This is a genomic window from Nocardia sp. NPDC057353, assembly GCF_042667085.1.
In the GTDB taxonomy this organism is placed as follows: Bacteria; Actinomycetota; Actinomycetes; order Mycobacteriales; family Mycobacteriaceae; genus Nocardia.
Window position 1 is genome coordinate 1 of the sequence record NZ_JBHVAK010000019.1, and the last position, 55,793, is coordinate 55,793.

Sequence of the window (55,793 nt, forward strand, 5' to 3'; positions counted from 1 at the left end):
GGCGGGGGTGGTGCCGCGGGTTCCGGGGGCCCCCTGGGGTTCCGGGCCACCGTTGCCCGGTTCGATCGGGACCCCCCGCGACCCGATTTCGCCGCGGGGCCTGGCGGGGCCCGGCGCCGGGGCGGGCGCGGGGGCGGCGGTGCCGGGGAGGGGCAGCGCGGTCACCGGCACGACCCGTTCACCGCGGTTGTTGTTGAGCGGCGGCACCGGCGCACCCTGCGCGGGCGCGGGCTCACCGACCACGGTGACGGTCCCGTCCGGCGCGATCACCAACCGCGCCGGGTCGATCGCCGGGATCATGCCGAGTTCCCGTGCCCGATTGGCGAGTTCGGGCGCCGAATCCGCCGCCTCCACCTCGCGCTGCAGCGCCGCGCGCTCGTCGAGCAGCTTCTGGTTGGCCGCGCGCAGGTCACTGAGCTGGTAGCTGTCCTCGGCGGCGCGGGTGGTGAGCAGCAGCGTGGCGGCGAGCCCGCAGCCGAGCAGCGCGAGGATGACGATCACGAACGGAATCCGCCCCGCCACCCGCACGCTGCGCACCGCGGACTGCGCGGGCAGCAACCCGAGCTGCTCCGCCCGCGCCCGCCTGCGCGTGTACGCCCGCTGCGCCGCACCGGATTTCACCCGCTCCGCGGCCTGCACCCGCCGGGCCAGCCGCCCGGGCGCCGCCGCGGCCCGCGCCCGCACGCTCATGGGGGGGTCCCCTCCTCGATCCGCTCGGCCGCGCGCAACCGCACCGGGGCGGCGCGCGGGTTCTCCTCGATCTCCGCCTCGGTGGCCTTCTCCGACCCGCGGGTGAGCAGCCGGAAGGTCGGCCCCATGCCGGGCAGCTCGACCGGGAGCCCGGCGGGGGTGCGGGAGACCGTGTGCTTCGCCAGTTCCTGTTTGACCACGCGGTCTTCCAGCGACTGGTAGGCGAGCACGACGAGCCGACCGCCGACCCGGAGCGCTTCCAGCGCGGCGGGCAGCGCGGCCCGCAGCGAGTCGAGCTCGGCGTTCACCTCCACCCGCAGCGCCTGGAAGGTGCGCTTGGCGGGGTGCCCACCGGTGCGCCGGGTGGCGGCCGGAATGGTGGCATAGAGCAGTTCGACGAGTTCGGCGCTGTGCGCGAACGGCCGCTGCTGCCTGCGGCGTAGTACAGCGGAAGCGATCTTGCCCGCGAACCGTTCCTCGCCATAGGTTTTCAGCACCCTGGCCAGGTCGCCGTGGCTGTAGGTGTTGAGCACGTCGGCGGCGGTGGGGCCGGTGGTCGGGTCCATCCGCATGTCCAGCGGCGCGTCGACGGAGTAGGCGAAGCCGCGCTCGGCGAGGTCGAGCTGCATGGAGGAGACGCCGAGGTCCATCAGGATCCCGGAGACCCCGCCGGGCGCGACCCCGGCCTGCTCCAGCGCGGCCGGGATGCCGTCGTACCTGGTGTGCACCAGGGTGATCCGGTCGGCGTAGGGCGCGAGCCTGGCACCGGCGAGTTCGAGCGCGGTGGTGTCCCGGTCCAGCCCGATCAGCCGGAGTTCGGGGTAGGTGCGGAGGAAGTGCTCGGCGTGGCCGCCGAGGCCGAGGGTGGCGTCGATATAGACGGCGCCGGGGGCACCGAGCGCGGGGCCGAGGAGGGAATCGCAACGCCGGAGCAGTACGGGCACGTGCCGGGGGCCCGGCTGTGCGTCGTCCACCTCGACCTCCTGGATTCCGGCTGAGAAGCGCTGTCGGCGGCGAATGCGCCGTGGTCTCTGACCGAGGCGCGGCACCTGGCGTCGGGGAAGTACGTCAGGGTCCGCGTCCGGGCAGAGGCCGCACCGCACTCGCCTGCTCCGGGGGCTAGAAGATCGTGCCCAGCGACTCGTTGCTCCCTTGCGCGTAGTCCTCCTCGTGGTCGGCGAGGTAGGACTCCCACGCCTGCTTGTCCCAGATCTCCAGGAACTCGATCGACCCGTTCACCACGCAGTCCCTGGTCAGGTTGGCGTAGCGCCGATGGTCGATCGAGAGGGTGATCCGCCCCTGGGCATCCGGACGCTGCTCGTCGGTGCCCGCCGCCAGTGCGCGAACGAAGGCGCGTGCCTTCGGATCGGTACGGGACGCGGCCGCGGCGCGCCGCGCGAGCTCGGCGAACGCCTCCCGGGGGTAGACGGCAAGGCTGTGGTCCTGACCCTTCGTGACCATCAACCCTCCCGCCAGATCGTCTCGAAATTTTGCGGGCAACGTGAGCCGCCCCTTGTCGTCCAGCCGCGGGGTGTAGGTACCGAAGAACACTTCGATACCTCCCTACCGGAATGAACCGGACGGCCTCGGTGTAGTGCGCGCTCCACATTACCCCACTTTCCCCCACTTTCAATCGAAACCGGAGGTGATCTGGCTCCCCGGAAATCGATCGCCGCAGGTCATTCCAGCTATCACCGGCGTGGGGGGTGCAATGCGTGTTCGACCCGCCGGGCGATTCCTTTCGGCTATGGCTGGAAAACGCTCAGCAAACGCCCTGGTGCGAGGGTTGCGAAGATCGCCGGGCGGCCCGGTGGAGCGGGGTGGGGCACCCCGTGGGGCGGAGTGGGAGACGACACGTTCCGACCGCCCGGCACCCGCCGGGATGCGGCGGCAAATGTCGGCACGCCCGCGACACGCCGACGACGGCGGCGCCGCACCGTGAGGTGTGGCGCCGCCGTCGTCGCTCGCTGTGCGCGGAGGGGCGGAGCGTCAGTCCTGTTCGAACCGCTTGCGGAAGCGGTCCTCCATGCGTTCGGAGAAGCCGCCGCCGGAGCGGCGCTGCTGCCGATTGCCACGAGACCGGTCGCGGCCGCCCGCGGCGCTGCCGCCGGACTCCGCGCCCGCGGCGCGCGCGGCCGCCCGGGAGCCGCCGACCAGCAGCAGGACACCCGCGGCGAACATGACGATGAACCCGACCAGGCTGATGACGGGGAACCCGCCCGGCCGGACCGGTACGGCGATGCCTACGACGAGCAGGACAAGGCCGAGCACGAAGAGCGCCGCGGCCTGCAGTCTCCGGCGACTCGTCGTCGTGCGGAGGCGCCCGCCGCGGACGGACGACGCGAATTTCGGATCCTCAGCATAGAGCGCGCTCTCGATCTGTTCGAGCATGCGCTGCTCGTGCTCGGAGAGTGGCACGGTACCTCCCCCGGCACTAGGGCGTGGCGGTCGCCTATCCCAAGCTGTGCGTAGGCGACAGATAGCCGACCTTGGCGGCTGTCCGCTTCCCATGATACGAGTTCGATCAGGGGCGTACCACCTACTCCGACATAACCACGCCGGTGTCGTGCGCAACTGCCCCGCCGGGTCAAGCCGACATTCCCCCGGTCCACCCCGGAGCCGGGCGCAGCCGGGCCGCGCTGGCCAGCAGATCTTCCACGTCGTGCAGGAACGCGCCGACCCGGGAGTGGAACTCGACCGCCTCCTGCCTGCCGATCTCGCGGTCCAGCCCGGCCTCCAGCGCGGCCCGCAGCTCGGAGTGCGCGCTGAAGTAATCGGCCCACATCACGAACTCGGGGGCGGCGCGCTGCAGCAGCACCCAGGCATTGCGCGAGCGGGCGCGGGGCGCGGTGTCCGCTCCGGTGAACGCGAGCACCGCGCCCGCGCCGCGCAGCGCGGCCAGGTAGGCGGTGCGGAAGCACTCCCGCGGGTCCGGCTCGCCCGCCGCGGCCATGAGCAGGCCGTCGGCCTTCTTCAGCAGGCTGCCCGCCCGGCCGCGGCGGGCGGGCGAATCACCGGTGGGCGGCCCAACCCCGCCCCGGCCCCCGCCGGACGCACCCGGAGCGGAGGAGGTTCGATTGCCGTCGGACATCAGCGGTCCCTCCACACTCGCGCACCTGGTCTATCGTGCTGGCAGGGGCTGAGCAGCAGCCCGGATGGACAGCAGATCGAACAGGCATTCGAACGATTCCATTGACACCGACTATAGAGCGAGCCACCGACATGTCGACCGGATCGGCGATTCCGCAGGCCGGCGCATGTGCATCGACCGCCCCCAGCAGACGGAAGACATGACCGCCGCCACCACCGATCACCAGCCAGCGCCCACCATCGTCGACCTCTCGGTCCCGGTCCTGCGCGCCAGGCTGCCCGACGCACTCGCCGTCTACGTCGCGGCCATGGCCTACCCGCGCGGCACCGAGAACCACCGCGCCCCCATGTGGACCGAGCACACCACCCGGCCGGGCTGGCGCGCGGTGGCGGCGGTACAGCCGGACGAGCACGGCCGGGTCGACCTCGGGTCGGCGCCGATCCTCGCGGTCGCCTACGGCTACCGGGGCGCGCCGCACCAGTGGTGGCATCAGCAGGTGCACGCGGGGATGCGCCGCTGCGGCTGGTCCGAGCAGGCGACCAGGGAGCTGCTCACCGACTACTTCGAGCTCACCGAGCTGCACGTGCACCCGGCGGCGCAGGGCCGCGGGCTGGGCGCGACGCTGCTCACCCGGCTGCTGCAGGACCGGCAGGAGCGCTCGGTGCTGCTCTCCACCCCCGAGGTCGCGGCCGAGGACAACCGGGCCTGGCGGCTCTACCGGCGCACCGGGTTCTCCGACGTGATCAGGCACTTCGTCTTCGCCGGCGACAACCGGCCGTTCGCGGTGCTCGGCCGCTCGCTGCCGCTGTGAGCGCCACCTGCGACGTCGCCGTCGTCGGCTCCGGCCACAATGCCCTGGTCGCCGCCTGCTACCTGGCGCGGGCGGGCGAGCGGGTGGTGGTGCTGGAGCGCGACGAGGTGATCGGTGGCGCGGTCTCCACGGTGGAGCGGTTCCCCGGGTACGCGGTGGACCGCGGCTCGTCGGCGCACCTCATGGTGCGGCACACCGGGATCGTGGAGGAGCTCGAGCTGGACCGGTTCGGGCTGCGCTACGTCGACTGCGACCCGTGGGCCTTCGTGCCCGGCGAGCCGCCGCTGGTCTTCGCCCGCGACCTGGAGCGCACCTGCGCGAGCATCGAGGCGGCCTGCGGCGCGCGCGACGCCGCCGCCTACCGCCGCTTCGTCGAGGTCTGGGGGCCGCGCAGCGCGCGGGTCATGCGGGCCTTCGGGGTGCCGCCGACCGGCGGCAAGCTGGCCCGCGCCTTCTGGGGGCTGAGCGCGCCGGACGGCGGCGCCGCGCTGTCGCGGGAGTTCCTGCAGTCCGGGGACGCGCTGCTCGACGCCACCTTCGCCAGCGAGCGGCTGCGCGCCGCGCTGGCCTGGTTCGGGGCGCAGTCCGGGCCGCCCATGTCCGAGCCGGGCACCGCGCCGATGGTCGGCTTCGCCGCGCTCATGCACACGCTGCCGCCGGGCCGCGCGGTCGGCGGCAGCGGGGCGCTCACCGCCGCGCTCGCCGCCCGGCTCCGGGCCGACGGCGGGGAGCTGCGCACCGGCGACGCGGTGGCGGCGCTGCGCCGGGCCGGGGACGGCTGGGTGGTGCGCACCGAGTCCGGGCAGGTGCTGCACGCCCGCACCGTCGTGGCCGGGGCGCACGTGCTGGAGACGCTGGAGCTGCTCGGCGCGGGCGGGTTCGAGGCCGCGCCGCTGGACGACTGGCGGCGGCGCATCCGGGTCGGGCCCGGCATCGGGATGGTGGTGCGGCTCGGCACCACCGCGCTGCCCCGCTACCCCGGCGCCGACCCGTCGGACTCGGCGACCGGGCTGCAGCTGCTGGTCCGCGACCGGCGCGCGCTCTGGGGCGCGCACGGCGCCGCGCTGGCCGGGCAGCTGCCGCCGCGGCCGGTGGTGCTCGCCATGAGCTTCAGCGCGTTGGACCCCAGCATCGCGCCGCCGGAGCGGCACCAGCTCTCGCTCTGGGCGCAGTGGCACCCGTACCGGCTCGCCGACGGCGACTGGGATTCGCTCGGCGAGCGCGAGGCGGACCGGATCGTGGCCGAGCTGGAGGGCTTCGCCCCCGGGTTCGCGGACACCGTCGAGCACCGGTACACGCAGACCCCGCTCGACCTGGAGCGCGAGCTCGGGCTGCGCGGCGGGAACGTCATGCACGTGGAGATGTCGCTGGACCAGATGATGATGTGGCGGCCGCTGCCCGAGTTGGCGCAGGGCACCGTGCCCGGCGCGCCGGGGCTGTACCTCACCGGCGCCTCCACGCACCCGGGCGGCGGGGTCTCCGGCGCCGCCGGGCGGCGCACCGCACAGGCGGTGCTCGGCCGCGGCGGTCCGCTGCGCCGCCTGGCGCGGGGTAAGCGACGGTGAACTCGCTCCGGCGGGTGGCGCAGGGCGCGCCGGTCGCGGCGCTGCTCGCGGCGCTGCTGGTCGCGGCCCAGATCGCCTACCCGCTCACCGACGGCACCGCGCGCGACCGGGTCACCACGCTCGTGGTCGTGCTGCTCGCGGGCACCGCGCTGGCGCACGCGGTGGCGGCGTTCGGCGCGGCCTACGCGCTGCGCACGCTGGCCATCCTCTCCGGGATCGGGCTGCTCTCCGAGCTGATCGGCACCGCCACCGGCTACCCGTTCGGCTGCTACGCCTACGCCGTCGGCAAGCTGGAACCGGCGCTGGCCGACGTGCCGCTCGCCGTCCCGCTGGCCTGGACCGGCGGCGTCTACCCGGTCTGGGTGGTGGCGGGGCTGCTCTGCCGGACCCCGCTCGCCCGCATCGCGCTCACCGCGGTGGGCGCCGTCGGCTGGGACCTCTTCCTCGACCCGCAGATGGTGACCAACGGCCAGTGGACCTGGTGCGTCACCGACGCCGGGCTGCCGGGGCTGCCCGCCATCCCGCTCACCAACTACCTCGGCTGGTTCCTGGTGGCGCTGCTCATGGGCGCGCTCATGACCGCCTCCGAGCGCAGGGCCCGGCGCGGCCGCGGGACCCCGGGTGCCGGGCCCGCGGTGCCGGTCGCGGTGTTCCTCTGGACCTGGCTCGGCTCCGCCCTGGCGCACCTGGCCTTTCTCGGGCTGCCGTGGTCGGCCGGGTACGGGCTCGTCGGCATGGGCCTGTTGGGAGTTCCACTGCTGGTCCATGCCGCGCGGAGCGCCGCGCGGAACCGGGCCGCCCGTCGCGTGGCACCCTGAGCGGCGCGCCTGGCACGATGTGAGCCGTGCAACCGAGTCCCCGCTCCGTCGTGCCCGTCGCTCCGGCCCGTCCCGGGCCCCCGCGCGGGCTCCGCGCCGTGCTCCGCTCCCGGCCCGCCCGCACCCGGCTGATCGGCGCGCTGCTGCTGGCGAGCCTGCTGGTCCCGGCGCTGGCGGGCTGCCTGCGCGCGCAGGTCTCGATGGGTGTCTCCTCGAACGACCGGGTCTCCGGGCGGATCGTGGCCGCCGTCGTCCCGGTGGAGCCGAGCGACAAGGGCCCGCAGCTGACCGTGCCGGAGACGCTGGCGGGCAAGCTCAGGGTGGAGGCGTACAGCCAGGACGGCTACGTCGGCAGCCAGGTCTTCTTCGACGACCTGTCGTTCGGCGAGGTGCAGCAGCTCTCCGGGCTCTCCGAGCAGACCCAGGGCATGTTCCAGCTGCAGTTCACCCGCACCGGCGACCTGGTCAGCCTGCTCGGCCGGGTCGACCTGGAGACGCTGCCGCCGCACGGCTCCGACGTGCAGTTCACCGTGGCCTTCCCGGCCAGGGTGGCCAAGACCAACGGCAACCGCGAGGGCGACGACGTCGTCTCCTGGAAGCTGCCCGCCGGTGACGTCTCCACGCTGCGCGCCGAGGTGAGCTACGCCGACCCGAACACCCGCTCGTTCGCGGGCTGGGCCGGGATCATGGGCGGCATCACGCTCGCCGTCGCCGCCATGGTGGCGGCGGTGGCGTACCTGGACCGCAACCCGCCGGTCCCCGGCGCGCCGAAGGGGTTCACCCCCGGCCGCTGGTTGAGCTCGGTGCGCGGGAACCGCTGAGCGGATGGTCCTTCGCGCTGCCGCGCGGGTGTTGCGCGGCGCATCGGTTCCCACCGTGCGGGCGGGCGCGGCGCTGGCCGGGGTGAGCGCGCTGCTCGCCGGGTACAACCTGGCGACCGTGCGCAGGCTCCCGCCGCCGGGCGCCGCCGTGCTGGAGCCGGTGACGGTCTGCGTCCCGGCCCGCGACGAGGTCGCCCTGCTCCCCCGGCTGATCACCGATCTGCGCGCGCAGACCGGGGTCCCCCGAATGCGGGTGCTGATCCTGGACGACGCCTCCACCGACGGCACCGAGGAGGCGGCCCGCCGCGCGGCGGGCGGCGACCCGCGGATCACCGTGCTGCGCTCGGACCGCGAGCCCCCGCCCGGCTGGACCGGCAAGGCCGCCGCCTGCGCCCGCCTCGCCGAACTCGCCGACAGCCCGGTCCTGGTCTTCCTGGACGCCGACGTCCGGCTCGCCCCCGGCGCCGTCGCCGCCGCGGTCACCGCGCTGCGCGCCGACCACCTCGGCCTGCTCTCCCCCTGGCCGCACCAGCTGGCGGGCACCTGCTACGAGGCGCTGCTGCAGCCGCTGCTGGTCTGGTCGTGGGGATCGACGCTCCCGGTCCGGCTCGCCGAGCGCGGCCTGCGCACCTCCACCGCGCTCGGCTGCGGCCAGTTCCTGGTCATGGACACCGCCGCCTACCGCGCCGCGGGCGGCCACGAGGTGGTCGCCGCCAGCGCCACCGAGGACATCGACCTGGCCCGCGCCCTGCGCCGCGCGGGCCACCGCACCGCCGTCGCCGCCGCGGGCCCGCACGCCCGCACCCGCATGTACCGCGGCGCCGCCGCCCTCGACGCCGGCTACACCCGCTGGCTCTGGTCCGCCTACGGCGGCTCCCCCGCCGCCGCCATCGCCGTCGGCGCCGTCGCCGCCATCGCCTACGAACTCCCCCCGCTCGCCGCGCTCCTCGCCCGCGGCCCCGCCCGCCGCGCGGGCGCCGCGGGCTACGCCCTCGCCGTCACCGCCCGCCTCCTGGCCCGCACCCTCGACACCGGCCGCCGCCCCGCCCCCGCCGACGTCGCCTCCGCCCTCGCCCACCCCCTCGCGATCGCCGCCTACGCCCGCCTCTCGGTCCGCTCGCACCGCGCCAAGGCCCGCGACCAACTGCGCTGGAAGGACCGCACCCTCACGGAACGTTCGTGATCCCAACGGTCGGGAGGAAGAAGCAGGTCGTGTCGCCGTTGCGGACCGAGCCGAAGACGGCGGCGAGGACGGTGCCCCGGCCGGTGTCGACCGGGACCGCGCGGACGCCGCCGACCGGGATGGCCCTGGTGAGGAAGTCGCGCACGGCGGCTTCGGCGATGGCGCGCAGCTCGGGCGGGAGGCCGGCGGGGAGCAGCCCCGCGGCGACGTCGCCGAGCGAGCCCATGGCGGCGGCGCCGCTGCGGCCGGTCGCGGTGTTGAGCCAGAGGACCTGCATGCCGGAGCCGTCGGTGCTGCCCGCGGGCAGGAAGGTGAACATGACCTGGCCCGCGCGGACGGCGGCCTGGTCCAGCCCCGGGATGGGGAGCAGCGCGCCGGGCCAGGGGCCGGGCACCGCGCCCGCGACGGCGGGCACCAGCCCGAGCGGCGCGCCGTCGGCGCAGAACGGCGCCGCGGTCGGGTACAGGAAGGGCTGGACGCCGAGCGCGCCGAGGGTCTCGACGATCGTCCGGTAGGCGGCGAGCGGGTCACCGGGGGCGGGCGCGGCGGCGGCGAGCCCTGGGGTGCCCGCCAGCGCGAGGGTGAGCGCGGCGACGGCGGCACCGCGGGCGAGCGAACGCTTCGGCAGGCGCATGGCGGGCACTCCTCGACATCGATGAGGCCACGGACGCTACCGGGCTACTGCCCCGAACCCAGGCAACCGCGCCGGGCAAACACGCAGCAATCAAGAAAAGGTATGTGCGTGTCCCCCTCGGCCCCCACATTCTCCGCAGCCCCCGAGCCGGAGTGAAGGACTCCGTTCACGGTGATTTCTACCCTCGACCGCCACCGCCGCCTGCTCGCATGATGACTCGGCTCGAGCTACCGCCGGGACCGATGGAGGAACGACACATGAGGACCCCGCGATGAGTGCGTCCGTCACCGCGGCGCCGCCGCGGCAGCAGGACGACCCGGAGCTGCCCGCCGTCGCCAGGCAGTACCACCCGTGGCGCTGGGTGGTGGCGATCGCGGCGCTGGTGGTGGTGGCGCAGTTCGCGCACGGGCTGATCACCAACCCCGGCTGGGACTGGCCGACCTTCGCGCAGTACTTCACCGCCGATTCGGTGCTGGCCGCGCTGCAGGTCACCATCGAGCTCACGCTGTGGGGCACGGTGCTCGGGTTCGTGCTCGGCACCCTGGTCGCCGTCGGGCGGCTCTCGAACAACCCGGTGCTGCAAGTGATCGCGTGGACCTACGTCTGGGCCTTCCGCTCCATCCCGCTGATCGTGCAGCTGCTCTTCTGGTTCAACATCGCCTACCTGTACAAGCACCTCTCGATCGGCATCCCGTTCGGCCCGGCTTTCGTCGACTTCGAGGTCAACGGCGTGATCAGCGGCTTCACCGCCGCGGTGATCGGGCTGGCGCTGCACCAGGCCGCCTACGCCGCCGAGATCATCAGGGCGGGGTACCTCGCGGTCGACCCGGGCCAGCTGGAAGCCTCGGCGGCGCTCGGCATCCCGCGGTGGCGGCAATTCCGGACGGTGATCGCGCCGCAGGCCATGCGCTCGATCCTGCCGAACGCGACCAACGAGGTGATCAGCCTGTTCAAGGGCACCTCGATCGTCTCGGTGATGGCGATCGCCGAGCTCTTCTACCAGGTCCAGGTGATCTTCGGCCGGAGCGGGCGGGTGGTGCCGCTGCTCATGGTGGCCACCGTCTGGTACGTGGTGCTCACCACGGTGCTCTCGATCGTGCAGTACTACCTGGAGCGGCACTACGCCAAGGGCGCAACCAGGGAGTTGCCGCCGACGCCGCTGCAGCGGGTGCGCGCGTTCCTGAGCGAGGCCACCACCGCCGTGCCGCGCGGGGCCACCCGATGACCGCCGCGGTCGAGCTGCGCGGCGTGCGCAAGGGTTTCGGCGCCACCCCGGTGCTGCGCGGGATCGACCTGACCGTGCGCCCCGGCGAGGTGGTCGCGCTGATCGGCCCGTCCGGGTCGGGCAAGTCGACGCTGCTGCGGGTGCTCAACCACCTGGAGCCGCTGGACGCGGGCACCGTGCACGTGGCGGGCGAGCTCATCGGCTACCGGCTGCGCGGCGGCAAGCTGCACGCACTGCCGGACCGCGAGGTGCGCAGGCAGCGCTCCCGGATCGGCTTCGTCTTCCAGCAGTTCAACCTCTTCGGCCACCTGACCGTGCTGGACAACGTCACCCTCGCCCCGCGCTCCGCGCAGCGCAGGCCGCGCGCCGAGGTCGAGGCCGAGGCGCGGACGCTGCTGGAGCGGGTCGGGATCGGCGCCTTCGCCGACGCCTACCCGCGCAGGCTCTCCGGCGGGCAGCAGCAGCGGGTGGCGATCGCCCGCGCGCTGGCGCTTCGCCCCCCGGTGATCCTCTTCGACGAGCCGACCTCCGCGCTCGACCCCGAGCTGGTCGGCGAGGTGCTCGCGGTGATCCGCGACCTCGCGCACGGCGGCACCGCGCTGGTCATCGTGACGCACGAGATCGCCTTCGCCCGCGAGATCGCCGACACCGTGGTCTTCCTGGACGACGGCGTGATCGTCGAGCAGGGCCCGCCCGCGCAGGTGCTCGACGCCCCCGAACACGCACGCACCCGGGCCTTCCTGGCCCGTTTCCGCGGGAGCGGGTCAGGCCCGGAGGCGGGAGCGCAGCGTAGCCCCGCAGGGCCCCCGCTCGTGCGACAGGAAAACGGCGCCGCCGACCGGCAGGCCCCGTCCGATGAGCGCCCTTCGCCTGGCGCCCCGATCCGAACAGGTACCCGATGAAGCTCACCGCCCTCGCCGGCCTCGCCGCCGCCGTGACCCTGCTGGTCACCGGCTGCGGCGGCCCCGAGCAGGCCGACCAGGTGCAGACCGCCGACGGCGTCGTCTTCGATCTCTCGCCCGCCCAGGAGGGCCGGGTCCGGGTGGCGAAGGTGGACGAGATCGCGGCGCTGGTGCCGCAGCCGATCCGGGACCGCGGCACGCTGGTGGTGACCGGCTCGTCGAACACCACGCCGCCGCTGCGCTTCTACGCCACCGACGACAAGACCGTGGTCGGCTCCGAGATCGACTTCGCGCAGCTGGTCGCGGATGTGCTCGGGCTGGAGCTGGACATCCAGGTCGCGGATTGGTCGAACAACTTCGTCCGGGTCGACTCCGGCGAGGTGGACGTCTTCATCAGCAATGTCACCGTCACCGAGGAGCGCAAAGAGAAGTACGACTTCGCCACCTACCGGCAGGACAATGTCGCGCTGGAGGTGCCCGCGGAGGGCGGCCTGGAGTACAAGGACCGGACCAGCCTGGCGGGCAGGCGGATCGGCGTCGGCACCGGCACCAACCAGGAGCAGCTGCTGGTGCGCTGGAACGAGCAGAACCTGGCCGAGGGGCTCGCCCCCATCGAGATCGCCTACTACCAGCAGACCAGCGACTACTACCTGGCGCTCGCCTCCGGCCGACTGGACGGCTACATCGGCCCCAACCCGAGCGCGGTCTACCACTCCACCACCACGAAGGAGTCGAGGATCGTCGCCACCTTCTCCGGCGCGGGCGAGCAGCTGCAGGGCGAGATCGCGGTGCTCACCCGCAAGGACAACGGGCTGATCGGCCCGATCCATGCGGCGCTGCAGCACGTGATCGCGGACGGCAGCTATCGGAAGGTGATCGACCGCTGGTCGCTGCAGAGCGAGGCGCTGCCCGCATCGCGGATCAACCCGCCCGGCCTGCCGAAGAAGCAGCCGTGACCCGCCGAGACCACCGGAGCCGCACCGTGATCCGTCCCCTCGCCGCGCTCGCCGCCACCGCCGCGGCCGCCGCCGTGCTGACCGGCTGCGGTGGCGACACCGGCGGCTCCGGCGCGGACGCCGGGCCGCCGCAGCCGGGCGGCACGCTGCGCTACGGCCTCTCCCAGGCCCCGACCTGCGCCGACCCGGCCCAGGCAGGCAGCAACCAGACCATCTACGTGACCAGGCAGGTCGTCGACTCGCTGACCGACCAGGACCCGCGGACCGGCGAGCTGAAGCCGTGGCTGGCGCGCAGCTGGGAGATCTCCCCGGACGCCACCACCTTCACCTTCACCCTCGCCGAGAACGCGACCTTCAGCGACGGCAGCCCGGTGACCGCCGACTCGGTCAAGCGCACCTTCGACGCCGTCGGCCGGATCGGCGCGGCCAAGGCGCCGCTGGCCGCCAGCTACCTCACCGGCTACACCGGGACCACGGTGCTGGACCAGCGCACCGCGCGGGTCGCCTTCGACCGCCCCAATGCCCAGTTCCTGCAGGGCTCATCGACCTCGCAGCTCGGCATCCTCGCCGAGGCCACCAACGCGGCCGCCCCCGAGGAGCGCTGCCAGGGCGAGAAGATCATCGGCAGCGGGCCGTTCACCTACGCCTCCTACACCCAGAACGTCTCCGCGACGCTGGTCAAGCGGGCCGGGTACGCCTGGGGCTCCGAGGTCTTCGGCCACGACGGCGAGGCCCACCTGGACCGGATCGAGTTCACCGTGGTCCCGGAGTCCGGGGTGCGCACCGGCAGCCTCTCCTCGAACCAGCTGGACGCGGTGAGCGACGCGCTGCCGCAGGACGCCCCGCAGATCGAGGCCACCGGCGGCAGCGTGCTCACCACCGCCAACCCGGGCGTGGTGTTCGGGTTGCAGCCCAATGTGACCCGCGGCCCACTGCGCGACCCCGCGGTCCGCGCGGCGCTGCTCACCGCGATCGATCGGCAGGAGCTGATCGACACCGTGCTCGGCCCGCAGTTCGCCACCGCCACCAGCGTGCTCGGTGCGAAAACCCCCGGCTATCAGGATCTCTCCGCCCGCCTGAGGTTCGACCAGGCCGCCACGAAGGCCGCGCTCGACCAGGCCGGGTGGGTGCCAGGCGCCGACGGGATCCGGGCCAGGGACGGGGAGCGGTTGAGCTTCGGCGTCACCTTCAGCCAGGTCTTCGCGGGCAACCAGGCGATCCTGGAGCTGGTGCAGCAGCAGCTGCGCCAGGTCGGGGTGGACCTGCGGCTGGAGCTGGTCTCCCAGGGCGAGTACACCGCGCGGCAGAACTCCGGCGACTTCGACTCGGTCTACTACAACTCGACCAGGGCCGACGGCGACATCCTGCGCGCCACCTTCGGGCTGGACGGCCGCAACCTGAACCGCCGCGCCGCGATCCCCGCGCTGGACCAGACGCTCGACGCCCAGCTGCGCACCGTGGACACGGCGGCCCGCGCCGAGCTCATCCGCACCGCGCAGGGTCAGGTGCTCGACGCCGGGCTGTGGCTCCCCACCATCGAGCTGTCGCAGGCGATCGGGGTCGGGCCGAACACCAACGACCTGAAGTTCGAGGCGTCGGCGCGGCTGCAGTTCTTCGATGCCTGGCTGAGCGGGCGCTGATCGTGGCGCGCTATCTGGGTGGGCGGCTGCTGCAGGCGGTGTGGGTGCTGTGGGCGACCTTCACGGTCTCCTTCATCGTGCTCTACCTGCTGCCCGCCGACCCGGTGGCGATCGCGGCGGACGGCGGGGCGGGGAACTCGCCCGTCGACGTCGCCGCCATCGACGAGCTCCGCGCCCGCTACGGGCTGGACAAGCCGCTCTGGGAGCAGTACCTGAGCGCGCTGGGGAACGCGCTGCACGGCGACTTCGGCCGCTCGGTGGCGACCGGGCAGCCGGTCACCGACGCCATCCTCGAGGTACTCCCCGCCACGCTCGGGCTGACCACCCTCGCGCTGGTGTTCGCGCTGGTGGGCGGGGTCGCGGTGGCCGTGGCGGCGAGCTCGACCCGGGTGCCGCGGCTGCGTACCGCGCTGCTCGCGCTGCCGCCGGTCGCGGTGGCGGTGCCGACCTTCTGGACCGGGCTGCTCCTGCTGCAGCTCTTCTCCTTCCGGCTGCACTGGGCGCCCGCCTTCGGCGGCTCCGGGCTGCGCGGCACGGTGCTGCCCGCGATCACCCTGGCGCTGCCGATCGGCGCGGTGCTCGCGCAGGTGCTGGCGGCCGGTTTCGCGACCACCTGGCGGCAGCCGTTCACCGCGGTGGCGCTGGCCAAGGGCGCCTCCCGGCGCCGGGTGCAGTGGCGGCACGTCACCCGGCCCGCGGCGGTGCCCGCGCTCACCATCGCGGGCGTGCTGGTCGGCACCATGCTGGCCGGGTCGGTGGTGGTGGAGACGGTCTTCGCCCGGCCGGGGCTCGGGCGGCTCACCCAGACCTCGGTGCTGGCCCAGGACATTCCGGTGGTGCAGGGGATCGTGCTGGTCACCGCGCTGGTCTTCGTCGTCGTGAACCTCGCCGTCGACCTGCTCTACCCGCTGCTCGACCCGCGGATCGCCACGGTCGGCGGGCGGGAGCGGGCGAACGAGGCGCTCGAGGAGGTGGCGGCCCGTGGTTGAGCTGCTGAAGCAGGGCGGGTCCGGGCGCCGCGGCCCGGACGCGGCGCAGGCGGGCGGGTCCACCACGGCCCCGGACGGCGGTTCGACCACGGGGCGGGCCGGCGGCACGGACGCGGCGGGGAAGTCGGGCGCCGGACTGGTCGCGGGCGACCGCGGATCGGGCTCCCTCCCGGACCGGGTGCGGCGGGCCGCTCGCGGACTGCGCGGCCGGATCCCGCTGGTCCTGTCGGTGCTGGTGCTGCTGGTCGTGGTGGGCTGGGCGCTGGCGCCGTCGTTCTTCGCGAGCGGCGACCCGCTCACCGGCGTGCCGCGGGAGAAGTTCAGCGCGCCGAGCGCGGCGCACTGGTTCGGCACCGACAACCTGGGCCGCGACCTCTACACCCGGATGGTGCACGGCGCCGCCGCCTCGCTCTCCGCGACGCTGCTCGCGGTCGGCATCGCCCTGGTCGCGGGCACCCTGCTCGGCCTGCTCGCCGGCGCCGCGGGCGGCATCGTCGACGCCGCGGTCATGCGCGTGGTCGACGTGCTGCTCTCCATCCCCCAGCTGCTGCTGGCGCTGGCCCTGGTCACCGCGCTCGGCTTCGGGACGACGAATGTCGCGATCGCCGTCGGCATCTCGCTGGTCGCCAACTTCGCCAGGGTGATGCGCTCGGAGGTGCTGCGGGTGCGGCACGCCGACTACGTGGAGGCGGCGCACGCCTCCGGGGTGCGCTGGTACGCCAACCTGGCCGGGCACGTGCTGCCGAACTCGTACCAGCCGGTGCTCGCGCTGGCCACGGTCGAGTTCGGGATGGCGGTGCTCGCCGTCTCGGCGCTGAGCTTCCTCGGCTACGGCGCCGAGCCGCCGGACCCGGAGTGGGGCTCGCTCATCTCCGAGGGCCGCAACTTCCTCGCCACCGCCTGGTGGATGACGACCCTGCCCGGGTTGGTGATCGTGGCGGTCGTGCTCGCCGCACAGCAGGCGGGCCGCGCCCTGAGCCGGGAGGACGCCGCATGATCGCGTCAGGCCCGGAGGCGGGAGCGCAGCTAAACCACGAAGGGCCCGCGATCATGCGAGGAGGTGCCGCATGACAGCGGTTGCCGAACCGGTCCGCACCGCGCTGCTGCGGATCTCCGACCTGCGGGTCCGCTACCGCACCGGCGACGGTCCGGTGACCGCGCTGGACGGCGTCTCGCTCGATATCCACCCCGGCGAGGTGGTGGCGCTGGTCGGCGAATCCGGTTCCGGCAAGTCCACGCTCGCGCAGGCGGTGATCGGGCTGCTCCCGGCGAACGCCGAGATCGACGGCGGCGCGCTGGAGTTCGACGGCGAGCCGGTCGACCACCGCTCCGAGCGCGCCCTGCGCGAACTGCGCGGCGCGCGCATCGGTTTCGTGCCGCAGGATCCCGGGCTCTCGCTGAACCCGGTGCAGCGCATCGGCGCCCAGGTGGCCGAGGCGCTGCTGGTGCACGGCAGGGCCGGGCGGCGCGATGCCGCCGCGCGCGCGGTCGAGCTGCTCGGCGAGGCCGGGCTGGACCGCCCCGCCGACCGGGCGAGGCAGTACCCGCACCAGCTCTCCGGCGGGCAGCGGCAGCGGGTGCTGATCGCGACCGCGCTGGCCTGCTCCCCCGACCTGGTGATCGCCGACGAGCCGACCAGCGCGCTGGACGCCACCGTCGCCCGCCGGGTCCTGGACCGGCTCACCGAGCGCACCGCCGCCCGCGGCGCCGCCGTCCTGCTCATCACGCACGACCTGGCCACCGCCGCCGAGCGCGCGGACCGCCTGGTGGTGCTGCGGCACGGCGCCGTGGTCGAGGAGGGGCCGACCGCGCGGCTGCTCACCGCCCCTGAACACCCGTACACCCGGGAGCTCCTCGACTCCTCCCCCGGTCTGGCCGCGACCGACGCGGGCCGCCTCGAACGGCCGCGCGCGGAGCAGCCGCTGCTGCGGATCACCGGGTTGCGCAAACGGTTCCGGCTCGGCGGCGCGGCGCTGACCGCGGTGGACGGCGTCGGGCTGGAGCTGGATCGCGGCGAGACGCTGGCGCTGGTCGGCGAGTCCGGCTCCGGCAAGTCGACCACCGCGCGGCTCGCGCTGCGCCTCGCCGACCCGGACGCGGGCACCGTCGAGTTCGACGGCAACCCGCTGACCGCGCTGCGCGGCCGGAAGCTGCGCGAACTGCGCCGCCGCTTCCAGATCGTGTACCAGAACCCGTACGGCTCCCTGGACCCGCGCCGGCGGGTGGCGGACATCGTGGCCGAGCCGCTGCGCGCCTACCGCGTCGGCGACCGGACGGCGCGCGCCGCGCGCGCCGCGGAGCTGCTGGAGCAGGTCGGGCTCGGCGCGGCGTACGCCGGGCGGCGGCCCGCCGAGCTCTCCGGCGGGCAGCGGCAGCGGGTCGCCATCGCGCGCGCCCTGGCGCTGCAGCCCGAGCTGCTCGTACTGGACGAGCCGGTCTCCGCGCTGGACGCCTCGGTGCAGGCGCAGATCCTGGCGCTGCTGGACGAGCTGCAGCAGCGGCTCGGGCTCGCCTACCTCTTCATCTCGCACGACCTCGCGGTGGTGCGCCGGATCAGCGACCGGGTCGCGGTCATGCGGCACGGCCGGATCGTCGAGACCGGCCGCACCGCGGAGATCTTCACCGCACCGGCGCACGAGTACACCCGCGAGCTGCTGGCCGCCGTCCCGCGGCCGCGAACCCCGGACAAGGAGTCACTGTGAGCATTCCGTTCCTGCTCGGGGTCGAGGCGGTGGGCACCGGCGCCCACCCCGCCTCGTGGCGCCGCCCCGACTCGCGCGCCGAGGAGCTCTTCACCGGCGGCTACTGGGCCGACGCGGTGACCGCGCTGGAGGCGGCAGGCGCCGACCTGCTCTTCCTCCCCGACTCCTTCGCCCTGCAGCAGGGCGGCCCCGGCGTGACCCGCGGCCGACTGGACGCGGTCGCCGTCGCGGCGCGGGTCGCCGCCCGCACCGGCCGGATCGGGTTGCTGCCGCAGGCCGCGGTGACCCACACCGAGCCGTTCCACCTATCCAAATCCATTCAGGCGCTGGACTTCGCGACCCTGGGCCGGGCGGGCTGGGAGGTCACCGTCTCGCCCGGCGCCGAGCAGGCCGCCGCCTTCGGCCGCAAACCCGAGCAGGACGCCCCCGCGCTCTGGCACGAGGCGGACGAGGCGATCGAGGTCGCGGCGCGGCTCTGGGACAGCTGGGAGGACGGTGCGGAGATCCGCGATGTCCCGACCGGCCGCTTCATCGACCGGGAGAAGCTGCACTACATCGACTTCGTCGGCGACAACTTCTCCGTCAAGGGGCCTTCCATCACCCCGCGCTCCCCGCAGGGGCAGCCCGTGGTCGCGGTGCGGGCGGGCGCCGACGGTACCCCGGCCACCGCGGTCGCGGTGCGCCGCGCCGACCTGATCCGGGTCGACGCCGCCGCACCGGAGGCGCTGGCCGCGCAGCGGGACCGGTTGCGCGCCGCGGTCGCCGCCGCCGGTCGGGACCCGGACGGCGTCTTCGTCCTCGCCGATCTCGACATCCACCTCGCCGCGACCGTCGAGCGGGCGGAGGCCGAGGTGGCCGAGCTGAACGGCTGGTTCCCGGCCGCGACCGGCGCCGCGCACATCGGCACCACCGACACCCTGCGCGCCACCCTGGTCGCGCTCTCCGGCGCCGTCGACGGCATCGTGCTGCGCCCGCTCGCCCTTGCCGCCGCGCTCCCCGCGCTGGGCAGGCTCGGCCACACCCCACCGGAATCCGGCAGCACCCTGCGCGACCGCCTCGGGCTGGCGCGCCCGGCGAGCCGCTACGCACTCGGAGGAGCGACCCTATGACCGCGCGGAAGAAGCAGGTGCACCTGGCGGCGCACTTCCCCGGCGTCAACAACACCACGGTCTGGAGCGACCCGGAGTCCGGCAGCCAGGTCGACTTCGCCTCCTTCGAGCACCTGGCCAGGACCGCCGAGCGCGGCCTCTTCGACTTCTTCTTCCTGGCCGAGGGGCTGCGGCTGCGCGAGCACCTGGGCCGGATCCACGACCTGGACGTGGTCGGCCGCCCGGACACCTTCACCGTGCTGGACGCGCTCGCGGGCGTCACCGAGAAGCTCGGGCTGGCCGGGACCATCAACAGCACCTTCAACGAGCCGTTCGAGCTGGCCAAGCAGTTCGCCACGCTGGACCACCTCTCCGGCGGCCGGGCCGCCTGGAACGTCGTGACCTCGTCGGATGCCTTCACCGGCGAGAACTTCCGGCGCGGCGGCTACCTGGAGTACGAGCAGCGCTACGAGCGCGCCGCCGAGGTAGTGGACGCCGCCCGCGCGCTCTGGGACGCCTGGCCCGCGGACGCACTCGTGGTCGACCGGGCGGCCGGGATCTTCGCGCACGACGTGCCGGAGACGGTGTTCCGCGGCGAGCACGTCGCCTTCACCGGCCGCTCCGTGCTCCCGCCGAGCCCGCAGGGGCACCCGGTGCTGCTGCAGGCGGGCGACTCCGACGGCGGCCGCGAGTTCGGCGCCCGCTCGGCCGACGCCATCTTCACCGGCCACGGCACCCTGGAGGCGGGCCGGGCGTTCTACGCGAACGTCAAGGACCGGCTCGCCAAGTACGGCCGGGACCGGGACGAGCTGAAGATCCTGCCCGCCGCCACCTTCGTGCTCGGCGACACCGACGCCGAGGCGCACGTGCGCGCCGCGCGGATCCGGCTGCAGCAGGTGAGCCCGCAGACCGCGATCTCCTTCCTGGAGCAGGTGTGGGGCCGCGACCTCTCCGGCTACGACCCGGAGGGGCCGCTGCCCGAGGTCGAGCCCTCCGGCGACGTCACCATCACCCGCGGCCGGGTGCGGCACCGCAGGGACCCGCTCGCCGTCGCCGCCGAGTGGCGGGCGAAGGCCGAGGCGGAGAAGTTGTCCATCCGGCAGCTGGTCATCGAGGTCACCAGCAGGCAGCAGTTCGTCGGCACCCCGGCGGGCGTCGCCGAGCAGATCGACACCTACGTGCAGACCGACGCCGCCGACGGCTTCATCCTGGTCCCGCACCTGACCCCGCACGGCCTCGACGAGTTCGTCGACCGGGTGGTGCCTGAACTGCAGGAGCGCGGCAGCTTCCGCACCGAGTACACCGGCGGCACGCTGCGCGAGCACCTCGGGCTCGCGCACCCGGCCCGCCGACCTTCTGTTCCCGAACACCGCAGCGAAGGAGTCCGCGCGTCATGACCGCCGTCACCACCGAATCGGCCACCCACTTCGCCCGCGAGTGGGAGCGCTGGCACCGCGCGCGCGTCGACCGGCTGCGCGACCCGCTCGGCTTCCTCAGCCTCACCGCGCTGCACTGGCTCACCGACGCCCCGGAGCGCGTCGACGGCATCCCCGGCACCTGGTGGGTGACCGACGACAAGGTCTTCATCACCGCCCGCCCCGGCGACCGGCTGGACCACGAGGGCAGCAGGATCGCGGGCGTGCACATCGTGCGCCCGGTCGAGGGCGCGCCCGGCGTCACCGTGCGCCACGACGACCGGGTGCTGGAGGTCATCCGGCGCACCGGGCAGTACGCGGTGCGGGTGCACGACCCGGCCTCGCCCGCGCTGGTCACCTTCCGCGACATCCCGGCCTACCCGCCCGCCCCCGAGTGGGTGCTCGCGGGCCGGTTCACCCGGTTCGCCGAGCCGGAGACGGTGACCACCGGCGCGGTGGTCGCGGGGCTGGAGCACCGGCACGCGGCGGTCGGCACCGTCGAGTTCGAGCTGAACGGCGTCACCGAGCAGCTGGTCGTCTTCGGGGTCGGCGACGACCTGCGGGTGCTCTTCACCGACGCCACCAGCGGCATCACCAGCTACCCCGGCGCGCGGGCGCTGAGCATCCCGGCCCCGGACGCGGACGGCGGCGTGCTGCTCGACTTCAACCGGGCCACCAACCTGCCCTGCGCCTTCACCCCCTACGCGACCTGCCCGGTGGCGCCGGAGCGCAACCGGCTGCGGGTCGCGATCGAAGCGGGCGAGCAGGACCCGCGGACGGAGCGTGCCTCATGAACGTCCCGCTCTCGATCCTCGATCTGGCGCCGATCAGCGCGGGCTCCACCCCGGCGCAGGCGCTGCGCGACACCGTCGACCTCGCGCAGCGGGCGGAGCGGTGGGGGTACCACCGGTACTGGCTGGCCGAGCACCACTTCGTGCGGGTGGCGAGCTCGTCCTCGGTGACGCTGCTCGGGCTGGTGGCGGCCGCCACCGAGCGGATCCGGGTCGGCACCGCGGCGGTGCAGGTCGGGCACCACACCTCGGCCTCGGTGGTGGAGGCGTTCGGCACCGTCGACGCGCTGTACCCGGGCAGGCTGGATCTCGGGATCGGGCGCTCCGGGCATCGGAAGGCGCAGTTCGGCGCGGAGGCGGGCACGCCGCAGGCGCCGCGCGAGACCGAGGTGCGCGACGGGGTCGTGGTGCCGCCGCCGTTCGATCCGGGGCGGATCACCGACCGCTCCCGCTTCGTCGCCGCGCTGCAGGCGCTGCAGCTGCCCGGCGCGCAGCCGCTGGACTTCCCCGAGCAGGTCGCGCAGATCCGCGGGCTGCTGGACGGCAGCTTCGTGACCGGTGACGGGGTCGCGCTGCACGCGGTGCCCGGCGAGGGCGCGCAGGTGCGGCTGTGGATCTTCGGCAGCTCGGCCGGGGAGAGCGCGGAGCTGGCCGGGCGGCTCGGGTTGCCCTTCGCCGCGGCCTACCACGTCGCGCCGGGCACCGCGCTGGCCGCGATCGCCGCCTACCGGGCCGCCTTCCGGCCCTCGGCGGTGCTGGCCGAGCCGTACGCGGTGATCTCGGCCGACGTGCTCGTCGCCCCGGACGAGGAAACGGCGGAGTACCGGGCCCGCGGGTACGGGCACTGGGTGCACAGCATCCGCAGCGGGGCGGGCGCCGCCGACTACCTCGCCCCCGATTCGGTGCCGCCGCTCACCGAGGAGCAGGAACGGCTGGTCGAAGACCGGATCGCCACCCGCTTCGTCGGCACCGGTGACGATGTCGCCACCCGCCTCGCCGCGCTCCGCCGCGTCAGCGCCGCCGACGAGGTCCTGGCCACGACGATCGCCTACGACCACCAGCACCGCCTGGAATCCCACCGCCTCCTCGCCGAAGCCTGGGCCGCCCGCGACGAACGCCTCGACACCCCGCACTCCGGCGCGGCCTGACGCCCCGGTCCCGGCGCCGGCGCCGGCGCCGGAGTCGGAGTCGGGCGGGCACGCCGTGAAAAGCGGCGTGGCGCCTGCGCCGCACTACGACTCCGCGCCGGTGGCCGACGCTGGGCCATGGACGCCGGCCCGTCACCCGAACACCCGCTCCCGGGCGGCGCGTCAGCGCCCGACCGGCTCCAGGCGGCAGCCGGAAACCCCTACGCCGGAACCGGCGCCGCCGTCACCCCGTACCCGAGGTTCGTCAGCACCTCGGTCGTCGCCTTGGCGAAGTTCAGCGTGATGAAGTGCAGGCAGGGCGCACCCTCGTCGATCAACCGCTGCGCCATCTCGGTGGCGATCTCGATCCCGGCGGCGCGGACCGCGGCCCGATCCTCTTCGGGCCCGTCCCCGGCCGCCGCGGTCAACCGGTCGACGACGGCGGCGGGCAGCGGCCGCCCGCACAGCTCCTCGGCCCGGCGCACGGTGCGCAGCGAGGTGATCGGCATGAGCTCCGGGATGATCGGCTTCGCGCCCTGCTCCGGGTCGAGCGCCACCACCCGGTCGCGCAGCCGCAGGTAGTGCTCGACGTCGAAGAACATCTGGGTGATCGAGTACTCGGCGCCCGCCCGCAGCTTGGCGGCCAGGTGCCTGGTGTCGTGGTCCAGGTCCGGCGAGCGGTGGTGCCCCTCCGGGAAGGAGGCGACGCCGACGTGGAAGTCGCCCAGGTCGCGCACGATCCGCACCAGCTCCTCGGCGTACTCGACGCCGTCCGGGTGCCGCACCCACTCGCCGAGCGGGTCACCGGGCGGATCGCCGCGCAGGACCAGCACATTGCAGATCCCGGCGTCGGCGTAGGACCCGACCAGCGCGCGCAGCTCGGCGACGCTGTGCGAGACCGCGGTCAGGTGCGCCACCGGCAGCAGCGTGGTCTCGCCCGCCAGCTGCCCGGTGACCCGCACCGTGCGGTCCCGGGTGGAGCCGCCCGCGCCGTAGGTCATGGAGACGAACGCCGGATGCATCCGCTCGAACTCGCGCACCGCGCGCCACAGCCGCGCCTCGGCCGCCGCGTCCCGCGGCGGGTTGAACTCCACCGAGAACGGCACGAGCCGCTGCCCGTGCGTACGCAGGCTCTGCACCACCGACGGCGTGCCAGACCCCCGGCGTCCCCCCAGATCGTCCACAGTCACCGGCCCAGTGTAGAGGCCGGTCCCCCGGCCGAGGAGCGCCCGGCCACCGCCGCTGTGAAGCACGGGAACGGGAGCGCGTATCCTACGGGCAGGCGGTTGTGCATCGATCGTGCCGTGCCGTCATGCCCCGAGCAACTCCTGTGCGGGCACATCGTCGTGCCCACACCGGCCCGCCGAGAGAGAACCGAACCCGGGAGGTTCCCCTGTCCGCCGGACCAGGCACCCCGTCGCCCGTCGCCGGGCACACCGCCGCGGCGACGGCCACCCTCGCACCCGACCCGCGGCGGGCGTTGCGCGACTTCGTCACCGCGGTCGAGGGCGCGCTGGTCGAGTTCTTCGACACGAGGAAGGCGCTGGTCGAGCCGCTCGGCCCGCCCTTCGTCGAATCCGCCGACGTGCTGCGCGAGTTCGTGCTGCGCGGCGGCAAGCGCACCCGCCCGTCGTTCGCCTGGACCGGCTGGCTGGGCGCGGGCGGCGACCCGGACGGCCCCGACGCCCCGCGGGTGCTGCGCGCCTGCGCGGCGCTGGAGCTGGTGCAGGCCTGCGCGCTGATCCACGACGACATCATCGATTCGTCGCGGACCCGCCGCCGGTTTCCCACCGTGCACGTCGATTTCGAGCAGCGGCACCGGGAGCGGGCGCTCCCAGGCGACGCGGCGCACTTCGGCGTCTCGGTGGCGATCCTGGTCGGCGACCTCGCGCTGGCCTGGGCCGACGACATGGTGAACGGGGCAGGGCTCGACCCGGCCGCGCTCGCCAGGTTCGCCACGGTGTGGGCGCACATGCGCACCGAGGTGCTGGGTGGGCAGTTGCTGGACATCCAGGGCGAGGCGGGCGGGGACGAAACGGTCGCGGCGGCGCTGCGCATCTGCGAGTTCAAGACCGCGGCCTACACCATCGAACGTCCGCTGCACCTCGGTGCGGCGCTGGCCGACGCGGGCCCGGAGCTGGTCGCGGCGTACCGGACGTTCGGCAAGGACATCGGCGTCGCGTTCCAGCTGCGCGACGACCTGCTCGGGGTGTTCGGCGACCCCGAGGTCACCGGCAAGCCGTCCGGTGACGATCTGCGCGAGGGCAAGCGCACCGTGTTGCTGGCCGAGGCGCTGCGCCGCGCCGACGCCGCCGACCCGGCCGCCGCCCGACTGCTGCGCTCCCGGATCGGCACCGACCTCGGTGCCGACGAGGTGGCGCACCTGCGGGAACTGCTCGTCGACCTGGGTGCGGTCGACGACGTGGAGACCCGTATCACCGACCTCACCGAGCGCGGCCTCGCCGCGCTCGAATCCAGCTCGGCCGAGCCCGTCGCGAAGGCGCAGTTGCGCGCGATGGCGCTGGCCGCCACCAGGAGAGCCCTATGAGAGCCTTCGTCGCCCCGCAGGACCGAGTGATCGTCGTCGGCAGCTGCCCGCCCGCACCGCGGGGCAGCCGCAGGCCCGGCCCCGCGCCCGGCGAACGCCGGGTCGTGCTCGGTGCGGGGCTGCCCGCGCCGCGCACCATCCCCACCGGTCGCCGCAGGCGCACGGTCATCGTCCCCGCGGGCTTCCCCAGCGCGGAGTTCGAGCCGGAGGGCGGCTTCGAGTCCGGTACCGGTCGCGACGGCGCCGAGGCCGAGCAGGACGCGCGGCCCGAGCGCGACGCGGCGGCCGGGGAAGACCACGCCGCCCGCCTCGAGCGCGACGGCCGGCTCGCGGACGAGGACGGCTCCGCGGCCGAGACAGGTGCCACCTACGACGCCGACGACCTCGTCCCGGAGGACGACGAGCCGCGCCGCCTCTTCGCCAGGCAGGAGCGGGTCACCCCGCGCCGCACCGAGCGCGAGGCCGACGAGTTCGAGCTCGAGTACCGCGCGCTGCAGATCGCCCGCGACCGCGAGGCGGAGGACCGCACCTTGGCGGGAATCGCCGAACTGCTCGACGCATGACCCGCGGGCCCGCGCCCGCCACCGTCCCCGGCCGCCCCGAACGGGTGGTCGTGGTCGGCGCGGGCCTCGCAGGCCTGGCCGCCGCGCTGTACCTGACCGGCGCCGGGCACCGGGTCACCGTGCTGGAGCGCGCCGACCACCCCGGCGGCCGGGTCGGCCGCTACCGCGGCCCGGACTACGAGATCGATTCCGGCGCCACCGTCCTCACCCTCCCCGAGCTGGTCACCGAGGCGCTGGCCGCGGTCGGCGCCACCCCTGCCGACACCGACCCCCCGCTCCGGCTGCGCCCGCTCACCCCCGGCTACCACGCCCGCTTCGCCGACGGCGACGACCTCCGCGTCTTCGCCGACCCGGACGCCATGGCCGCCGAGATCGAGCGCTTCGCGGGCCCGGAGGAGGCGCGCGGCTACCGTGCGCTGCGCGCCTGGCTGGCCCGGATCTACCGGGCCGAGTACGGCGAGTTCATGGACACCAACTTCGACTCCCCGCTGGACCTGGTCCGCTACCCCGCCAAGCGCGCCGCGCTGCTGCGGCTGCTCCGGCTCGGCGGCTTCGGCAGGCTCGGCCCCGCGGTGGCCCGCTTCGTCCGCGACCCGCGGATCGCCAGGGTCTTCACCTTCCAGGCGCTCTACGCGGGCACCGCCCCCGCGCAGGCGCTCGCCGTCTACGGCGCCATCCCGCACATGGACACCTCGCTCGGCGTCTTCTACCCGGAGGGCGGCATGCGCGCCATCGCCGCCTCGATGGCGGGCGCGCTCACCGCGGCGGGCGGCACGCTGCGGCTCGGCGCCGAGGCCGCGGGCGTCACCTACCGCGGCCGCCGCGCCACCGCGGTCCGGCTGGCCGACGGCACCGAGGTCGAGTGCGACGCGCTGGTCCTCACCGCCGACCTCGGCGAGCTCGGCCGCTTCGGGCTGCGCCGCAGACCGGGGCTGCGCGCCTCGCCCTCGGCGGTGGTCGCGCACGGCACGGTGCCCGCCGCGGTGGCCGCCCGCTGGCCGATCCAAGCGCACCACACCATCGACTTCGGCGCGGCCTGGGAGCGCACCTTCGCCGAGATCACCGCAGGCCGCGGCCGCGGCACGCTGATGAGCGACCCCTCGCTGCTGCTCACCCGCCCCGCGCTCACCGACCCGGCGCTGCTGATCCAGCGCCCCGACGGCCCCGCAGAGCCCTTCTCCCTGCTCGCCCCGTGCCCCAATCTCACCGCGGCGCCGCTGGATTGGGACCGGCTCGGCCCGGCATACCTGCGCGAGCTGCTCGCGCTGCTGGAGACCCGCGGCTACACCGGCATCTCCCGCCACTTCGCCGTCGATCACCTGGACACCCCGGCGACCTGGCTGGCGCGTGGCATGCTGGCGGGCAGCCCGTTCTCCGCGGCGCACCTGTTCCGGCAGACCGGGCCGTTCCGGCCGCGGAACCTGCCGCGCCGGTACGCCAACGTGGTGCTGGCGGGCTGCGGCACCACCCCCGGTGTCGGGGTGCCCACCGCGCTGCTCTCCGGAAAGCTGGCGGCGCAACGGATCACCGGGGCCGCGGTACCGGCCCGGCTCGATCGCAGCGCACCGGCGGGTTAGTGTTCCCCGACGGCTCGTAGACTGGGCAGCCGTACCGGCCGGCCCACCCGGTGAAGCCGGCGCAGACCTATTCGCTCCGCGGTTGCGACCGCCGACAACGACGGGGGGACCCGCTCCGGATGGCTTCCCCCGACACGCCCAGAGACCGATGACCGAAACCCTCTCCTCCGTGACCCCGGCCGCAGGCTCCGCGCTCCCGCGCGGGCGGATGCGGGTGGCCGCCGACTTCGTGCGCAGCCCGGAGGGGCACGCCGCGCTGCTCGGCTTCGCGGGCGCGGTCATGATCACCTTCGGCGGCTTCGGCGCGGGCAGCGTGCGCAAGCGGGACCCGCTGCTGGAGGCCGCGCACCTGTCCTGGCTGCGCTTCGGCCACGGCTACGCGCTCTCCACCATCCTGATCTGGGTCGGCGTGCTGCTCATGATCACCGCCTGGGTGCGGCTCGGCCGGGCCACGCTCGGCACCGGCGGCGCCCGCTCCACGGTGACGCTGAACGAGCTGCGCGCCATCGTCGGCATCTGGATCTTCCCGCTGCTCTTCGCGGTGCCCATGTTCAGCCGGGACGCCTACTCGTACCTGGCGCAGGGCGCGCTGCTGCGCGACGGCTTCGACCCCTACCAGGTCGGCCCGGTCGCCAACCCCGGCGTGCTGCTGGACAACGTGAGCCCGGTCTGGACCACCACCACCGCGCCGTACGGCCCGATCTTCCTGCTGCTCGGCCGCGCCATCACCAGCATCACCGGGGAGAACGTGGTCGCGGGCACCATCGCGCTGCGGCTGGTCATGCTGCCCGGGCTCGCGCTCATGATGTGGGCGGTGCCCTACCTGACCAAGCACCTGGGCGGGAAGCCGACCGTCGCGCTCTGGCTCGCGGTGCTGAACCCGCTGGTGCTGATCCACCTGATCGGCGGCGTGCACAACGAGATGCTCATGGTCGGGCTGCTCTGCGCGGCGATCGCGCTGGTGCTGGAGCGGCACCACGTGGCCGGGATCGTCGTCGTGGCGATCGGCGTCGCCATCAAGGCGACCGCGGGCGTCGCGCTGCCCTTCCTGGTCTGGATCTGGATGATCCACGAGCGGGAGCGCCGAGCCGCGCGGATCGCCGCGGGCGACGACTCGGAGAGCGCCGAGCTGCCGCACCCGACGCTCATGTTCGCCAAGATCGCCGGGCTCGGGCTCGGTGTCTTCGCCGTGGTCTTCGTGGCCGCCTCCGCGCTGGCCGGGGTCGGCATCGGCTGGCTCACCGCGCTCTCCGGGTCGAAGAAGATCATCAACTGGCTCTCGCTGCCGACCGGCATGGCGCACACGCTCACCTGGATCACCCCGCTGCGCCTGGAACCGGTGCTCGACGTCACCCGGCTGCTCTGCATGCTGGTGCTGGTCGGCGTGCTGGCCTGGACCTGGTGGCGGTTCAAGAACAGCGAGCGCGAGGCGGTGGCCGGGATCATGATCGCCTTCGTCGCGATCGTCATCCTCTCCCCCGCCGCGCTCCCCTGGTACTACTCCTGGCCGCTCGCCCTCGCCGCCGGTTTCGCGCTCTCGCTCGGCACCCTGCAGGTCCTGGTCGGCATCTGCACCTGGCTCATGCTGGTCTTCCAGCCGGACGGGTCGATCGGGCTCTACAACTTCTGGCACGTGGCGCTCGCCATCTTCGCCGCCGTCGTAGCCGCCCTCTCCCTCCGCACCGTCGACCCCCTCCGCCTCCGCTCCCCTCGGCCCGCGGTCACCACTCCGACCGTGGTCCCGGCCCGCACCTGACTCTTTGCCCGAGCGGCGAAGTTCTTCTACAGTGGTGCTACAGCCTCCCCCTGCGGGGTGCGAGGAAGTGAGGCCGGGACCCCCGCCGGACGACGGGACCCGGCCTTCGCGCTGTCCGGAGTCGAGTCACCGGACAACGATGGTGATCTCCTCAACGACAGCACCCATTCGGGCAAGGGCCGTGCCTGCACGGCCGGCCCGAGCAGCCCCGACCGCTCCTGCCACGGCGTCCGGAATCCACAACATCGGTTCGGCCGACGAGAGGCCGAACGCCACCCGCACGCCCTTCAGGCTCCCCTGGCCGCGCAGGCCGGCCACCATTGCCAGATCCTTCGCGTTCAGCGACGGTGTGCGGGACTCCAGCGTGATCGCCGACGTACCCATATTTTCCAGTTCGAAGAACAGCCGCTCCATGCATACCCGGCGCGCTCGCTCCTGCCTGCGCGCTGCGTAACCCTGACCGACCACCACCAGCGCGGTCAGATCCAGATCCGCCACCGCGTCGGCGATCCGCACCCGCAGGCTGTCGTCCTCGTCCCGCCAGTGCAGGCGGATTTTGCCCTTCGGTAGCAGAGCGCGCAGCAGATCACGCATCGGCTCGCAGCTCGCCGGATCGGCGACCGCTGCGGCGAGCAGATAGTGACCGACCCCGGAGACTCCGGCCTGCATCGATTCGTCTACCCAGGCATGGAGCGCGAACCCACTCCCGCCCAACCGGACCCTCGATTCCCCCACTTTTCCCTCCCCCAGGAACTGTTATCGACTCAGAACGGGTCGGCGGCGGCCCGGCGGACGACCTCGCGCGCCAGGTCTCCGTGCAGGGCGTCGACCGGCTTGCCGGGCAGCGACGGATCGTCGGTGAAGACCCACTCCAGGATCTCCTCGTCGGTGTATTTGCCGTCGCGCATGACGGTGATCAGGCCGGGCAGCATTCGGACAACGGCCCCGCTCCCGTCGAAGAACCGCGCGGGCACCCCGGCGACCCCGTCCCGGCGGACGGCGAGCAACTGGTGGTCGCGCAGCATCTGGTGCACCCGGGTGACCGGGACACCGAGCTGGTCGGCGACATCGGGCAGGTTCAGCAGCTCGACGTCGGCCGGAAGCACATCCTCGCTGCAGGGAAAGGAACTCACGGGCAACTACGGTAGACGGTCGGTTCCCGCACGTCGTGATCCGCCCGCGACGACCGCGCCGATACCATCGAGACCGGCCGCATCGGCGGCCGCACCGCCCGCCGCGCGGCACGGCGAGGGGTGGACGTTCGGATCCGGAGGAACACGTGATCGGCCAGATGCTCGAAGGGCGTTATCGCATCGATGCGCCGATCGCCCGGGGCGGGATGTCGACGGTCTTCCGCGGCGTCGACACCCGGCTGGACCGCCCGGTCGCGATCAAGGTGATGGACCCGCGCTTCGCCTCCGATCCGCAGTTCCTGGCCCGCTTCGAGTTCGAGGCCCGCTCGGTGGCGAAGCTCAAGCACCCGTCCCTGGTGGCGGTGTACGACCAGGGCGTCGACGGCGAGCACCCGTTCCTGATCATGGAGCTGGTCGAGGGCGGGACGCTGCGCGAACTGCTGCGCGAGCGCGGGCCGATGCCGCCGCACGCGGTGCGCGCGGTGGCCGAGCCCGCGCTGGGCGCGGTGGGGGTGGCGCACCGGGCCGGGCTGGTGCACCGCGACATCAAGCCGGAGAACGTGCTGATCTCCGACGCGGGCGAGGTGAAGATCGCCGACTTCGGCCTGGTCCGCGCGGTCGCGGCGGCGACGACGACCTCGGCCAGCGTGATCCTCGGCACGGCCGCCTACCTCTCGCCCGAGCAGGTGACCAGCGGCACCGCCGACGCCCGCTCGGACGTCTACGCCTTCGGCATCCTGATCTTCGAGCTGCTCACCGGCCGGGTGCCGTTCACCGGCGACACCTCGCTCTCCGTGGCCTACCAGCGGATCGAGAACGACGTCCCGCCGCCGAGCGCCTTCATCGACGGCGTCCCGCCCGAGTTCGACGCGCTGGTCGCCCGCGCCACCGCCAGGGAGCCGGCGCACCGCTTCGCCGACGCCGCCGAGATGGCCGCCGAGCTGCGCGGCATCGCGGCCTCGCTGGCGCTGCCCGCCTACCGGGTGCCCGCCCCGCGGGAGTCGGCCGAGCACACCAGCGCCGGGCAGCGCGTCGCCACCCCGCCGCCACCGCCCCCGCAGCAGCCGCAGCACACCAGGGTGCAGACCGCGGCGCGGCCGGTGGACCACGGCACCGCGATGCACCAGGAGCCGGGGCTACCGCAGCCGCAGCGCTACGACCCCTACGAGCAGCAGCAGTCCCCGTACGCGACCGACCCGCGCAGGCAGAAGCACACGGTGTGGCTCTGGGTGGCGCTGGTCGCGGTGCTGACCCTGCTGGTCGGGGTCGGCGGCTGGTGGTTCGGCGCGGGCCGCTACGAGGCGGTGCCCGCGGTGGCCGGGCTGCCGACCGAGCGCGCGGTCGCGGCGCTCACCGAGGCCGGGTTCGAGACCGAGATCAGGCAGAAGCCCTCGGACACCGTCCCGGTCGGCGGCGTCGTCGGCAGCGACCCGTCGGCGGGCGCGCGGGTGCCGAAGGGCTCGACCGTCGGGGTGCTGGTCTCCAGCGGCAGGCCGCGGGTGCCGGAGGCGAGCGAGGGCGCCGACATCGCCGCGGTCAACCGCGCCATCCGGGATGCCGGGCTCACCCCGGTCGACGCCGGTGAGGCGGGCAGCAGCGCGCCGAAGGGCACCCTGGCCAGGGTGGAGCCCGCGCCGGGCACGGTGCTGCCGACCGGCGGCCAGGTCAAGGTATTCAAGAGCCGCGGCTCGACGCCGGTGCAGGTGCCCGACGTCAGCGGCCGCGGCACCGAGGAGGCGGCGAGCATCCTGGAGGCCGCCGGGCTGGTGATCACCGAGACCAGGGAGCAGTTCGACCCCGACACCCCGGGCGGCAAGGCGATCGGCACCGACCCCGCGCCCGGCACCCGGCTGCAGTCCGGCGACCAGGTGGTGCTGCTGGTCTCGAACTCGGTGGACATCCCGTGGGTGGTCGGCAAGAACGTCGGCGCCGCCCGCGCCGAGCTGCAGCAGCTCGGGCTGCAGGTCCAGGTGCGGCAGCTGACCCCGTCGGACAGCTCGGTGGTGATCGGCCAGGCGCCGGGGGTGAGCGCGAACGTGGAGCAGGGCTCCACGGTCACGCTGACCGCGCTGCCCTAGCTACCGCAGCATCTCCGCGACCAGGAAGGCCAGCTCCAGCGACTGCTGGGTGTTCAGCCGCGGGTCGCAGGCGGTCTCGTAGCGCCCGGAGAGATCCAGGTCGGAGATCTCCTGGGCGCCGCCCAGGCACTCGGTGACGTCCTCGCCGGTGAGCTCGATGTGCAGCCCGCCCGGGTGCGTGCCGAGTCCGCGGTGCACCTCGAAGAAGCCCTGCACCTCGTCGACGATCCGGTCGAAGTGCCTGGTCTTGAAGCCGGTCGAGGCCTCGTGGGTATTGCCGTGCATGGGGTCGCACTGCCAGATCACCTGGTGCCCGGTGGCCTGCACCTTCTCCACGATGGGCGGCAGGATGTCGCGCACCCGGTTGTTGCCCATCCTGGAGACGATGGTGAGCCTGCCCGGCTCGTTGTTCGGGTCCAGCCGCTCGACGTACTCCACCGCCAGCTCCGGCGTGGTGGTCGGGCCGATCTTGATGCCGATCGGGTTGGCGAGCAGCTCGGCCAGCGCGATGTGCGCGCCGTCCAGCTGCCTGGTGCGCTCGCCGATCCAGAGGAAGTGCGCGGAGAGGTCGTAGAGCACCGGCTCGCCCGCGGCGTTCTCGGCGAGCCGCAGCATGGCGCGCTCGTAGTCGAGCACCAGCGCCTCGTGGCTGGCGTAGATCCTGGCCTGCTGCAGGCTGGGGTCGTTGACCCGGCACGCGGTCATGAAGCGCAGCCCGCGGTCGATCTCCTCGGCCAGCGCCTCGTACCTGGCGCCGGCCGGGGACTGCGCGACGAAGTCGCGGTTCCAGTCGTGCACCCGGTGCAGGTCGGCCATGCCCGCGCCGGTGAGCGCGCGCACCAGGTTCATCGCGGCGCTGGCGTTGGCGTAGGCGCGGACCAGCCGGGACGGGTCGTGCTGCCGCAGCGCCTCGTCGGCGACGAGCGAGTTCACCATGTCGCCGCGGTAGGACTTGAGCCCGAGCGCGTCGGTGTCGGCGGAGCGCGGCTTGGCGTACTGGCCCGCGATCCTGGCCACCTTCACCACCGGCAAGCTGGCGCCGTAGGTGAGCACGACAGCCATCTGCAGCAGGGTGCGGATATTGCCGCGGATGTGCGGCTCGGTGTTGTCGGCGAACGTCTCCGCGCAGTCGCCGCCCTGCATGAGGAAGGCCTCGCCGCGGGCCACCTCGGCGAGCCGCTCGCGCAGCTCCTCCACCTCGGCGGGCACGCAGATGGGCGGCACGCTCTCCAGCACGGTGCGCATCCTGGCGGCCTGCTCCGGGTCCCAGGACGGCTGCTGCAGCGCGGGCCGCGCGAGCGCCGCGTCCAGCCTGCTGCGCAGCTCGGCCGGGAGCGGCGGCAGCTCCGGCAAGCGGTCGATCGGTACGTCGACGGTCCAATTCACCAGTTCAGGATACGTACCGTCGCACAGCATAGGGTGAACGGGCGGTGCCGATCGCCTGCACCCACCGAGCCGAGGAGCCACCCTGCGCTACTTCTACGACTGCGAGTTCATCGAGGACGGCGTCACCATCGACCTGGTCTCGATCGGGGTCGTGTGCGAGGACGGCCGCGAGTACTACGCCGTCTCCACCGAATTCGACGAGACGCGGGCGGGGCCGTGGGTGCGCAGGCACGTGCTGCCGCAGCTCCCGCCGCCGCACTCGCCGCTGCGCCGCTCCCGCGAGCGCATCCGCGGCGACCTGGAGAGCTTCTTCCTGCCCCGCCCGACCGTGCAGCCGGAGCTCTGGGCCTGGGTCGCCGCCTACGACCACGTCGCGCTCTGCCAGCTCTGGGGCTCGATGGTCGAGCTGCCGACGGCGCTGCCCCGCTACACCAACGAGCTGCGCCAGCACTGGGACGCGCACGGCCGCCCCGAACTGCCGCCGGTTCCCGCCGACGCGCACGACGCGCTCGCCGACGCCAGGCACAACCTGGCCAAGTTCGACGCCATCGAGGCACACCGGCGGCGCAGCCGCTGAACGGGGACGGGCCCCGGATCCGCGAGGATCCGGGGCTCGTCCCGATCGGGAGCCGGGGCTCAGTGGTGCCCGTTGCTTCCGTTGTGCCCGTTGCGGCGCTCCGCCTCCTCCTGCACACGCTGCAGCACGGCGAGCTGCTTGCGCTCCTCCGCGTGCTCGTGCTCGAAGTTCCGGTCGCTCTCCTGCACCGGGTCGGCGCGCAGGAACGAGCCGGTGCCGGGCTGACCGGCGGAACCCAGCTGGTTCATCTTCTTGGGCACGGTGGCGCCCTGGTACTCCAGCGGGAGCGGGTGGCCGTGGCTGTCCACCGGGCCGAGCGGCTGGTGCACCTCGATGTACTCGCCGTGCGGCAGCCGCTTGATCACGCCGGTCTCGATGCCGTGCTCCAGCACCGCCCGGTCGCTGCGCTGCAGGCCGATGCAGAACCGGTACGCCAGGAAGTAGGCGATCGGCGGCAGGACCAGCAGCCCGATCCGGCCGAACCAGGTGGTCGCGTTCAGCGAGATGTCGAACTTCAGCGCGATGATGTCGTTGACGCAGGAGAGCGTCAGCACCACGTAGAAGGTGATCGCCATGGCGCCGATGCCGGTGCGCACCGGGACGTCGCGCGGCCGCTGCAGCAGGTTGTGGTGGGCCTGGGTGTCGCCGGTGAGCTTGCGCTCGATCCACGGGTAGGCGACGAGCAGGGTGAACACCAGCCCCATCACCAGCGCGACCCAGAAGGCGGCCGGGATGGTGTAGCGCCCGATGTACAGCTCCCACGGCGGCATCAGCCGGGCCATGCCGTCGGTCCACATCATGTAGAAGTCGGGCTGCGAACCGGCCGAGACCTGCGACGGGTTGTACGGGCCGAGGTTCCAGATCGGGTTGATCTGCAGCACGCCGCCCATGATCGCCACGATGCCGAGGGTGAAGGCGAAGAACGCGCCCTGGTCCGCGGCGAACACCGGCACGATGCGGGCGCCGACCACGTTGTTCTCGGTGCGGCCGGGGCCGGGGAACTGGGTGTGCTTCTGGTACCAGACCAGCGCGACGTGCGCGGCGATCAGCGCCAGGATGATGCCGGGCAGCAGCAGCACGTGCGCGATGTAGAGCCGCGGGATGATGATGTCGCCGGGGAAGTCACCGCTGAAGATCAGCCAGTGCATCCAGGTGCCGATCACCGGCACCGAGATGGTGATGCCGGAGAAGGCGGCGCGCAGGCCGGTGCCGGAGAGCAGGTCGTCCGGGAGCGAGTAGCCGAAGAAGCCCTCGAACATGGCCAGGATCAGCAGCAGCGAGCCGATCACCCAGTTCGCCTCGCGCGGCTTGCGGAACGCGCCGGTGAAGAAGATGCGGAACAGGTGCACGATGATCGAGGCCGCGAAGAGCAGCGCCGCCCAGTGGTGCACCTGGCGCACGAACAGCCCGCCGCGCACCTCGAAGGAGATGTTCAGCGCCGTCTCGTAGGCCCGCGACATGCCGACGCCGCGCAGCGGCTGGTAGGACCCGTCGTAGACGACGTGCGTCATCGACGGGTCGAAGAAGAGCGTGAGGTAGACACCGGACAGCAGCAGGATGATGAAGCTGTACAGCGCGATCTCACCGAGCAGGAACGACCAGTGGGTCGGGAAGACCTTGTTGATCGATCGCTTCACGAAGGCGGCGGCGCGGTAGCGCTCGTCCATCTCGTTCGCCTGGGCGGCCACCCGGCCGCCACTTGCTTCAGCACTCATGATCGACGCTCCCAATAGGCGGGCCCGAGCGGCTCGATGAAGTCGCCGTTGGCGACGAGGTACCCCTCGGTGTTGACGGTGATCGGCAGCTGCGGCAGGGCGCGGGCGGCCGGACCGAAAATCGGCTTGCCCCATTCGGTCGCCAGGAACTGCGACTGGTGGCAGGGGCACAGGATCCGGTTGGTCTGCTGCTCGAACAGCGACGTCGGGCAGCCGAGGTGGGTGCAGATCTTCGAGTAGGCGAAGTAGTCGCCGTAGTTGAAGCTCTCCTGGCCCTTGCGCTTGATCGCGCTCTCGGCGTCCTGGGTGCGGAGCCGGATCAGCATCACGGAGTTGCGGATGCCGCGCAGCGACTGCAGCATGTCGTGCGGGTCACCGCGCCACTTCTCCTTCCACGGGAAGACCGTCTCCATGGCGCCCGCGTCCAGGTCCTCGGGGCGCACCAGGACGACGTCCTCCGGGCGGCCGGTGTCGCGGCGCAGGTAGATGGTCTCGCCCGGGTAGTCCGGGGTCCAGCCGGAGACCCAGAGCGGGGCCTTCTCGCGCAGCGCCCACGGGTTCTTGATCAGGCCGCCGACGAAGACCAGCAGCGCGCCGACGCCGAGCACGCCGACACCGGCGCCCGCGGTGCGGGTGATCATCTTGCGGCGGCCGAGCGTCGAGGTCTCCAGCGCGTCGGAGAGCTGCGCGCCGAGGGTGCGCCGCTCCACCTCGTCGGAGGGGCCGTCGTGGCGCTGCTGGATGGAGAGCTCGTGCGGGATGAACTTGCGCCGGATCAGCACCACCGCGATACCGATGACCAGCACCGAGATGCCGAAGGTCAGCCCGACCAGCGGGGTGAAGAGCGAGTACTCGACGTGCCCCTCCTCGCCCGCGCCCTTGAACTGCCACGGCCAGAACAGGAAGACGCCGACCAGCGCGACCGCGGCGATGCCGGAGATCGCGAACCACAGCGTGACTGCCCGCTCCGCGCGCTTCTCGGCCCGCGTGCCCGGCACCGGGAACCGCTCGGCGCGGTAGGCCACCTCGACGTCGTCGCGCGCGGTGCCGATGGCGATGAGCTCGTCCCTGGACAGCCCGTCGAGCTGCTCCTCGGTGAAGGTGCCCTTGGGGTCGATCGCCGTCTTCGCGGCATCCTGCCGCTGGGTGCCGTCGTCGGCGCCCTCCTCCGGCCGGACCATGTCGTTGCGCTCCTCTTCACTCATGCCCGGGATCCGATCCACATCGCGGCACCCACGGTGAGCGTGATGCCGACCAGCCAGATGGCGAGCGCCTCGGTGGCGGGGCCGAAGCCGCCGAGGTCCCAGCCGCCGGGCGCCTTCTCTTCCCTGACGTTCATCACGTACGCCACGATGTCGCGCTTCTCCTCGTCGCTCAGCTGGCGATCGGAGAACTTCGGCATGTTCTGCGGGCCGGTGAGCATGGCGGCGTAGATCTGCTGCTCGCTCGCGGGCTCCAGCGGCGGGGCGAACTTGCCCGAGGAGAGCGCGCCGCCGCGGCCGGTGAAGTTGTGGCAGGAGGCGCAGTTCATCCGGAACAGCTCGGAGCCGCGGCCGAGGTCGTCACCGCGCAGCGACTGCTGGGCGATCTCGCCGTTCTCGTCCCTGATCACGGTCGGGCCGCCGCCGTTGGCCGCGATGTAGGCGCCGAGCGCGTCGGTCTGCTGCGGGTCGAACTTCGGCGGCTTGCGCATCGCCTGGGCCTCGTTGCGGGTCATCGGCATGCGGCCGGACGACACCTGGAAGTACACCGCCGCCTCGCCGACGCCGATCAGGCTAGGGCCGCGGTCCTCGACACCCTGCAGGTTCGCGCCGTGGCAGGTGATGCAGGAGGTGTCGTACAGCTGGTTGCCCTCGCGGATCAGCGCGGAGGTGTCCTCGTTCGCCGTCGCCACCTGGGGCTCCGGGGTGAGGGCGGTCGCGAGGAAGCCGGCTCCGACCAGTCCCACCAGGAGCGCGAGGCCACCCGCGATCCGCCTGCGCAGCCTGCGCTGCCTGCGGATCGTGCTGGCCTCGCCCTTCCCTGGGCCGGCGGGCTGCGGCGCTGACGGGGGAGATGAACTCATCTGTGTCCCTTTGGAGTAGACGGAACCGACGTTACGTTTTCGCCACGCCCGCGTCAGCGGACGAAGTAGATCGTGGCGAACAGCCCGATCCACACGATGTCGACGAAGTGCCAGTAGTAGGAGACGACGATCGCCGCGGTGGCCTGCGCGGGCGTGAACTTGCTCATCTTCGTGCGGGCCAGCAGGAAGACGAACGCGATCAGCCCGCCGATCACGTGCAGGCCGTGGAAGCCGGTCGTGATGTAGAAGACCGAGCCGTACACGCTGCTGGAGATCGAGGTCCCCTCGTGCACCAGGTGGTAGTACTCGTAGCCCTGCCCGGCGACGAAGAACGCGCCCATGGCGAGGGTGATCGTGTACCAGCGCCGCAGCCCGAACACATCGCCCCGCTCGGCGGCGAAGACGCCCATCTGGCAGGTGAAGGAGGACGCGACCAGGACCGCGGTGACCGGGACGGCGAGCGCCATGTTCAGCTCGGTCGGCTCCGGGGGCCAGTTCCCGTTCGCCTGCGCGCGCGCGACGAAGTACATCGCGAAGAGGCCGGCAAAGAACATCAGCTCGCTGGAGAGCCAGATGATGGTACCGACGCTGACCATGTTGGGCCGGTTCAGCGAGTGCACACGCTGGGTAATGGCCGATCCTGGGGTCCCTACTGCGGTCGTCACGGGGTAAGTATGACTCCCCGTAGTACGACAGAGGTAGCCGGGTGCGAAAGTCGCGCTCCCCGTGTCGGGAAGAACACGCTGTGAAGGAGGCAGGAGATGGCGGACCGACCCTGGTGGCGGCGGCTGTTCGGCGGATCGACGACACCGCCGCTGGATCCGGCGCGCCCGGATCTGGTGGTCGTCGCGGCGAGTTTCGACGACGCCGAGGCGTGCTCCGCGGCGCTGGAACGGGCCGACCGGTTCGCTCCGGGCGCGGAGGTGGTGCTGCGGCACCACCTCCGGATTCCGGCCGAGCACGTCGCCCGGGTCTGCGAGCTCGCCGCGCAGGACGGGTACGCCCCGGCCGAGGCCGGTGAGCCGGGGTTGCTGCTGCTCCAGCGGGTGCAGGTGCTCGACGCGCTGCACTGCTCCCAGGAGCGCTCCCGCATGGCCGGGCTCGCCCAGCGGCACGAGGGCAGCGCCGATGGCTGGGAGGCGCTGCAGCCGGGCTGACCCGCGCGCCGCGCCCTACTACTCTGCAACCCGACATCGTGTCTCGAACGACAAGAACGGGTGGAGATGAGCGTGCGCAGCTGGCCCCAGGTACTCGGCGTCCTCGCCGACGGCGGCGACCTGACGGCGGACGACACCACCTGGGTGATCGACGAGATCTTCGCGGACAACGCGACCTCCGCCCAGATCGCGGCATTCGGCGTCGCCATGAAGATCAAGGGCCCCACCCCCGCCGAGCTGGGCGGCATGGCGGCCGGGATGCTCGGCCACGCCAAGCTGGTCCGGGTGGACGGCGACGCGGTCGACATCGTCGGCACCGGCGGCGACCGCTCCGGCTCGGTGAACATCTCCACCATGTCCTCGGTGGTGGTCGCCGCCGCGGGCGTGCCGGTGGTCAAGCACGGCAACCGGGCCGCCACCTCCAAGGCGGGCGGCGCCGACGTGCTGGAGGCGCTCGGGGTGCGGCTGGCGCTCGGGCCGGAGGCGGTGGCGCGCTGCGTGCGCGAGGTCGGGGTCGGCTTCTGCTTCGCGCCGCTCTTCCACGCCGGGCTGCGCTTCGCCGGTCCGGCGCGCAAGGAGATCGGCATCCCGACCGTCTTCAACGTGCTCGGCCCGCTGACCAACCCGGCGCAGCCGCGCGCGGGGCTGGTCGGCTGCGCCTTCCCCGACCTGCTCCCGGTGATCGCCGGGGTCTTCGCCGAGCGCGGCGCGAGCGCGCTGGTGGTGCGCGGCGCCGACGGGCTGGACGAGATCACCACCTCGGACACCACGGCGGCCTGGGTGGTCTCCGGCGGGCGGCGGCGCGAGGCCGTGATCGACCCGGCGCGGGTCGGCATCCCGCTGGTCCCGCTGGACGCGCTGCGCGGCGGCGACGCGGTGGCGAACGCCGCCGTGGCGCGGGACGTCTTCGCCGGGGCGAAGGGCCCGGTGCTGGACGCGGTGCTGTTGAACTCCGCCGCCGCGATCGTCGCCTACGACCTGGCGACCGGTGCCGAGGCCGCGGGCGGGCTCGCCGCCGCGCTGGCCGCGGACGACCCGGCGCTCGGCGACGCGCTGCACGCCGCGTTGGGCGCGGGGATCGAGCGCGCCGCGGCCGCGGTGGACGGCGGGAAGGCCGCCGAGCTGCTGGACCGCTGGGTCGCGCTCACCGCGGTACTGGCGGACTGAGCCCCGCCGCACTCCCCGGACCGGGACCCCGCCACCGCATCGGCGCCGGGTGCGACCTCACTCCCCGAGCGAGAAACCCGCCTCCACGTCCGCGCCCGCGTACGCCTTGAAGGCGATGTGCGTGGTGGTGCGCAGCACGCCGGGCACCTTGTCGACCCCGGCGGTCACCACCTCGGCGACCTGCTCGTGGTCGCGCACCCGCACGATGGCGATCAGGTCGACGTCGCCCGCGCAGGAGTACACCTCGGTGACGCCCGCGGTGTCCGCGACCGCCTGCGCGGTCTCCGGGATGCGGGCGTTGTCGGCGTGGATCAGCACGATCGCGGTAATCATGGTGTCAGCGTAAGCGCCTCAGCCCGCCCGCTCCCGGTACTCCCGCTCCGGGTCGGGCGGGCGGGCCGCCGCCCGCGCCTTCTCCGCCCACGCCAGGTGCCGCGCCGCGCCCGCCAGCGGCACCGCGTAGCCGATATCGGTGCGCACGATGCGCACTCCGGGCCCGCTCAGCCAGCGCGCCACCAGCGCCACCTCCTCCGGAGAGGCCCCGCGCAGCGGTGCTACGCCGTCCTCGGCGAGGTCGGGGGCGCCGGCTGCGCTCCGCCCGCTCGATCGTTCCGGAGCAGCCGGCGGGAGCACGGTCTCCGCGCCCGCGACGATGCTCTCCACCACCGGCATGGGCGGGGTGCCGCGGGGGGCGCAGCCTGCCCCGGCCAGTCTCCCGTAGCGGATCACGGCGAACTCCCAGCCACCCGACCCGTCCGGGCCTGCGGCGATCAGCTCCGGCAGCCGGGCCAGCGCGACCAGCCGCTGGGTCCGGGCGAGCGCGCGGACCACCTGCGCGGCGCGGTCGCGCAGCCGCGCCGCCGCCTCGAAGTGCTCGCGCGCGGCGCGCCGCTCGACCTCGGCGAGCATGGCGCGCAGCGGCGCGTCGTCCCGCCCGGCGAAGAGCGCGCGGACGGCGGCGGGCCGCTCCGCGTACTCCGCCGCGTCCAGCCCCTCGGCGGTGGCCGCCGGGCACCCGCCGACGACCGCGGCCGGGCAGCGGTGCCGCGCCCCCTTCGGCAGCCGCCCCGCGCAGGTGCGGATGCCGCAGAACTCCGCGAGGCTCGCCGCGACGTCCACCGCGTCGGCTCGCGACCGGAACGGCCCGAGCGCCACCCGGTCCGGCTCGCGCACCACGGTGAACCGCGGGAACGCCTCCGCGCTGAGCGCGACCCACCACCCCCGCTTCGGGAACTTGGAGCGCCGGTTGTACGGCGGCGCGTGCGCGACCAGCAGCCGCAGCTCGCGCACCCCGGCCTCCAGCCCGTGCGCGCACACCACGTGCTCGACCGCGGTGGCGAGCGCGACCATCTCCTTCATCCGGCCGCGGGTCTCCGAGCCGGTGAAGTAGCCGCGCACCCGGCGGCGCAGGTTCACCGCGGTGCCGATGTAGAGGACCTCGGCGCCGGGCCCGCGGAACAGGTAGACGCCGGGCGCGGTCGGCAGCCCGGCGGCGAGGCCGCGCTTGGCGCGCTGCCCGGCGGAGACGTCGGGCAGGTAGTCGAGCAGCTCGGTGAGGCTGCGCACCCCGAGGTTGCCGACCCGCCCGATGAGCGCGTGCAGCACGTCGACGGTGGCGCGGGCGTCGTCGAGCGCCCGGTGCGTCGGCTGCACGCTCGCGCCGAGCACCCTGGCCAGCACCCCGAGCCGCACCGACGGCGCCTCGTCCCTGGCCAGCACCCGGCGCGCCAGCTTCACGGTGCAGAGCACCTGCGGGTTGGGCCACGGGGTCGCGCTGCGTTCAGCGGCGGCCTTGAGGAACGCGGTGTCGAAGCGCGCGTTGTGCGCGACCAGCACCGCGCCCGCGGCGAACTCCAGGAAGCCGGGCAGCACCGCCTCGATCCGCGGCGCCGCGCAGACCATGGCGTCGGTGATGCCGGTGACGTGCACGATCGCGGGCGGGATGGCCCGGCCGGGATCGATCAGCGTGGCGAACTCGCCGAGCACCTGGCCGCCGCGCACCTTGACCGCGCCGATCTCGGTGATGGCGTCCGCCGCCGGGCTGCCCCCGGTGGTCTCCAGGTCGACCACCACGAAGGTGGTGTCGTAGAGCGGGGTGTCGAGCTCGTCGAACGCCAGTTGCGCGGACATGGCGGGCAGCGTAAACGGACCCACCGACACGGCCGACATGCGTGTAATTACCCGGCCTCGGCGGCCGAGATACCGCGTTGTGATCGGAGTCACCCATATTTGAATAGGCTATCGCCGTCGATCAGATCCCGTACCGGGCGTACGGTATGCAAGATTCGCTTCCGAGCCACGCACATCCACCTGGGCCGAGCTATTCCGGTTCTCGCGACCGAAACCCCTCCCGCCTGCGAATACGAGCATCCGAAGCGCCCTGATCCGAAATCCGACACGCCCGAGCAACCGCTGTCGGACGCCGTGGCGATTCATCGAGTTATCGTTTCGTGATTGATGTGAGATCGAACTCAGATATGCATGGCTCCACTTCCGAATTGTCCGAATGCCGCGAACTCCGGGCTTTACAAGCACCCGTGATCTGTTCGTAACCTTTTCGAGACCTCACGGAGTCCACGCCGCCCACGAAGCGGGTGTCACGAAGTCGCCGCACCACGGAGGTGCGCCGTCGTGAGGCAGAGAGGAAGACCCGCATCATGGCGAAGACCGCCAAGCGTGCCATGGCCGCAGGAGCCGTCGGAGCAGCCATCACCGGCGCGTTTCTCCTTCCCGCCGCACCCGCGTCGGCCCAGCCGATCACCATCCCCGGCGTCGGCACCTTCGAGATCCCGGACACCGTCCAGATCCCGCAGGGAATCCCCGGCGTCGAGCTGCCCGGCCCCCCGCCGTTCGTCGCCCCGCAGAAGACCGCGGGCGAGCTGGCGCTGGACGCCGCGCTCTCCAAGGTCGGCGCGCCCTACGTGTACGGCGCCGCCGGGCCGAACGCCTTCGACTGCTCCGGCCTGGTCAAGTGGTCCTACGCCGAGGCGGGCGTCGAGCTGCCGCGCACCAGCGGCGCCCAGCTCTCGGCAGGCACCCCGGTCTCGATGGACGAGCTGCAGCCCGGCGACATGATCTCGTTCTACGGCGGCGGCCACTCCGGCCTCTACGCGGGCGACGGCAATGTCGTGCACGCCTCCACCTCGGGCCAGCCGGTGAAGGTCGCCCCGATCTCCTCCATGCCGGTGACCGGCGCGCGGCGCTTCTGAGCCCCCGTCCCCGGCGCCGCGCCGCGCGACCGCGCGGCGCCGGGGATTTCCGGCCCCGCACCCGGGTGGACACGATCCGGCACCGTTCCGTAACCTGATCGAGACCTTCGCGGGTTCCCACTTCACCGACAGGACGGGGCGCGACAGATCGTGGCAGCACACCGAAACCGGCAGCGCGCCGTGGCGAGCTCCTTCGCGGCCGCCCTGGTCGCGGTCACGCTGTACAGCAGCGGCCCGGCAGGCGCCGATCCCGTCGCACTACCCGCCACCCCGACCGACGCCGTCGCGCAGATGATCGAGCTCTCCCGACAGTCCGAGCAGCTCAACCAGCAGGCGCTGACCGCGGAGGCCGACCTGGAGGCCAAGCTCGCCGCGCAGCACGACGCCGATGCCAGGCACGGCGCCGCGCAGGCTCAGCTGGATGCCGCTCGCGCCGAGGTGCGCCGGTACCAGCCCATGATCGACCGCACCGCCATCGCCGCCTACCAGGGCGCGCGCACCAACCGGCTGTTCGCGGTGCTGGTCAGCGACTCCCCGCAGCAGCTGCTCGACCAGATGTCGACGCTGGACGTCATGTCCGCGCAGACCCAGGAGCAGCTGGACAGGTTCAAGCAGGTCACCGACGTGGCCGCCGCCGCGGAGACCGAGGCCCGCGGCGCCGCCGACGCGGCCCGCGGCGCCGCCGAGAAGGCCGATGCCGTCCGCTCCGACCTGCGGCACAAGCAGGACGAGCTGAGCGGCGCCGTCGCCAAGGTGATCGAGGCGTGGGGCAGGCTCTCCGCCACCGACAAGGCCGGGCTCGCCGGTTCGCCCTTCCCGCCCGGCTTCGACCGCGACACCCTGCTGCAGGGGCTGGTGCCGGGCAGCGGCACCAGCGCACTCGCCGCCGGGCTCACCCGGGTCGGCGACCCGTACGTCTGGGGCGCCACCGGCCCGAGCCAGTTCGACTGCTCCGGCCTGGTGCAGTGGGCCTTCAAGCAGGTCGGCAAGAACGTGCCGCGGACCAGCTCCGCCCAGGCGAGCTACGGCACCCCGGTGCGGAAGGAAGACCTGCAGCCCGGCGACGTCGTCTTCTTCTACCCGGAGATCTCGCACGTCGGGATCTACGCGGGCAACGGGCTGATGCTGCACGCCTCCACCTTCGGCGTCCCGGTCGCGGTCGCGCCGATGAGCAGCACCCCCTACCACTCCGCCCGGCGCTACTGACCCCGGTGCGGCGCGCGGCGCTCCTCGCCACGGCACTGCTGGTGCTGCTCGGAGCCGGTTTCGCGGTGTTCGCGCTGCGTCCGGAGCCCGCCGCGCCCACGCTCTCCCCCGCCGCCGCTCCGCACCCCCGGCTCGCCGAAGTGCGCCGGACCATGGAGGGGTACGGCCCGCTGACCGCCGAGGTGGCGCGCACCGCGGGCGGCGACTCGCTGGTGGTCGGGCACCCGGAGAACGCCGCCGACGTCGCGGTGCTCGCCGCCGAACTGCCCGCCGCGGTCGATGCCGTGACCGCCGTCTGGGGGCCGGGGTGGCCGCGCACCGCGGTGCTCGCCGTCGCGGAGAGCCCGGCCGAGTTCGCCGGGCTGATCCGCGCCACCGGCCCGGTCTCCGCCGAGATGGCGGCCGCCGCCGTCGCCGACCCGTTCCGGCCGGGCAGCACCCCGACCGGCCAGCGGGTGGTCTTCTCCCCCGACGCCGGGCGCAGGCTCGGCCCCGACGGTCTCGCCGCGCTGCTGCGGCACGAGCTCACGCACGTCGCCGCGCGCGCCGTCACCTCCGACGCCGCGCCGCAGTGGGTGCTGGAGGGCTTCGCCGACTACACCGCGCACCGCGCCCGGCCCGCCGCCTTCGCCGCCGTCGCCCCCACCCTCACCGCCGCGCTGCGCGCGGGCGCGGGCCCGACCGACCTGCCCGCCGACGCCGACTTCCGCGGGCCGGACGCGGTGCAGGCCTACGAGCGGGCCTGGTCGGTGCAGGCCTACATCGCCGCAGGCTTCGGCGCGGACGCCGTCCCGCGGCTCTACCGCAGGCTGGCCGCGGGCCCGCAGGACGCGGGCAGCGAGGACGCCGCCCTGCGCGCCGAGCTCGGAATCGGCAGGGCCGAGCTGGTCGCGGGCTGGCTCGGCTGGATCGCCGAACAGAGCGGTGCGGGCGGCCCGGTAGGTTGAGCACATGGCTCGAACCCTGCTGGTCACCAATGATTTCCCGCCCCGGCCGGGCGGCATCCAGTCCTACCTGCAGGCACTCGCCGAACAGCTCCCCCCGGACGACCTGGTGGTCTACGCGCCGCGCTGGCGCGGGGACAGCCACGAACGGTTCGACGCCGCGCAGAAGTACCGCGTGGTGCGGCACCCGACCACGCTCATGCTGCCCTCCCCCGCGGTGGCCCGCCGGGCCCGCGCGCTGCTGCGCGAGCACGGCTGCGACACCGTGTGGTTCGGCGCCGCCGCCCCGCTCGCGCTGCTGTCGCCGCTGCTGCGCCGGGCGGGCGCGGAGCGCATCCTGGCCAGCACGCACGGCCACGAGGTCGGCTGGTCCATGCTGCCCGGCGCCAGGCAGGCGCTGCGGGTGATCGGCGACCGCACCGACGTCGTCACCTACGTCAGCAAGTACACCCGCGGCCGGTTCGCCGCCGCCTTCGGCCCGGACGCCGCGCTGGAGTACCTGCCGCCCGGCGTCGACCCCGAGGTCTTCCGGCCGGACCCGGCCGCCCGCGCCGAGCTGCGCGCCAGGTACGGCCTCGGCGACCGCCCCACCATCCTGTGCCTGTCCAGGCTGGTCCCGCGCAAGGGGCAGGACGCGCTGATCGCGGCGCTGCGCCCGGTGCGCGCGCAGGTCGACGGCGCGGTGCTGGTGATCGCGGGCAGCGGCCCGGACGAGCAGCGGCTGCGCAGGCTCGCCGTGCGCGCCGGCGTGGCCGAGCACGTGGTCTTCACCGGGCGGGTGCCCGCGGGCGAGCTGGCCGCGCACCACACCATCGGCGACGTCTTCGCCATGCCGTGCCGCACCCGCGGCGCCGGGCTGGACGTCGAGGGGCTCGGCATCGTCTTCCTGGAGGCATCGGCGACCGGGGTGCCGGTGGTGGCGGGCCGCTCCGGCGGCGCGCCGGAGACGGTGCGCGAGGGCGAGACCGGGTACGTGGTCGACGGCCGCTCGGTGCCGGACCTGGCCCGCGCCCTGGTCGACGTGCTCGCCGACCCGGACCGCGCGGCCGCCATGGGCGCCGCCGGGCGCGAGTGGGTGCAGCGGGAGTGGCGCTGGGACAGCCACGGCGCCCGGCTCCGGCAGCTGCTGCGCTGATCCCGCCGCGCTGCTCGCCCCACCCCGGTCGGCTGCGTCACATCGGTCCATTACAGTCACCCGGGTGAGCAGCATCGTGGTCGCCGACCAGACCTTCGTCGCCGCGCCGGGGGCGGCCGTCGCGGAGGTGCTCGGCGCGCCGAACCACTGGCGCCGCTGGTGGCCGGACCTGGAGCTGGAGGTCCGCGAGGACCGCGGCGACAAGGGCATCCGCTGGATCGTGCGCGGCGCGGTGACCGGCTCCATGGAGGTCTGGCTGCAGCCATCGCTGGACGGCGTGATCCTGCACTACTTCCTGCACGCCGACCCCGCGGGCGAGCCGCCCGCCGGCCGCCGCCTCGCCGCCCTGGTCCGGGAGCGCCGGATCGCGGGCAAGGAGATGTCGTTCGAGATCAAGGCCCGGCTGGAGGCGGACCGCCCGGCCGGCGTCACCCCGGGGCCGGACCTGCTCGTCTCCTGACCGCCGAGCCCGACCACCGCACCCGTCGAAAGGAACCGCCGCCAGCCATGGCCGACCGGACCCAGAGATCGATCGTCGTCGAGGCCCCCGCCGAGCAGGTGATGGCCGTCATCGCCGATCTCGGCAGGTACCCGGAGTGGGTCTCGGCGGCGAAGTCCGTCGAGGTGCTCGAGGTCGGCCAGGACGGCCGCGCCGCCGCCGCCCGCTTCGTGCTGGACGCCGGCGTCGTCAAGGACACCTACGTGCTCCGCTACACCTGGCGCCCGGACGGCCGCGCGGTGAGCTGGACGCTGCTCGAGGGCGAGCTGCAGAAGGCGCAGGACGGCAGCTACGAGCTCACCGACCAGCCCGGCGGCGGCACCAGGGTGGTGTACGAGCTCACCGTCGACCTGAACATCCCGATGATCGGCATGTTCAAGCGCAAGGCGGAGAAGGTCATCACCGACACCGCGCTGAAGGAACTGAAGAAGCGGGTCGAAGGCTGACCGGTCAGCGCACCCGGCTCGAGCTGTTCGTCGGCAAGGGCGGGGTCGGCAAGACCACGCTGGCCGCGGCAGGCGCGGCGGCCTGCGCGCGGGCCGGGCAGCGGGTGCTGATCGCCTCGCTGGACCAGGCGCACTCGCTCGGCGACGCCTTCGGCTTCCGCTTCCCGCACGACGCGGGAACCGTGGCCGGGATCACGACCGTCGCACCGAATCTGGAGCTGATCGAGCTGGATTCGCTGGCGCTGCTGGAGGATCGCTTCGCCGAGGTGGCGCGGCTGCTCGCGGCCGACCCGCGGCACCGGCACGACGGCATCGACCCGGGCGCGCTGGATCCGGCCGAACTCACCGGGCTGCCCGGGGTGCAGGAGCTGCTGGTACTGGTGGAGGTCGCGCAGTACGTGGCCGAGGAGCGGTACGACCTGGTGGTCCTGGACTGCCCGCCCACCGCGGACATGCTGCGCATCGTCACCGCCCCGGACACCCTGCTCGGCTACCTGGGCCGGGTCTGGCCCGAGCACGACCGCGCGCTCAGCCGCGGCGGCACCGACCTGCGCCGCGCGGTGCTCGCCGCCACCGTCGACCGGATCGTCGCCGCGGTCACCGAGGTGCGCGACCTGCTCGCCGACCCGGCCCGCACCGGCGCGCGGCTGGTGACGCTGGCCGAGCGGCTCGCCGCCGCGGAGTCGGCGCGGGTGCGCTCCGCGGCCGCGCTGCTCGGGCTGCGACTGGACGCGGTGCTGGTCAACAAGGTCCTGCCACCGGTTCCGCCGGTGCAGGAGCCCGCCGCGGCGCACCCGGCGGTGCGCTGGTACCTGGGGCTGCGCGCGGAGCAGCTCGCCGTGCTCGACGAGCTGCGCACCGCCATGCCGGAGCTGCCGGTGCAGGTGGTCGAGCACCGCGGCGCCGAGCCGGTCGGCAGCGACGCGCTGGCCGCGCTCTCGGTGCCGCCGCATTCGCCTCCTATGCTGGGCGAGAACCCCGGCGAGGGGCCGGGTCCGGTGGTTCGATGGGAGTCGGGCACCGGGCTGCACTCGGTGTACACGCTGCGGATGCGGCTCCCGGTCGTCGATCCGGCGACGCTGCGCCTCGGAAGAGTGGAGGACGAGTTGATCGTGGGAGCGGACGGGGTGCGGCGGCGGGTGCCGCTGGCGCCGGTATTGCGGCGATGCACGGTCTCCGGCGCCGAGCTCGACGACGGCGCGCTGGTGGTGCGCTTCCGCCCGGACCCGCAGGAGTGGCCGCGATGACCGACCGGCAGACCGAGGACGAGCTCGCCGAATTCGCCGCCGAGCTCAAGCTGCTCGCCGAGGCGGTGCTGGAGCGGGTGGAGCCGGTGCTGCGCCGCGGCGCCGCCGCGGGCAGCACCGAGTGGGCGAGCTGCAGCTGGTGCCCGGTGTGCGCGGCCGCCGCGCTGATCCGCGGCGAGCGGCACGACGTGCTCGCCGCCATCGCCGACCACGGCACCGCCATCGTCACCGTGCTGCGCGAGGCGCTCGCGGGCGTCCCGGTCGACCCAGTCCGCTTCGACCCGGAAACCGGGGCCACGCACGAGCACTCGACCGCGTACCCCGGCTGGGACGCGGGATCGTCCGACGCGGCACCGCCGGGAACCGGCGCAGGCCCCGACCACACGACCGGCCGTTCCGGCGCGGCCGCGACGAGCGTGCCCGGCGCGGACCGGTCCGGCACCGCCGTCGGCGACGCGCCCGCCGACCCGGCGCCCGGCGACCCGGGCGCCACCGCCCCCGAGCAGCCCCGCGCCGACGGCCCGAAGAAGCGGCGGTTCCGGCGCGGCGGCAGCGGGTACGTGGACATCCCCGTCACCGTCCGGCGATGACCGGCGCCCCGCTCACCGTCGGGATCGACGTCGGCGGCACCAATATCCGCGCCTCGGTCGTGGACGCCGAGGGCGAGGTGCTCGACACCGTCACCGCCCCGACCCCGCACTCCGCGCGGGCACTCGAGGCCGCGCTCGCGCGCACCGTGCGCGAGCTGCGGCAGCGCCACGAGATCGCCGCGGTCGGGCTGGCCGTGGCGGGCTTCGTCGACGCCGACCGGGCCCGCGTCCGCTTCGCCCCGCACCTGCCGTGGAAGGACGCCCCGGTCGCGCGCAACCTCACCGCCAAGCTCGACCTCCCGGTGGTGCTCGAGCACGACGCCAACGCCGCCGCCTGGGCCGAGTACCGCTTCGGCGCGGCCGCGGGCGGGCACAACGCGGTGCTGATCGCGATCGGCACCGGCATCGGCGCCGCGCTGCTGGTCGACGGCGAGCTGTACCGCGGCACGCACGGCATCGCCCCCGAGCTCGGCCACCTGCAGGTGGTGCCGGACGGCCGCCCCTGCCCGTGCGGCAAGCGCGGCTGCTGGGAGCGGTACTGCAGCGGAACGGCGCTGGCCGACACCGCGATCGAGCTGCTCGCCACCGACCCGGTCACCTCGACCGTGCTCGCCCGCGATGTCATCCGCGACCCGGGTTCGCTCACCGGTCGCCGGGTGGCCGCGGCGGCGCAGGACGGCGACCCGCTCGCGGTCCTCGTCCTCGCCGACTTCGCCCGCTGGCTCGGGCTCGGCCTCGCCTTCGTCAGCGACATCTTCGACCCCGACCTGGTGGTGATCGCGGGCGGCGTCAGCACCTCGGCCCCGCTCTTCCTCGACGAGGCCAGGGAGCACTACGCCCGCTCGGTCACCGGGGCCGGGCACCGGCCGCTGGCCCGCATCCGCACCACCCAGCTCGGCGAGGCGGCGGGCATGATCGGCGCCGCCGAACTGGCGCGCGCGGCACTGGTCACCGCGCGTGGGTGACGGCGATGTTGCTGTGTGGTGAAACGCACCGCTCGGATTGGATGTGATCTGTACCCGGCGGTAGAGTCGACAAGCAGAGTCGTCGTGTCGGTCCCGCTCGTCATCACCCGGTCCGGGGGAAGGATGCCATGTTCTACTGGCTGCTGAAATTCGTGCTGCTGGGGCCGTTCCTGCACGTGTACAACCGCCCGAAGGTCGAGGGCATCGAGCACATCCCGGCCGACGGGCCGGTCATCATGGCGGGCAACCACCTCTCCATCGCGGACTGGATCTTCGCCCCGCTGCTCAGCCCGCGCCGGATCAACTACCTGGCCAAGGCGGAGTACTTCACCACCCCCGGCGTCAAGGGCAGGCTGAAGAAGATGTTCTTCAGCGGCACCGGCCAATACCCGATCGACCGCAGCGGCGCCGACGCCGCCGAGGACGCGCTGAACGCCGCCCGCAAGCTGCTCGACGAGGGCAGGCTGGTCGGGCTCTACCCGGAGGGCACCCGCTCCCCCGACGGCAGGCTCTACAAGGGCAAGACCGGCATGGCCAGGCTCGCGCTGGAGACCGGCGTCCCGGTGATCCCGGTCGCGGTGATCGGCACCGACAAGATCAGCCCGCAGGGCCGGTTCCGCTGGCGGCGGCACCGGGTGACGGTCAAGTTCGGTGCGCCGATCGACTTCTCGCGCTACGAGGGGATGTCCGGCAACCGCTTCGTCGAGCGCGCCGTCACCGACGAGGTCATGTACGAGCTCATGCGGCTCAGCGGCCAGGAGTACGTCGACGTCTACGCCGCGAGCCTGAAGAAGGGCGTGCCGAACGGCTCCCGCCCCGTCGCCCCGGCCGCCGAGGCCGCGCGCATCCCGGACACCGCCGCGGGCTGAAGAGCCCGCAGGCGCGGGTCGTAAGCGCTTCGTAAGGCATTCTCGAGCCGCACCGAGCAGACTGTGCGGCATGTTCAAGAAGTTGCTTGCGGCCGTCGGAGTGGGCGGCGCCGAGGTCGAGACCGAGCTGTTCACCCCCGGCGTGCAACCCGGCGGCGTGCTGGAGGGCGTCGTCCGGGTGCGCGGCGGCCAGGTGCCGCAGCGGATCGACCGGATCGCGATCGAGCTGGTCACCCGGGTCGAGCACGAGTACGAGGACGGCGAGACGCACCGGGACACCGGCTTCGGCGCGCACGAGGTCTTCGGCGGCTTCGACCTGGCCCCCGGCGCCTTCCACGAGTTCCGCTTCGGCGCGCGGGCGCACCTGGAGACCCCGATCACCTTCTTCGACGGCCAGGTGCTGCCCGGCACCGTGGTCGCGCTGCGCACCGTGCTCGCGGTGAGCGGCGCGGTGGACGCCACCGACAGCGACCCGGTCGGCGTCGGCGCGCTGCCCGCCCAGCACGTCCTGCTGGACGCGGTGCGGCGCTGGGGTTTCCCGCTGCGCAGCGCCGACGTCGAGCACGGCCGGTTGCACAACACCCCGCAGCAGCTGCCGTTCTTCCAGGAGATCGAGTTCGGCCCCTCGCACCGGTTCCCCCGGTTGAATCAGCTCGAGGTGAGCTTCGTCCCCGCCGAGCACGGCATGAGCGTGGTCTTCGAGGCGGACAAGCGCGGCGGGCTCTTCAGCGAGGGCCGCGACGCCTACGACAACCTCTGGGTGGAGTACGCGAACCTGCCGCACGTCGACTGGGTCGGCGAGGTCGGGCACCGGATCGGGCGGCTCGCGGGGCACTGACCCCGCCCGGCGGCGCGCGGCGCCGAATCTCGCCGGCGCGAAAGATCAACCGCCCCCGGCAGACCCGAGCCGCCACCGGTTCCGCACGGCTCGCGGACATGTGACATCATGTCGCGCGGATCACGGAACAGGGAATGCGGTATGGATTTCGGCTGGTTGCAGATCGCCGTCGTCGCGGTGGCGGTCGCGGCTCGATTGCTGGCCGGTGGCCGGCTGCACGACGCGACGGTGACGACCTACGGGGTGCCGCTGGTGCTCCTCTTCGGCCCGCTGGCGCTGGCGGGCCAGCACGCCCCGATACTCGCGCACCCGGTGCTCATCGCCGCCGACGTCTGCGTCCTGGTGGCGGCGCTGCTCTTCCCGGACTTCGGCGAGTCGGGGCGCTACCAGATCCCCCTGCTCACCGTGCTCCGCGGCGAGCCCGCGCTGGCCTCGGGCAACCGGATCGCCCCCGCCTTCCTCGCCGTCGGCGCGCTCGCCCTCACCGGCTACCTCATCCTGCTCGCCGCGCTCTGGATCGTGATCGCCCTCAGCTGAGCGGAATCCGGCATTCCGGTCGGCGGGAAAGGGCTGCGGAGCAGGCGGTAGGGGGCGCGCGAGCGGCCGCGCTGTGGTTGACTTTCGTGCCATGAGCACGTCGCACTTCGCCGCCGCCACCGAAGAATATCTGCCCCGCGATACCGCCGATGTGGTTCGCACCGTGCGGGATTCACGAGGCCGCGCGGCGCGGCTCGAGGTGCACGGCGGGGAGCCGGTCGAGGACGGGCTGGAGCTGCCGGATCAGCGCGCCGTCGTCTCCATGCGGCGGATGAACGCGGTGCTCGACATCAACCTGGCCCGGCGGACCGTGCGGGTGCAGGCGGGCGCCAAGCTCTCCGACATCGACCGCAGGCTCGGCGCGCACGGGCTCGGGCTGCCGATCGTCGGCGACCACCGCGACATCACCGCGGGTGGCTTCGCCTCGGTGGGCGGCGTGAGCACCGCCTCGCACCGGCACGGCATGTTCATCGACCAGGTCACCGACCTGGAGTACGTGGACCCGGACGGCCGGATCGGCACCTGCGGCCGCGGCCACCACACCGAGCGTTTCCGCCGGATCCTCGGCGGCGGCGGCCGGGCGGGCATCATCACCGCGCTCACCCTGGACGTGGTCGAGGTGGACAAGGACCACACCTGGCTCACCACCGACGCCGACCGCTTCCTCGACTTCGACTCCTTCGTCGAGCACGCGCACGCGGAGATCAGCAGCCCCGGCGAGTCGGTGCTGCAGGTCGGCCGCTGGGTGGACACCGCGCGGCTCAAGGTCTCCCGCCCGGTCGGCACCGGGCACGTGCAGCTCGGCACCGTGCGCTTCGGCCAGTGGTCCAGCCTGCACCACACCACCCCGACCCGCTCCCTGCGCGCCCGCCGCGACCTCGGCAGCCGCACCCGCAAGTCGCTCGGCGCCATCGCCTCGGCGGCGAGCGGCAAGGCGGGTGCCCCGGTGCGCAACGCCGCCGCGGGCGCGCTCATGTTCGCGCCCAAGGTGCTCACCCTGCGCGATGCCGAGTACCTGGCCGACACCGTGATCAGCTCCGCCGAGCGCGGCCCCGCCTACCGGGTCGGCGTCTTCGCCCCGCTGGCCAACTACGCCTCGGTCTTCTACCGGCTGCACGACCTGTTCGCCGGGCTGCGCGAGGAGACCGGCTGCTTCACCGTCATCTCCGCCATGACGTACGGGGTCCGCTCGGCCTACCTGCGGGCCGAAACGGCGCGCCGGGACCTCCCCGGCACCGACCACGGGATGATCGCCTTCACGGCCCGGCTGCGGCCCTCCGCGCTCCCCTCCGAGCAGCTGCGCGCCCTGGTGGCCGAGATCGATGAGATCTGCCGCTCGGAGAACGCGCTGCGCTACGAGTCCGCGCAGTAGTTCCCCCCGGAACGCGCGAGAGCGCCCCGCCGGAATTCCGGCGGGGCGCTCTCGGGTTTCGGGTCAGTGCTTCTCGGGGCCCACGTGGTACTCGAAGACCAGCCCGGCGGCGGCGATCAGGACCAGGACGACGCCGGTGCCGATCAGCCAGAACTGGAAGAAGGCCAGCCCGAGCGCGGTCACCGAGCCCGCGCCCGCGAGCAGGATCGGCCAGTGGCTGTGCGGGGAGAAGAAGCCCAGGTCGCCCGCGCCGTCCACGATCTCGGCGTCCTCGTAGTCCTCCGGGCGCAGGTCGAGCCTGCGCGCCACGAAGCGGAAGTAGGTGCCGATGATCAGGGAGAGGCCGCCGGTCAGCACGATGCCGGTGAGCCCGGCCCACTCGATCCCGGTGCGGGACTGGGCGGTGAAGAAGCCGTAGACGACCGCCACGATGAAGAAGAACACCGTGAGCAGTTCGAAGATGCGCGCTTCGATCCTCATGTCAGATCAACCCTCACTTGCTCTCGGCCGCAACCGCGGTCTTCGTCGTGCGGTCGGTGTCGAACGGCCTGGTGGAGGTGGCCACCGGCGACTCGCCGATGGACTCGAGCGCCTCGGCGTTGGTCCTGCCCTGCTGCCGCGCCTCGAGGTACCGGGTGAACTTCTCCGGCGAGACCGCGCGGACCTCGAAGTTCATCATGGAGTGGAAGGTGCCGCACATCTCCGCGCAGCGGCCGACGAAGGCGCCCTCGCGCTCGATCTCGGTGATCTGGAAGACGTTGTCGGAGTGGTTCTCCTTGGGGTTCGGCATGACGTCCCGCTTGAACAGGAACTCCGGCACCCAGAAGGCGTGGATGACGTCGGCGGCGGCGAGCTGGAACTCGATCACCTTGCCGGTCGGCAGCACCAGGACCGGCACCTCTTCGCTGGAGCCGATCGTCTCGACCTTGTTGTAGTGCAGGTAGGAGAGGATGTCGTTCTCCGGCTTGCCGTGCACCGGGCCGGGCTGCGGGTGGCCGTGCTCCTCGTCGACCCGCTCCGCGTACTCCGCCAACTGCTCCTGCGCGATGCCCTCGCGCACGGTGTCGACGCCGTCGTAGCGGAAGCCGTCCTTGAAGTCGACCTCGCGGTAGCCGAACTTCCAGTTCCACTGGAAGGCGGTCACGTCGACCGTGACGTCCGGGTTGTCCACCCGCTCGTGCACGTAGTTCTGCACCACGACGGTGAAGTAGAAGAGCACCGCGATGATGACGAACGGGATCGCCGTGTAGGTGAGCTCCAGCGGCACGTTGTACCCGGTCTGCCTGGGGAACTCCGGGGAGTCCGGCTTCTTCCGGTGGAACACGACGGTCCAGAAGGTCAGGCCCCAGACCAGCACGCCCATCGCCAGCGCGGCGACGACCGACCAGGTCCACAGCTCGCGCATCCGCTCGGCCTGCGGGGTGATCCCCGACGGCCAGCCGAAGCGCAGCCAAACATTGTCGATCGAGCAGCCGGAGACGAGCAGGGCGGTCATCCCGAGGGACACCACCAGCCCGGCCCGGCGAAGGACGCGGCTCCGCCGACCCCCTGCGGGTCGCGCCCCGATCTCTTCGCTCGCCTTGTGCGCCACGCTCACGCCTTCCTGGTCGCCACACATCCCGACTGGTTCAGGGCACCTGAAAATGCCCTGAGTACTACGCAGCGTAGACCAAACCGGCGTCCCGGTCGCCGCCGGGTCGGCTTCGACACGCGTGACCGGGAGGTTCCCCCGGGGCCGGTCCGCGCACCGCGCGGCCCCCGCGGGT

Annotated in this window: 54 protein-coding genes and 1 pseudogene; 37 read left to right on the forward strand and 18 right to left on the reverse strand. The window is 73.5% G+C overall.

What is annotated here, in order from left to right; translation table 11 throughout:
- The 5 genes from ACFUUZ_RS12300 to ACFUUZ_RS12320 form a co-directional block, all read right to left on the reverse strand.
- A partial coding sequence (locus ACFUUZ_RS12300) for a hypothetical protein (RefSeq protein WP_378695352.1) occupies positions 1-690 on the reverse strand: 690 nt, incomplete at its 3' end.
- Positions 687-1,664 carry a 16S rRNA (cytosine(1402)-N(4))-methyltransferase RsmH gene (gene rsmH / locus ACFUUZ_RS12305; protein ID WP_378695354.1) on the reverse strand — a complete coding sequence of 326 codons (978 nt, stop codon included), beginning with the start codon at positions 1,662-1,664 and terminating at the stop codon, positions 687-689. The genes rsmH and ACFUUZ_RS12300, both read right to left, overlap by 4 nt.
- A 145-nt stretch (positions 1,665-1,809) precedes the next feature.
- A complete protein-coding gene (mraZ, locus tag ACFUUZ_RS12310) occupies positions 1,810-2,241 on the reverse strand; it encodes a division/cell wall cluster transcriptional repressor MraZ (RefSeq protein WP_378695355.1) in 432 nt (143 codons plus the stop codon).
- Between the two features lie 438 nt (positions 2,242-2,679).
- The gene (locus ACFUUZ_RS12315) at positions 2,680-3,108 is read right to left on the reverse strand and encodes a DUF3040 domain-containing protein (RefSeq protein WP_378695357.1); all 429 of its coding nucleotides are present in this window, start codon (positions 3,106-3,108) and stop codon (positions 2,680-2,682) included.
- 169 nt (positions 3,109-3,277) lie between these two features.
- Positions 3,278-3,781, reverse strand: coding sequence for an SAV_6107 family HEPN domain-containing protein (locus ACFUUZ_RS12320; protein WP_378695359.1), 504 nt, complete (start codon positions 3,779-3,781; stop codon positions 3,278-3,280).
- Positions 3,782-3,980: 199 nt separating this feature from the next.
- Here ACFUUZ_RS12320 and ACFUUZ_RS12325 point away from each other — a divergent pair, with 199 nt between their 5' ends.
- The 5 genes from ACFUUZ_RS12325 (at position 3,981) to ACFUUZ_RS12345 (ending at position 8,979) form a co-directional block, all read left to right on the forward strand.
- Positions 3,981-4,592, forward strand: coding sequence for a GNAT family N-acetyltransferase (locus tag ACFUUZ_RS12325; protein WP_378695361.1), 612 nt, complete (start codon positions 3,981-3,983; stop codon positions 4,590-4,592).
- Positions 4,589-6,157: a phytoene desaturase family protein gene (locus ACFUUZ_RS12330; protein WP_378695362.1), complete on the forward strand. Its 1,569-nt coding sequence runs from the start codon at positions 4,589-4,591 to the stop codon at positions 6,155-6,157. The genes ACFUUZ_RS12325 and ACFUUZ_RS12330 overlap by 4 nt, the downstream gene beginning before the upstream one ends.
- Entirely contained in the window at positions 6,154-6,975 is an 822-nt protein-coding gene (locus ACFUUZ_RS12335) for a carotenoid biosynthesis protein (RefSeq protein ID WP_378695364.1), read from the forward strand. The genes ACFUUZ_RS12330 and ACFUUZ_RS12335 overlap by 4 nt, the downstream gene beginning before the upstream one ends.
- Positions 6,976-7,073: 98 nt before the next feature.
- On the forward strand, positions 7,074-7,796 hold the full coding sequence (locus ACFUUZ_RS12340) for an LppM family (lipo)protein (RefSeq protein ID WP_378695523.1): 723 nt from the start codon (positions 7,074-7,076) through the stop codon (positions 7,794-7,796).
- Between the two features lie 4 nt (positions 7,797-7,800).
- Positions 7,801-8,979, forward strand: coding sequence for a glycosyltransferase (locus tag ACFUUZ_RS12345; RefSeq protein ID WP_378695366.1), 1,179 nt, complete (start codon positions 7,801-7,803; stop codon positions 8,977-8,979).
- On the opposite strand, the gene ACFUUZ_RS12350 is transcribed toward ACFUUZ_RS12345, so the two are convergent.
- Positions 8,963-9,613, reverse strand: coding sequence for a hypothetical protein (locus ACFUUZ_RS12350; RefSeq protein WP_378695368.1), 651 nt, complete (start codon positions 9,611-9,613; stop codon positions 8,963-8,965). The genes ACFUUZ_RS12345 and ACFUUZ_RS12350 overlap by 17 nt on opposite strands.
- A gap of 271 nt (positions 9,614-9,884) precedes the next feature.
- On the opposite strand from ACFUUZ_RS12350, the gene ACFUUZ_RS12355 reads away from it, so the two are divergent.
- From ACFUUZ_RS12355 to ACFUUZ_RS12405, 11 genes and pseudogenes are all read left to right on the forward strand, one after another.
- The gene (locus ACFUUZ_RS12355) at positions 9,885-10,838 is read left to right on the forward strand and encodes an amino acid ABC transporter permease (protein ID WP_378695370.1); all 954 of its coding nucleotides are present in this window, start codon (positions 9,885-9,887) and stop codon (positions 10,836-10,838) included.
- A pseudogene (locus ACFUUZ_RS12360) lies at positions 10,835-11,587 on the forward strand (amino acid ABC transporter ATP-binding protein); the annotation flags it as partial. The gene ACFUUZ_RS12355 and the pseudogene ACFUUZ_RS12360, both read left to right, overlap by 4 nt.
- Before the next feature lie 149 nt (positions 11,588-11,736).
- Positions 11,737-12,696 carry an ABC transporter substrate-binding protein gene (locus ACFUUZ_RS12365; RefSeq protein WP_378695372.1) on the forward strand — a complete coding sequence of 320 codons (960 nt, stop codon included), beginning with the start codon at positions 11,737-11,739 and terminating at the stop codon, positions 12,694-12,696.
- 26 nt (positions 12,697-12,722) lie between these two features.
- Positions 12,723-14,336, forward strand: a complete 1,614-nt coding sequence (locus ACFUUZ_RS12370; RefSeq protein WP_378695525.1) for an ABC transporter substrate-binding protein — start codon at positions 12,723-12,725, stop codon at positions 14,334-14,336.
- A 2-nt stretch (positions 14,337-14,338) separates the two neighbouring features.
- Positions 14,339-15,325, forward strand: coding sequence for an ABC transporter permease (locus tag ACFUUZ_RS12375; protein WP_378695373.1), 987 nt, complete (start codon positions 14,339-14,341; stop codon positions 15,323-15,325).
- 178 nt (positions 15,326-15,503) lie between these two features.
- Positions 15,504-16,322 carry an ABC transporter permease gene (locus tag ACFUUZ_RS12380; protein ID WP_378695527.1) on the forward strand — a complete coding sequence of 273 codons (819 nt, stop codon included), beginning with the start codon at positions 15,504-15,506 and terminating at the stop codon, positions 16,320-16,322.
- A gap of 70 nt (positions 16,323-16,392) precedes the next feature.
- Complete coding sequence (locus tag ACFUUZ_RS12385) at positions 16,393-18,027, forward strand: dipeptide ABC transporter ATP-binding protein (RefSeq protein ID WP_378695374.1); 1,635 nt, start codon at positions 16,393-16,395, stop codon at positions 18,025-18,027.
- The gene (locus ACFUUZ_RS12390; RefSeq protein WP_378695375.1) at positions 18,024-19,136 is read left to right on the forward strand and encodes an LLM class flavin-dependent oxidoreductase; all 1,113 of its coding nucleotides are present in this window, start codon (positions 18,024-18,026) and stop codon (positions 19,134-19,136) included. Before ACFUUZ_RS12385 ends, ACFUUZ_RS12390 begins: the two co-directional genes overlap by 4 nt.
- Entirely contained in the window at positions 19,133-20,512 is a 1,380-nt protein-coding gene (locus tag ACFUUZ_RS12395) for an NtaA/DmoA family FMN-dependent monooxygenase (RefSeq protein ID WP_378695377.1), read from the forward strand. The genes ACFUUZ_RS12390 and ACFUUZ_RS12395 overlap by 4 nt, the downstream gene beginning before the upstream one ends.
- Entirely contained in the window at positions 20,509-21,324 is an 816-nt protein-coding gene (locus ACFUUZ_RS12400; RefSeq protein ID WP_378695379.1) for a DUF1684 domain-containing protein, read from the forward strand. The genes ACFUUZ_RS12395 and ACFUUZ_RS12400 overlap by 4 nt, the downstream gene beginning before the upstream one ends.
- Positions 21,321-22,469, forward strand: coding sequence for an LLM class flavin-dependent oxidoreductase (locus tag ACFUUZ_RS12405; protein WP_378695381.1), 1,149 nt, complete (start codon positions 21,321-21,323; stop codon positions 22,467-22,469). Before ACFUUZ_RS12400 ends, ACFUUZ_RS12405 begins: the two co-directional genes overlap by 4 nt.
- A 200-nt stretch (positions 22,470-22,669) precedes the next feature.
- On the opposite strand, the gene ACFUUZ_RS12410 is transcribed toward ACFUUZ_RS12405, so the two are convergent.
- On the reverse strand, positions 22,670-23,638 hold the full coding sequence (locus tag ACFUUZ_RS12410; protein WP_378695382.1) for a methylenetetrahydrofolate reductase: 969 nt from the start codon (positions 23,636-23,638) through the stop codon (positions 22,670-22,672).
- Between the two features lie 122 nt (positions 23,639-23,760).
- On the opposite strand from ACFUUZ_RS12410, the gene ACFUUZ_RS12415 reads away from it, so the two are divergent.
- The 4 genes from ACFUUZ_RS12415 to ACFUUZ_RS12430 all read left to right on the forward strand — a co-directional run bounded on the left by ACFUUZ_RS12415 (position 23,761) and on the right by ACFUUZ_RS12430 (position 28,892).
- Entirely contained in the window at positions 23,761-24,996 is a 1,236-nt protein-coding gene (locus ACFUUZ_RS12415) for a polyprenyl synthetase family protein (RefSeq protein ID WP_378695384.1), read from the forward strand.
- Positions 24,993-25,559, forward strand: coding sequence for a hypothetical protein (locus ACFUUZ_RS12420; RefSeq protein WP_378695386.1), 567 nt, complete (start codon positions 24,993-24,995; stop codon positions 25,557-25,559). Before ACFUUZ_RS12415 ends, ACFUUZ_RS12420 begins: the two co-directional genes overlap by 4 nt.
- Positions 25,556-27,136, forward strand: coding sequence for a phytoene desaturase family protein (gene crtI, locus ACFUUZ_RS12425; protein ID WP_378695388.1), 1,581 nt, complete (start codon positions 25,556-25,558; stop codon positions 27,134-27,136). Before ACFUUZ_RS12420 ends, crtI begins: the two co-directional genes overlap by 4 nt.
- A gap of 148 nt (positions 27,137-27,284) precedes the next feature.
- Positions 27,285-28,892, forward strand: a complete 1,608-nt coding sequence (locus tag ACFUUZ_RS12430; RefSeq protein ID WP_378695390.1) for an alpha-(1->6)-mannopyranosyltransferase A — start codon at positions 27,285-27,287, stop codon at positions 28,890-28,892.
- Positions 28,893-29,018: 126 nt separating this feature from the next.
- Here the strand turns inward: ACFUUZ_RS12430 and ACFUUZ_RS12435 are convergent, their stop codons facing one another.
- Both ACFUUZ_RS12435 and ACFUUZ_RS12440 read right to left on the reverse strand, forming a co-directional pair.
- Positions 29,019-29,561 (reverse strand): hypothetical protein, encoded by a 543-nt coding sequence (locus ACFUUZ_RS12435; RefSeq protein ID WP_378695392.1) that lies wholly within the window; start codon positions 29,559-29,561, stop codon positions 29,019-29,021.
- A gap of 95 nt (positions 29,562-29,656) precedes the next feature.
- A complete protein-coding gene (locus ACFUUZ_RS12440) occupies positions 29,657-30,025 on the reverse strand; it encodes an Rv2175c family DNA-binding protein (RefSeq protein ID WP_378695394.1) in 369 nt (122 codons plus the stop codon).
- A 158-nt stretch (positions 30,026-30,183) separates the two neighbouring features.
- Between ACFUUZ_RS12440 and pknB the strand changes: the two genes are divergently transcribed.
- Complete coding sequence (gene pknB, locus ACFUUZ_RS12445) at positions 30,184-32,103, forward strand: Stk1 family PASTA domain-containing Ser/Thr kinase (protein ID WP_378695529.1); 1,920 nt, start codon at positions 30,184-30,186, stop codon at positions 32,101-32,103.
- Here the strand turns inward: pknB and ACFUUZ_RS12450 are convergent, their stop codons facing one another.
- On the reverse strand, positions 32,104-33,489 hold the full coding sequence (locus ACFUUZ_RS12450; protein ID WP_378695396.1) for a class II 3-deoxy-7-phosphoheptulonate synthase: 1,386 nt from the start codon (positions 33,487-33,489) through the stop codon (positions 32,104-32,106).
- An 82-nt stretch (positions 33,490-33,571) separates the two neighbouring features.
- Between ACFUUZ_RS12450 and ACFUUZ_RS12455 the strand changes: the two genes are divergently transcribed.
- The gene (locus ACFUUZ_RS12455) at positions 33,572-34,066 is read left to right on the forward strand and encodes a polyadenylate-specific 3'-exoribonuclease AS (RefSeq protein ID WP_378695531.1); all 495 of its coding nucleotides are present in this window, start codon (positions 33,572-33,574) and stop codon (positions 34,064-34,066) included.
- Positions 34,067-34,125: 59 nt separating this feature from the next.
- On the opposite strand, the gene ACFUUZ_RS12460 is transcribed toward ACFUUZ_RS12455, so the two are convergent.
- From ACFUUZ_RS12460 to ACFUUZ_RS12475, 4 genes are read right to left on the reverse strand one after another with little or no spacing between them, the layout of a single operon-like run.
- Positions 34,126-35,781, reverse strand: coding sequence for a cytochrome bc complex cytochrome b subunit (locus ACFUUZ_RS12460; protein ID WP_378695398.1), 1,656 nt, complete (start codon positions 35,779-35,781; stop codon positions 34,126-34,128).
- Positions 35,778-36,986: a ubiquinol-cytochrome c reductase iron-sulfur subunit gene (locus tag ACFUUZ_RS12465; RefSeq protein ID WP_378695400.1), complete on the reverse strand. Its 1,209-nt coding sequence runs from the start codon at positions 36,984-36,986 to the stop codon at positions 35,778-35,780. The genes ACFUUZ_RS12460 and ACFUUZ_RS12465 overlap by 4 nt, the downstream gene beginning before the upstream one ends.
- Positions 36,983-37,846 (reverse strand): c-type cytochrome, encoded by an 864-nt coding sequence (locus ACFUUZ_RS12470; RefSeq protein WP_378695401.1) that lies wholly within the window; start codon positions 37,844-37,846, stop codon positions 36,983-36,985. The genes ACFUUZ_RS12465 and ACFUUZ_RS12470 overlap by 4 nt, the downstream gene beginning before the upstream one ends.
- Before the next feature lie 53 nt (positions 37,847-37,899).
- Positions 37,900-38,511, reverse strand: coding sequence for a heme-copper oxidase subunit III (locus ACFUUZ_RS12475; protein WP_378695403.1), 612 nt, complete (start codon positions 38,509-38,511; stop codon positions 37,900-37,902).
- 96 nt (positions 38,512-38,607) lie between these two features.
- On the opposite strand from ACFUUZ_RS12475, the gene ACFUUZ_RS12480 reads away from it, so the two are divergent.
- Together ACFUUZ_RS12480 and trpD are read left to right on the forward strand one after the other, a co-directional pair.
- Entirely contained in the window at positions 38,608-39,003 is a 396-nt protein-coding gene (locus ACFUUZ_RS12480; protein ID WP_378695405.1) for a hypothetical protein, read from the forward strand.
- Between the two features lie 66 nt (positions 39,004-39,069).
- Positions 39,070-40,170, forward strand: coding sequence for an anthranilate phosphoribosyltransferase (trpD, locus tag ACFUUZ_RS12485; RefSeq protein ID WP_378695407.1), 1,101 nt, complete (start codon positions 39,070-39,072; stop codon positions 40,168-40,170).
- Between the two features lie 57 nt (positions 40,171-40,227).
- Here the strand turns inward: trpD and ACFUUZ_RS12490 are convergent, their stop codons facing one another.
- Together ACFUUZ_RS12490 and ACFUUZ_RS12495 are read right to left on the reverse strand one after the other, a co-directional pair.
- Positions 40,228-40,503, reverse strand: coding sequence for an Lrp/AsnC family transcriptional regulator (locus ACFUUZ_RS12490; protein ID WP_378695409.1), 276 nt, complete (start codon positions 40,501-40,503; stop codon positions 40,228-40,230).
- 18 nt (positions 40,504-40,521) lie between these two features.
- Positions 40,522-42,300, reverse strand: a complete 1,779-nt coding sequence (locus ACFUUZ_RS12495) for a DEDD exonuclease domain-containing protein (protein ID WP_378695411.1) — start codon at positions 42,298-42,300, stop codon at positions 40,522-40,524.
- Between the two features lie 527 nt (positions 42,301-42,827).
- Here ACFUUZ_RS12495 and ACFUUZ_RS12500 point away from each other — a divergent pair.
- From ACFUUZ_RS12500 to ACFUUZ_RS12560, 13 genes are all read left to right on the forward strand, one after another.
- Positions 42,828-43,379 (forward strand): C40 family peptidase, encoded by a 552-nt coding sequence (locus ACFUUZ_RS12500; protein WP_378695412.1) that lies wholly within the window; start codon positions 42,828-42,830, stop codon positions 43,377-43,379.
- Between the two features lie 150 nt (positions 43,380-43,529).
- Positions 43,530-44,585: an NlpC/P60 family protein gene (locus ACFUUZ_RS12505; RefSeq protein WP_378695414.1), complete on the forward strand. Its 1,056-nt coding sequence runs from the start codon at positions 43,530-43,532 to the stop codon at positions 44,583-44,585.
- A 5-nt stretch (positions 44,586-44,590) separates the two neighbouring features.
- Complete coding sequence (locus ACFUUZ_RS12510) at positions 44,591-45,532, forward strand: hypothetical protein (RefSeq protein WP_378695416.1); 942 nt, start codon at positions 44,591-44,593, stop codon at positions 45,530-45,532.
- A 4-nt stretch (positions 45,533-45,536) separates the two neighbouring features.
- Entirely contained in the window at positions 45,537-46,664 is a 1,128-nt protein-coding gene (locus ACFUUZ_RS12515) for a glycosyltransferase family 4 protein (RefSeq protein ID WP_378695418.1), read from the forward strand.
- Positions 46,665-46,728: 64 nt separating this feature from the next.
- The gene (locus ACFUUZ_RS12520; RefSeq protein ID WP_378695420.1) at positions 46,729-47,124 is read left to right on the forward strand and encodes a polyketide cyclase / dehydrase and lipid transport; all 396 of its coding nucleotides are present in this window, start codon (positions 46,729-46,731) and stop codon (positions 47,122-47,124) included.
- Between the two features lie 47 nt (positions 47,125-47,171).
- On the forward strand, positions 47,172-47,609 hold the full coding sequence (locus ACFUUZ_RS12525) for an SRPBCC family protein (protein ID WP_378695422.1): 438 nt from the start codon (positions 47,172-47,174) through the stop codon (positions 47,607-47,609).
- 23 nt (positions 47,610-47,632) lie between these two features.
- Positions 47,633-48,856, forward strand: coding sequence for an ArsA family ATPase (locus tag ACFUUZ_RS12530; RefSeq protein WP_378695533.1), 1,224 nt, complete (start codon positions 47,633-47,635; stop codon positions 48,854-48,856).
- Positions 48,853-49,446 carry a hypothetical protein gene (locus ACFUUZ_RS12535; protein WP_378695424.1) on the forward strand — a complete coding sequence of 198 codons (594 nt, stop codon included), beginning with the start codon at positions 48,853-48,855 and terminating at the stop codon, positions 49,444-49,446. The genes ACFUUZ_RS12530 and ACFUUZ_RS12535 overlap by 4 nt, the downstream gene beginning before the upstream one ends.
- On the forward strand, positions 49,443-50,411 hold the full coding sequence (locus ACFUUZ_RS12540; protein ID WP_378695426.1) for an ROK family glucokinase: 969 nt from the start codon (positions 49,443-49,445) through the stop codon (positions 50,409-50,411). Before ACFUUZ_RS12535 ends, ACFUUZ_RS12540 begins: the two co-directional genes overlap by 4 nt.
- Positions 50,412-50,539: 128 nt before the next feature.
- Positions 50,540-51,280, forward strand: a complete 741-nt coding sequence (locus ACFUUZ_RS12545; protein ID WP_378695428.1) for a lysophospholipid acyltransferase family protein — start codon at positions 50,540-50,542, stop codon at positions 51,278-51,280.
- A 70-nt stretch (positions 51,281-51,350) separates the two neighbouring features.
- Positions 51,351-52,118: a sporulation protein gene (locus ACFUUZ_RS12550; protein ID WP_378695430.1), complete on the forward strand. Its 768-nt coding sequence runs from the start codon at positions 51,351-51,353 to the stop codon at positions 52,116-52,118.
- Positions 52,119-52,259: 141 nt separating this feature from the next.
- Complete coding sequence (locus ACFUUZ_RS12555) at positions 52,260-52,655, forward strand: hypothetical protein (protein ID WP_378695432.1); 396 nt, start codon at positions 52,260-52,262, stop codon at positions 52,653-52,655.
- A 91-nt stretch (positions 52,656-52,746) separates the two neighbouring features.
- The gene (locus ACFUUZ_RS12560) at positions 52,747-54,027 is read left to right on the forward strand and encodes an FAD-binding oxidoreductase (protein ID WP_378695434.1); all 1,281 of its coding nucleotides are present in this window, start codon (positions 52,747-52,749) and stop codon (positions 54,025-54,027) included.
- 63 nt (positions 54,028-54,090) lie between these two features.
- Here ACFUUZ_RS12560 and ACFUUZ_RS12565 read toward each other — a convergent pair whose 3' ends face one another.
- Entirely contained in the window at positions 54,091-54,507 is a 417-nt protein-coding gene (locus tag ACFUUZ_RS12565; protein WP_378695436.1) for a cytochrome c oxidase subunit 4, read from the reverse strand.
- Between the two features lie 13 nt (positions 54,508-54,520).
- Positions 54,521-55,522 (reverse strand): cytochrome c oxidase subunit II, encoded by a 1,002-nt coding sequence (locus ACFUUZ_RS12570; protein ID WP_378695438.1) that lies wholly within the window; start codon positions 55,520-55,522, stop codon positions 54,521-54,523.
- Positions 55,523-55,793 lie beyond the last annotated feature (271 nt).

Coding starts and splice junctions, on each gene's coding strand:
- ACFUUZ_RS12320 (WP_378695359.1), bottom strand. CDS start 3,781: ATGTCCGACGGCAATCGAACCTCCTCCGCTCCGGGTGCGTCCGGCGGG.
- ACFUUZ_RS12325 (WP_378695361.1), top strand. CDS start 3,981: ATGACCGCCGCCACCACCGATCACCAGCCAGCGCCCACCATCGTCGAC.
- ACFUUZ_RS12345 (WP_378695366.1), top strand. CDS start 7,801: ATGGTCCTTCGCGCTGCCGCGCGGGTGTTGCGCGGCGCATCGGTTCCC.
- ACFUUZ_RS12350 (WP_378695368.1), bottom strand. CDS start 9,613: ATGCGCCTGCCGAAGCGTTCGCTCGCCCGCGGTGCCGCCGTCGCCGCG.
- ACFUUZ_RS12355 (WP_378695370.1), top strand. CDS start 9,885: ATGAGTGCGTCCGTCACCGCGGCGCCGCCGCGGCAGCAGGACGACCCG.
- ACFUUZ_RS12365 (WP_378695372.1), top strand. CDS start 11,737: ATGAAGCTCACCGCCCTCGCCGGCCTCGCCGCCGCCGTGACCCTGCTG.
- ACFUUZ_RS12385 (WP_378695374.1), top strand. CDS start 16,393: ATGACAGCGGTTGCCGAACCGGTCCGCACCGCGCTGCTGCGGATCTCC.
- ACFUUZ_RS12395 (WP_378695377.1), top strand. CDS start 19,133: ATGACCGCGCGGAAGAAGCAGGTGCACCTGGCGGCGCACTTCCCCGGC.
- ACFUUZ_RS12400 (WP_378695379.1), top strand. CDS start 20,509: ATGACCGCCGTCACCACCGAATCGGCCACCCACTTCGCCCGCGAGTGG.
- ACFUUZ_RS12405 (WP_378695381.1), top strand. CDS start 21,321: ATGAACGTCCCGCTCTCGATCCTCGATCTGGCGCCGATCAGCGCGGGC.
- ACFUUZ_RS12415 (WP_378695384.1), top strand. CDS start 23,761: ATGCCCCGAGCAACTCCTGTGCGGGCACATCGTCGTGCCCACACCGGC.
- ACFUUZ_RS12420 (WP_378695386.1), top strand. CDS start 24,993: ATGAGAGCCTTCGTCGCCCCGCAGGACCGAGTGATCGTCGTCGGCAGC.
- crtI (WP_378695388.1), top strand. CDS start 25,556: ATGACCCGCGGGCCCGCGCCCGCCACCGTCCCCGGCCGCCCCGAACGG.
- ACFUUZ_RS12430 (WP_378695390.1), top strand. CDS start 27,285: ATGACCGAAACCCTCTCCTCCGTGACCCCGGCCGCAGGCTCCGCGCTC.
- ACFUUZ_RS12435 (WP_378695392.1), bottom strand. CDS start 29,561: ATGCAGGCCGGAGTCTCCGGGGTCGGTCACTATCTGCTCGCCGCAGCG.
- pknB (WP_378695529.1), top strand. CDS start 30,184: ATGCTCGAAGGGCGTTATCGCATCGATGCGCCGATCGCCCGGGGCGGG.
- ACFUUZ_RS12460 (WP_378695398.1), bottom strand. CDS start 35,781: ATGAGTGCTGAAGCAAGTGGCGGCCGGGTGGCCGCCCAGGCGAACGAG.
- ACFUUZ_RS12465 (WP_378695400.1), bottom strand. CDS start 36,986: ATGAGTGAAGAGGAGCGCAACGACATGGTCCGGCCGGAGGAGGGCGCC.
- ACFUUZ_RS12470 (WP_378695401.1), bottom strand. CDS start 37,846: ATGAGTTCATCTCCCCCGTCAGCGCCGCAGCCCGCCGGCCCAGGGAAG.
- ACFUUZ_RS12480 (WP_378695405.1), top strand. CDS start 38,608: ATGGCGGACCGACCCTGGTGGCGGCGGCTGTTCGGCGGATCGACGACA.
- trpD (WP_378695407.1), top strand. CDS start 39,070: ATGAGCGTGCGCAGCTGGCCCCAGGTACTCGGCGTCCTCGCCGACGGC.
- ACFUUZ_RS12490 (WP_378695409.1), bottom strand. CDS start 40,503: ATGATTACCGCGATCGTGCTGATCCACGCCGACAACGCCCGCATCCCG.
- ACFUUZ_RS12495 (WP_378695411.1), bottom strand. CDS start 42,300: ATGTCCGCGCAACTGGCGTTCGACGAGCTCGACACCCCGCTCTACGAC.
- ACFUUZ_RS12500 (WP_378695412.1), top strand. CDS start 42,828: ATGGCGAAGACCGCCAAGCGTGCCATGGCCGCAGGAGCCGTCGGAGCA.
- ACFUUZ_RS12515 (WP_378695418.1), top strand. CDS start 45,537: ATGGCTCGAACCCTGCTGGTCACCAATGATTTCCCGCCCCGGCCGGGC.
- ACFUUZ_RS12525 (WP_378695422.1), top strand. CDS start 47,172: ATGGCCGACCGGACCCAGAGATCGATCGTCGTCGAGGCCCCCGCCGAG.
- ACFUUZ_RS12535 (WP_378695424.1), top strand. CDS start 48,853: ATGACCGACCGGCAGACCGAGGACGAGCTCGCCGAATTCGCCGCCGAG.
- ACFUUZ_RS12540 (WP_378695426.1), top strand. CDS start 49,443: ATGACCGGCGCCCCGCTCACCGTCGGGATCGACGTCGGCGGCACCAAT.
- ACFUUZ_RS12545 (WP_378695428.1), top strand. CDS start 50,540: ATGTTCTACTGGCTGCTGAAATTCGTGCTGCTGGGGCCGTTCCTGCAC.
- ACFUUZ_RS12550 (WP_378695430.1), top strand. CDS start 51,351: ATGTTCAAGAAGTTGCTTGCGGCCGTCGGAGTGGGCGGCGCCGAGGTC.
- ACFUUZ_RS12555 (WP_378695432.1), top strand. CDS start 52,260: ATGGATTTCGGCTGGTTGCAGATCGCCGTCGTCGCGGTGGCGGTCGCG.
- ACFUUZ_RS12560 (WP_378695434.1), top strand. CDS start 52,747: ATGAGCACGTCGCACTTCGCCGCCGCCACCGAAGAATATCTGCCCCGC.
- ACFUUZ_RS12565 (WP_378695436.1), bottom strand. CDS start 54,507: ATGAGGATCGAAGCGCGCATCTTCGAACTGCTCACGGTGTTCTTCTTC.
- ACFUUZ_RS12570 (WP_378695438.1), bottom strand. CDS start 55,522: ATGACCGCCCTGCTCGTCTCCGGCTGCTCGATCGACAATGTTTGGCTG.